The following is a 44,581-nucleotide window of genomic DNA, read 5'->3' as shown; positions in this document are numbered from 1 at the left end:
CCCGGAGGGCCTCCCGGTCCCGGAGGCCCTCCGATGGGCCCCGGAGGGTTTGGCGCCCCCGGCGGGAGCGGGGCCAACAGCGAAGCGGCGAAGGAATTGTCGCCCAACGGACTGGTTCGACGGCGTTATGTTCACCGGACGGATCAGGTCCGTTCCATGCCCATTGGCATCATGTTGATCTGCGATCAGACCTACAGCGCGGATGTGTTGACCGTGTTGGCCAACAGCAAACTGCGAATGCAAATTGTCCAAAGCCATTTGTCCCGGTTCCGCGGCACGATCAGTTACTTTGGCGAACCGGGTGGTTCGAGTTCCTCGACACCCGGCTTTCCAATGCCTCCGGGCGGCGTTGGTTTCCCCCCGATGGGGAGCGGCAACCCCGGCTTCCCGATGCCTCCGGCCAATCCGGGTCGCATGGAAGGCGGCAATCCCGGTTTCCCAAGCAGTTTGGGGGCTCCCCGCAGCAGTTCCGAGGACATGGTGGCCGGCAACCTGATCGAACTCAGCGTCTACGGCATCGCCTCGCTGTATGAAAAATTTGAACTCCCCGACGCGAAAAAAGACGAGGCGAAAAAAGACGAGGCGAAAAAAGACGACACGCCGATGCCGATGCCGATGACACCGGCTCCCATGAATAATGTGCCGGCTCCCATGAATAATGTGCCGGCTCCCATGAACAATGTGCCGGCTCCCATGAATAATGTGCCGGCTCCCATGAATCCCCCGGCGGTTCCGATGCCGGCGACTCCGGCTCCGACAGACAATCCCCCGGCGGTTCCCAAGATGTGACACTGCAATCGGGGAACGATGAGTTGTTCCCCGATCTTTTCCAATACACGAACATCAGCACAGGTTGGAGATAATCATGGCAAAATCGAGCGGAGTGCAAGATTTTCTGATCGAGAAAGGCGAAAAAGTCGGTTTGGGCATCGCCGGGGGCATCGGCGGCCTGCTGCTCATCTTGGGCGTGATGTCGATCTTCGGGCGGGAACAGAATCCCGAGGAGTTCGCCAAGCAAATCGACACGAAGGCATCAAGCCTCACCTCGCAGATCAACAGTCCGAACGGCGCGGCCATCGAGCCGGTCAGCCCGGAACTCATCAAGCCGGTGACAAACAACCAAGTCGCTCTGCAACCGTTGAGCCAGGTGCTGTTTGACCCGAACGCCCCGCCCGATGGCCGGCGGCTGGCCCCGGTCGTCCTTCGGATCGCGGAAGGCGACGCGAAAATTGCCGTGGTGAAAATCCCCGCCAGCGACATTTTCATTGATAAAGAGGGGGAAAAAACCAAGATCCGCGTCGGTGTGATCACCACCAAAGACACGAAACAGAAAGTCGATGGCGCCGGCAAGTTCCTCAACCAACTGAAGAGCAAGCTTGGGGCGGCTGGAAAAAACATCCGCCTTCCCCCCGCGAACCCCTATGGCATGCCCGGAATGCAAGGGCCGGGCGGCATGGGTGGCTTCCCCGGAGGTCCCGGCGGCATGGGGGGCTTCCCCGGAGGTCCCGGCGGACCGGGAATGTCCGAAGGAAATCGCGGCGGTGGTTTCCCCGGCGGCATGGGCGGTGGCTTCCCTGGCGGCATGGGCGGTGGCTTCCCTGGCGGTCCCGGCGGTCCGGGAATGATGGCCGGCGGTCCCGGCGGTCCGGGGATGCCTGGCGGTATGGGAATGCCCGGAGGAGCCATGTCGAGCACCCCGGCCGTTCGTCACAGTGTCGAATACATCGATGGAGAAACGGACGAAGAGCTGGAAACGAAGATGAAGGGCCGACGGATGGCCATCACCATCGCCCCGGAACGAATGGCCGTGTTACAGGCTTCCTTCCCCTATCGAGCCCAACTCGAACGCTATCGGCAGGCCCTGCAATACCAAACACTGGACCAACTCTACGCCCGGCCGGATGAAATGCCCGTGTTCAATGGCGTCGAGGTTCAACGCCGGATCTCCCGTCCAAACGGCACGCCGGTGGAAGACTGGACGCCGCTCCCCTTTGTGGAAAACAGCCAGCAATTGCGGGCCGTGAAACTGTTGGACAAGGAAGACCCCCAAGACATGGCTTGGGTCACGCTGCACGAAGACAATCAACTGGTGATGCCGCTCCCCACCGAGGTGACCGGCAAATACCCCGACATGAATCTGAAGACGATCAAGGATTCGATCAAAAAGCTCAAGGATGCCAACACCCGGCCGAACTTGCCGGCCCCGCCGTCGAGATTCTCGGGCAACGCGGTCAATCCCTTCAGCCGATCCTCGGTCGGGGGAACGACCGGAGCCAGCTTTTACAATCCCGGCGCCGGCCCCGGTGGCGGCGAGCCCGGCAGCGGCAGCGGTTTCATGCTGCCGACGAAAGGCCCCGGCAAGGGACCGATGATGGACATGGGACCGGGAGGAAACCCGAACGGAACGGCCTCCGGCAAGATCGAACCGCCGGACTACATCTACATCCGGGTGTTCGACACGGAAGTCAAGGACGGCTTGGTCTACAACTACCGCATGCGGGCCAAATTGGTGAATCCGAATTTCGGCAAGCGCGATCTCGTTTCCAAGTCATCCGACGCGGACAACAAGGAACTTCCGCTTGGCGAGGAACACTGGTTTGAGTTTCCCGAATCGGTCACCATTCCGAACGCCATCTACCAGTATGTGATCGATTCTCCCGCCCCGGCGGCCGGTCAACCCACCCCGCCCGGCAAGGGGCAGGCGATCATTCAAATTCACCGTTTCGAGCAACGGATGGAAATCAGCAGGGATGATTTTGAACCCGTTGGCGATTGGGTGATCGGCGAACTTGTCGCCACGAAAGGCTTGTATGTTCAGGGCGAGGCTTGGGCCAAACTTCCCCTCTGGTCGTCGATCACGAACGACTTTGAACTCCGAACATTGCCGGGCGAGAAGACGACGGTGATCAAGGGGCCGCCGAGAAAGGTGATCGAAGCCCGCAAGGGGGTGCTGTTCAGGCCGATCCCGGACAGAAAGGTCATCGCCGTTGACATCGTCGGCGGTCAACAACTCAAGGAGAAGATCCCCAATAACCCGACCGAGAAGACGACCCGGAGCAATCCGGTCACCGATGAATCGGGCATTGAAGTGTTGTTGATGTATCCGGATGGTTCACTGGAATTGAAGTCCAGCGCCATCGACAAGGCCGACCCTGCCCGCAGGACGCGCGATGCCAACTTTAAGAAATGGTACGAAGACACGAGAAACAAAGAAAACGCCAATCCCGGCGGTCCGGCAATGAAAACTCCGGACGTTTGATCGAATCAGAAGCAAACAAGAAGAATGAGAGAAAGACCAAGGATCGCCGTTTAACGCGGTGGTCCTTGGTCTTTCTCTCATTCTGGTCCGGCCTGTGTTTGTGAACCTGCCTGCCTCATCGGATGTTCCCTCCCCCAATCATTATTCGGGGAACGGAACGTTGTGATGATTGAGCGAACTTGTCTGATCGGTTTTGACGAATCCGAATCGAGAGAACTCGCGTCGTTGCTGCCGGGCGAATGTGTCGCCTTTGAAATGCTTCCCCGGCTGCTCTTAAAAGATGGCGTCCTCCGGGTCCAATCCCGGACATCTTGGGATTACGTCCCGGTTTCCCGCGTGGTGTTTCACGGCATTTTCGAGAATGACACGGATTTCCTGGCTGCGTTATGCCTCTGGGGCGGCCCCTGTTACCCCAATCCCGTGGGCATGGTTGATTGTCGGCTCCGGCTCCCCGCACTTGCCAAAGCGGTGCGGCTTTCCCGTTTTGGCGGGCCATCGCGCAGCTTCGTTTCGGCGGGCGTCCGCGTTGTCGCGGATCAACCGCTGGTGGCCAAATGGGGGAACTGGCATTGCGGCCACGACAAGGAGCGTATTACCGGGGAATGGACCAGCGAATTCGCCGGATTGCTCGAACCGTATTTCGAGGGAGAAGCGGTTCGCGTGACGATCATCAGGAACCAAGCCTGGTAAATCCGGCTGGCGGGAGAAGATTGGAAGAAATCCGTCCACGCCGACGGAGCGGCCTTCATGCCCCTCGACGAGCAATTGGAAGCCGACACCCGGCATATCCAACGCGGCATGGGCTTGGATCTGATCGCCAATGATTACATGGTGACGCCGACAGGCAAACATCTTTTGGAAGTGAACCACATCCCGAGCGTGACCTGTTTCCCGGAACTGTGGGCCGCTTACCGGGACACCGTGGTCGGATGGTCAACTCAATGAGGCAAAGGACTGGGAAAGCAGGGATGAGGGATGAGGGATGAAAAGAAAACCAAGAAGCCTCATCGGGGTGAGATTGATTTGGTTTTCCTTTCATCCCTCATCCCTCATCCCTGCTTTCCGAATCCCTCATCCTTTTCTTGTTTAGGCGGCCCCGCCGCTGAAGTTCATCAATCCCTTCGGCTTGTTCAAGTCGCGGGCTTCGTGGGAGGAAACACCGGCCAAGTCTTCAAGGATTTCTTTCTTCACTCGTTTGGTGACATGCAAGACATAGGCGATGTCTCGCAGCATGGCCTTCACTTTTTCCTCGCTGGCTTCCTGCTCGATCATGGTGAACTCCTTGGCATTGCTGAGGTTCGTGCGGTACATGGCTTTTATTCCCTTGCTTGTTTTTTCAGTTGTCTCGTTTCACGGGAAACATGGAATGCACGGCTCGTGCCGCCTGCGATTTTCGCATGCCATTTCCGGATCGCCATGTCAGCAAGTGATTATCAGCGGAGAATTTGCGGATCGAAAAATTTGCGGACGGACGTTTTTGAATGATCCCGCCTGAATTACAACCTCAAATCGCATTTACAAACTTGAGGGAATGTCTACAAACCGTGGGGTTTTCCAAAAATTTTTGGCCAAACAACGGAATGCGCGGGTTGGGAGGGCACGGCAATAAAAAACCCCGGTTTTGGAAACCGGGGTGGGAGAGGCGGGCGAAAAGTCATCGCCTACGCCCTTGTGGCGGCCACCCACAGAAGATAAGCGACCCGTTGTCGCATCTCGCGGGAATGCCCGTCGCGCCGTTGTTGAATTCTGGCCCAGACCGCAAACAAACCAGTAATGCTGATCGCCGCCAATGGGCAGCAGACCGCCTGAAAGGGCGCCATATAGCACCAGCCTCCGAATATGGGAACACAGGGAAAAATCGAACCGGCGGGGATGTCAGCGGGATTGAGGGGTCAGGCTCCGTCGACACAATTATCTAGAGCATCACGGGGGAGCGGTCAAATCGGGAATGTGCTTTTTGTCGCGGCAAATCGCGCCGGGATTTCAGGCTTCCGGCTCGCCCCTCAATCCGGCCAGCCCCTCACTGCCGAGCCGGACGATGCGCTGATCGACGCGGATTTCAAAAATATCGTCCAGCTCCTCGTAGCTCATGATCTCCACGCGGGCGCCGGGTTTCAGCCCCAGGGAACTCCAACGCCGCAACCGGGCGGGGTTGTCGTCGGCCGCCTCCCGGATGGTCACGAAACCGCTGCGGCACTCGCTCAGCCGGGTCAGGTTGCGTTGACGGATCTCCCCGTTGGCCGTGGGAATGGGGTGGCCGTGCGGGTCTTCATGCGGTTCGCCGAGATGATTGGCGATCGCCTCCTCCAGACGCGGAGAGATGGCATGTTCGAGGGCCTCGGCCTCCGCGTCCACCTCGCTCCAGTCCAGCCCCAGCACCTTGGTGAGAAACAGTTCCAATAGCCGATGGCGCCGGATCACCCGCCTTGCCTCGGCCACCCCGCTTGGCGTGAGTTTGGCGCCGGCCCCGGATTCGTAGTCGATGAAGCCGTCCTTGGCGAGACGCTTGAGCATCCCGGTGACGGACGGCGCGCGGACCTCCAGCATCCCGGCGATTTCATTGGGGGAGACCAACGCCCCGTCCCCGCCGAGACCGTGGATGGCCTTGAGATAATCCTGCACGGCGGAACTGGGTTCACGGGTCATGGGGTCGTTCTATGGAGAGATTCAAACTTTTTGACAACACGACAGCAACGGCTCAGTTCTCCAACACCGGATGGACCGCCCACGAGAGCCAGAGCAAGAGCCCGAAAAAAGTCCGAAGGCCCGACTGAAGCGACATCCACCAGAGTGCGCTCTGCAACAAGCCCTTGCCATCTTCCATCGCTTTTTTCACCCCCGTGTCCACCATCACGCGAGGATTCAGATACCCCAACGTCAGCGTGGAGATCAGCGGCGCCTTCCAAGATTTTAGCCAGTGTTCGGCCTCGTCGAGATAACGGCCGGTTTCCTCCGGGTTGATGGTTCCCACGCACAGAACGAAGTAACCATCCACCCCCAGCATGGCGACACCGGCGGCGCCCACGGGGATGAGCATCCACCACTCGGCCCAAAAATCCGCCAGGGTGATGGCCGCTTGCGGCCAAATCAACCGGGAACAAACCGATTGGGTCAGCAGCAACGTGATCGCCACCCCGGCCGGGCGGAGCGTTGTCCAGGTCATGAACACGATCCAGTGTTTTTTGATTTGCTGAAGCACGCGCGGCCAGCGGCCGGGGGCCGCGAACACGATTTGGGCGATGTCCTGATATTGCTGAAAACGCCGCACGGTGCTGACGAGGAACATCGCCGCGAGGTAGAAGGTGTACAAGTGGATCAGGTTCAAACGGTCCAAGGCTTCGCATCCAGGCGGGAGAGAAGAAAAGTCAGTCGGCCGGGGTCGTCTCGCCACCGTTGCGGGTGCTGAACGCGAGCAGCGAAGCCGGGGCGATGGAAGATTTCACAAAACGAACACTGCCATCACCCAGTGCGAAGTTCACGCCGTTGGTGTGTTTGCTGCCCCACGAACTCAGGCGTTTCCAGTAATTCGCCGAGATCGTGTTCCAGTCGATTGGCGGCGGGGGAGTCGGCGGCGGCGGGGCCTCGTATTTGTTCGGGAAGAAATAATTGATCCCCCCCTCCGCGCTGAGCGTGACGGTGGCGATGGCCGACGCCCCGGCCGGGGCCGACCAACCGCCGAAGGAAGTGAATGACTGCAACGGCGGGTCTGGCGGGGTGATGAACGGGGCTGACATATAAGTGTCGATATTGGCGTCGCTCAACACTCGTTCGCCGAAGAGATAGGTGTTGCTCAGGCCGTCGGTCACATCGGCCATCCGCACGGCCGAGTTGAGATGGAACATCCCGTCCTTGCTCGCGTTTTGCGGCGGGAATGACTTGGCGCCGCCGTTGCCGGAATAGGTTGTCACCCCGAGCCACATCGAACCGACATTGATCGGATTATCGGCCACGGCGGCCGAAGGGCAGACATACATGTTCACTTTCGCGGAAGCCGGAGTGCCTACCGCACCGAAGTTCGCTGATGGCGTGGTGAAATTCCATTGTTTGTACAAGGCATCTTGTTCGATGAAGGGCAGCAGTTCCACAAACAGCGACGTGGTTCGCCCGTCGCTGCCCGGCGCGGCCACGCCGGTCGGGAAAGCCTGATAAGTGTCTTGGTAATTGTGGGCCGCCAGCCCGAGTTGCTTGAGGTTGCTGGTGCATTTCATCCGGTTGGCGGCCTCCCGGATCTTTTGCACGGCCGGGAGCAGCAACCCAATCAGAATGGCGATGATGGCGATGACAACAAGGAGTTCGATGAGGGTGAAGGCGGGGCGCAGGAACCTATTTGGCCAGAGCGATGTGGCATCAGTCCGTGGCGGGCCACCTAACCCCCCGTCCCCCTTCCCTAAGAAGGAAGGGGGAGCAAGAGCGTGGGTATCGCAGCCAAGAACATCAGTATGGGCTGGTTTAATATCGGTCAAAAATTCGCGGGCAACATGTGCTTGGTGATGCGACTGCCGCCCTCTTGCTCCCCCTTCCTTCTTAGGGAAGGGGGACGGGGGGTTAGGTGGCTTTCTCATCGTTAAGTGGCGTTTCGCGTGAACCCGTGGCATCGCCCGCCGCCTCCCGTAAGATACTTGCTCTCTATTAGATTATCGTGTCAGGACCGACCGAATGAAAGTCCCCTTGAAATGGCTGGCCGACCACGTTGACCTCAGTGGCGTGGAACTACCGGAACTTGTGGAACGACTGACCATCGCCGGGTTGGAAGTCTCCGGCGTCCGGCTCTTTGGCCTCCCCGCCCCCGCCGGGCTGAAGGCCAAGCAAACGGAAACTGGCCCGGTGTGGGAGCAGGACAAGATTGTCACCGCCCGCATCTTGGGCATCGACAAGCACCCGAACGCGGACAAGTTGAAACTGGTGAAGCTCGAATACGGGGCGGCCGAGCCGAAAACGGTCGTCACCGGGGCGCCGAACATCACCGTGGGCGAAAGCGGCCAAAAGGTGGTGTTGGGGCTGCGCGGGTCGGTCTATTTCATGGAAGAGGAAGACAAGGCGACCAAGCAAACTCGCAAGGTCTTCAAAACACTTGAACCGAAAGAACTTCGCGGCATCCCGAACGACGCGATGTGCATGTCCAACTTCGAGTTGGGCATCAACGACGAACATGAAGGCATCATCCTTCTCGAAGAAGATGCCCCCATTGGCAAACCGCTTGCCGATTTCATGGGGGATGCCGTCGTCGAGATCGACGTGCTGCCGAACATGGCCCGTTGTCTGTCGATGATCGGCGTCGCCCGTGAAGTGGCCGCCATCTTCGGCAAACAGACCTGCATTCCGAAACTTGAACCAAAGACGGTGGCCGAGAAGATCGACGGGCAGGCCAAGGTCGTCATCACCGACCCGGCGAAATGCGCCCGTTATTCGGCAACGATCATCAAGAATGTGACCATCGGTTCCTCGCCCGGCTGGATGCAACGTCGGCTGGCCTACGCGGGCATGCGCCCGATCAGCAATGCGGTCGATGTGACCAACTATGTGATGTTGGAATGGGGCCAACCGTTACACGCCTTCGATTACGATGTGCTGGTGAAGCGGGCGGGCGGCGTTCCCACGATCACCGTGCGCCCGGCGACGGCCGGGGAAGTTTTCAAGACCCTTGATGGTGTGGAACGCACGCTCACGATCGATGATCTGGTGATCGCCGACAGTGTTGGCGTGATCGCCCTCGCCGGGGTAATGGGGGGCCTCGACACGGAAGTGACAGCCGCCACCAAGAACATCCTTTTAGAATCGGCCAGTTTCGACTTCGTGAGCGTCCGCAAGACGGCCCACAAGTTCACGCTGTTCAGCGAGGCCAGCACCCGCTTCAGCCGGGGTGTGCATCCGGAATTGGTGTTGCCCGCCGCAAAACATGCGGCGCAACTGTTGGCCGAAACCGCCGGGGGCCAGATTCTCACCGGTCTCGTGGATGTCTACCCGGCCCCGATTCCAACGCAGACGATCCTTCTGAAGAAGACTGAGATTCGGCGGTTGCTTGGCATCGAATTCCCGGCCGCCGATGTGGAAAAGGTCTTGCAAGCCTTGCAATTCACCGTGACTCCGTCGGCCGACGGTTGGGCCGTCACCGTGCCGCCGACCCGGCTGGACATTCAGGCCGGGGCCGCAGACTTGATCGAAGAACTTGCCCGCATTTACGGCTACGACCGCCTGCCGGGGACGTTGCTTTCCGGGGAACTGCCGCCGCAACGGAACAACCGCGAACTCGCGTTGGAGCAATTCACGCGGGACACGCTGGCGAACGCCGGATTGCAAGAGTGTATCTGTTACTCGCTGACCTCCAAAGAACGTGAAACCACCCTCGGCCTCGCCGGGGAGGGTGTGGAACTGCTGAACCCGATCAGCCCCGAACGGGCCGTGATGCGGCGAACCCTGCTCGCCAACCTGCTGGAAGTGGCCGCCCACAACCTGAAGCAGACGGACACGATCAAACTGTTTGAACTCGGGGCGGTGTTCCTGCCGAAACCGGGCGACCGCCTGCCGACGGAGCCGCGACGCCTCGCCTTGATTCTGAGCGGTCGCCGCAAACCGGAATCATGGGACGACACATTGGGCCAAAAGCCCGCGATGATGGACTTCTTTGACCTCAAGGGCGTCGTCGAACATCTGGCCAAGGAATTGCACGTTCCCGGCGTGACCTTCAAGGCCACCAAGGAAACAGTCTGGCTGCACCCCGGCCGGTCGGCCCAATTGGTCGTCGGTGAAAAAGTCTTGGGCGTGTTCGGCGAACTTCACCCAAAGACCGCCTCCGCGTTCGGCCTCGGCGAGCGAACCATTCTCGCCGGGGAACTCGACTTGGAGGCAATTCTGGCCAGCATCCCCGAACGCTTCGCCTACGCCCCCGTGCCGCAATCCCCGGCTGCCCTGCGGGACATCGCCGTGGTGGTGGACGAAGCCGTCACCCATGAGGCCGTGTCCAAGGAAATCAAAGCCGCCGGCGGCGATTTGCTGACAAACATCCGCTTGTTCGATGTGTACAAGGGAGATTCCATCGCGGCCGGCAAAAAGAGCCTTGCGTATGCCCTCACGTATCAATCGGACAAAACGCTGACGGACAAGGAAATCGACAAAGCGCATAAGAAGATCGAAGACCGACTGAAGCATGTGTTGAAGGGGGCGATTCGGGGGAAGGAATAGGCTTCTTCTCGACAAAGAATATTCACCCAAAGAGTCAATCGTCTAAATTCTTATCGACAACAAGCAGAGTGGCTACCGTGCTAGGTTCCCTGCCGATAACCGGCAGGTAATCTGATCCGGGTATTTTCTCAAGATCAGCATGCGGAGTGAACATCGTAGGAATGACAGTTGCTTCCTTCCATCGCTTGCTCACACACTTAATTACGTCAATAAATACCGATGTGCCTGATCGGGGCGAGCGGGTAGCTTTAAGCCAATGTGTGGCAAGTAAGACATATCGAGGCACGGATTCTTTGCCTGCCATTTCAAGAATGTGTTCCTTCATGGTCCGTTCGATAGCCTTGCCGACAGCCTTGTCTCGCATGAGCTGACCATCATTGCAAACCAAAATCAGGATATTGCCAATTTCAGTGCTAATCAATCGGGATTGCGCCAACTCTGAAGGAACTTTGCCTGTCTTAACACAAATTTTCCAACCAACCAAAGAGTCTTGTTCAGAGTTTGTAGCAAATATTTTGAGCACAGTATTATCCAACGTGGCATTCGGACTGCCGGACAAATGGATGACTGTCTGTAATGGAAGAGTTTTGCCTTCGCAACTATCCAAACCTATAAGTAGATCGCGGTCTAAACACCCCAATTCGTCCAGCGTTCGCAAAACTTGGTCTCGGTTTGTGCCCGATTCCGCAAGATAATACTGTAAATCTTCGATTTTCTCGCTCAAACGTGACTCAAGATCCACCGTGAAAAATCCGGCCGGGCCGACGATCAATTTGGCTCTGGGGGCATCTCGCCGGATTCGGTCTACCACTTTCCACAGTACGCCAGGCTGCCATTTAATATTTGACAATGAAGACGCAGCATCATCATTTTGGATGTTTGCATCTATTATAACGCGAACAACTTCTGCTGAATGAAGTGAGCGTTCATCTCCACCGAGCCACCTACAGGAAATATTTTCAACATCATAACGATTGTTGACATGTTGTTCGGAAATCATTCTTGCTCCGGTTCTGTGATAAAAAATTGAGAAGTAGTGGTTGCTGCCTCACGAATCAGTTGTCTGACTGCATCAAGACTTCGAGTCTGCCCCCCTAAATGAACCACTGCGTGACAATTCGGACAGACAGGCACCAAGTCGGCAATCGGATCGACCACATAATCTGATTTGATTCCTGACAACGGCCGCAAGTGATGAACATGAATAAAGTTGCTCGCAAGAGGGCCATAAGAATCTTTGAAAGTCATGCCACAAATGACGCAGGCTCGTCCGTGATGGGCAAGGCACTGTTCTCGAGCTTCTCGATTACGTTCGTAAGCATTGACCAATATTTGCTGGACTGAGCCTTCTCGCAGTTCCGATCCAAAAGGGATTTCCTCGGCAAGCAGGTGGTCTGCGGGTTCTTCAGTGTCAGAACGCACCCGCACAATAAATCCGAGTGACTCCAGCTTTCGTTGGACTGTTGCATGACCTCCGCTAAAATCCTGCGGACGAAGAGGAGGACGATCCGGATATTGGTATTTGCGGGCTACGCCAATAATTGCCTTTGAGTCGTATTGCCTTCCTTCAAACTCAAGCACATACATTCTTGACTCGCCAAACCCATATCCTTTCAAAAAGGCACTTTGTCCAATCCGATCATATTCTTTGATTGCATCCAATACGGCATTTCGGGATGTGATTTCAGCAAGTGACATTTTCAAATCCGCTTATTGTTAAAATTTAACTGGAAAATTATATCAAAAATCTATTATATTGAACAAGATTTAGCCATACTTTGGCTGCATCATTTCATGATTCATTCATTATCGTGACTTGCAAGTCCCACAGTCTCACTAAAAATCTTCAAGTATCATTATAATATTTGGCATCTATGTTTCGCAAATTCATCCGCGAGTTCGTGATCTTCGGCATCAAACAGGCCAATGCCTGTCTCTTCGCCGGGATGTTATTGGCCGTGATCCTCGGGAGTCATTGGTGGTACCCGATCACGGCGATCTCGCGGTATGACTTTCTGTTTCTCTTTGCCTTGGCCGTGCAGGTGATTTTGCTGGCCGCCCGGTTGGAATCGTTGCGGGAAGCGGGCGTCATCATTGTCTTTCACCTGCTGGCGACCGGGATGGAGTTGTTCAAAACATCCGATGCCATCGGGGCGTGGCATTACCCCGAGACGTTCCGGCTCGGCTTTCATCATGTGCCGTTCTTCGCCGGGTTTATGTATAGCGCCGTGGGGAGTTACATTGCCCGTGTGTGGCGAATCTTTGATTTCAAGTTTTCGCATTATCCGCCTCGCTGGCCGACGGTGATCGTCGCCGGGCTGATCTATGTGAACTTCTTCACCCATCACTATGTTTGGGACATTCGCTGGCTGTTGTTTGTGGCCGTGTTCGTCATGTACGGCCGTTCGTGGATTTACTTCAAGGTGGATAAAAAATATCGCCGGATGCCGTTGTTAATGGGCTGGTTTCTGGTGGCGGTGTTTATTTGGTTTGCCGAGAACTTGGGGACATTCGGCAACGTCTGGTTATATCCGAATCAAAAAGCCGGCTGGCAAATGGTCCCGCTCACCAAACTCGCGGCCTGGCTGCTGTTGTTGATTCTCAGCTTCGTGCTGGTCTCGCTGGTTCACCGACCGGCGAAAATGAGCGAAGACGAAGGCTAACCACAAAGACACAAAGATCACACAAAGCTTCACAAAGAAATCGAAAGAGATTTCTCATTTTTCTCTGTGAAACTTTGTGTGATCTTTGTGTCTTTGTGGTTAGCCTTCGTTTTCATTCATCGAACAGGCTTCAACTGAATCCGGGCAACGCCGTACACCAGAAACTCCGGCATCGTAAACTTTACCCGGCCATCGGCAATCCGGGTTTCGAGGACCAGCGGATCGGGCTTCTCCGGGGAGAAGGCTTCCACCGAAGTCACTTGAAACCCGGGCGGAATGACGATGTTCGCCGCCACACCTTTCACCGCAATCGGCTTTTCATCGACAATCCCGCCGCCCGAACTCGGAACACCGTCCTTGCTCTTGGGCGGTTCTTCGCGGTTGTAATTAACAAAATGGATCACCAGATCATCCCCCTTCGCCGGTCGGCTGGCGGAGACGCGCACTGAATATGGGGCTTCAAATGTGCTTAGTTTGGCCCGTTCGGCCGGGATCAGTTCCGGCGAATCATTTTTGATGACCTGCTGATAACCGGCCGTTCGCTCTTTGGTGGCCAAGTCATCTGGCAAGATGTCAAACAAGATATGCGAGTCGAGCAAGGTCCGGCCGGTGTCGCGGAATTTGGTAATCGGCGCCACATCTCCTTGATGAACGGCCTTGCGCGGGAACAACAACACTGCCTCCGAATGCGGACGATTGCCTCGATAAAGATCGTCGTATTGTTTCATGAACTGGTAATAACGCACAATCTCCTTTCGGGCCGCCGGGTCTTTGAACCGGGTGTAAAACCCCATCGGCGCCCCGCCGTTAGCGGCCAGTTCGGCGATGCTCGCCCGTGTCCGCGTGCTTTCGTATTTGCCAAGGGTATAGGGCTTGTCGTCGAAGGCACCGCGAATGTAGCGGGCTTGCAGCGTTCCTTCGCCGAGAAACCGTTTGGAGAGATCGGTGTAATGGGCCGCGTCGCCCGTGCTGTACCACAAATAGGTTTCATCCTTCCCCCAAAGATCGGCGGGAAGCATGCAACGTTCATCGCCTGAGATTTGCGAAAAGTCCCCGAGGTGGTTCCATTGGCCGACGATCAAATCCGGCTTGAGGGATCGGCCGTATTTCACAAACACTTCGTCGAAGACTTGCTTGTTCGAGATTTGCGACCAGCGGAGCGTTTCGAGTTTCAACGGCGAACTCTTCTTCGGGTCGTGCCAGTAGCCGAGTTCTGAAAAGACGTGTTTGTCCGCGTTCTCGAATCCAAACTTCTCTTGGAGTTCCTTGGCGGTGAAGTTTTCCTTGAGATGTTTGCGAAAGCCTGATTGACAATGTTCGCAGAAGCAATTGTGGCGGTAGAAATAGTTGGCAATGTAACCATCGACACCGCGATCCAACCCACGCTTCAGCCATGCTTTCAGAACCGTTTGCCAGTGAGGATTGCGGAGGCAGGCCCAGTATTCCTTCATGCCGCCAATGCCATAGCCTGATTGGGAAATCGGGGTGCCGTCCGCGTTTTTCTCCAGCAAATCAAGCGGGTTATCGACCGGGCGTTTGCCGAGTTCTTTTTCATCCCACAAGTCGCGGTAAAACTTGAAAAAGCCGGTCGGCCCCTTCGGCCCATCGGGATCACCCACCAAAAACTCAACATTGAAGTGGCCGACAACTTTGGCGCCTCGCTTGTGTAGCTCGACGTTTTTTTCCTGAAACCAATCCCCGCATTTGGCCAACCCTTGTACCGGAAAATGGGCCGGATAGCCTTTGCCCGATTCCGTGTGGGCGAGGCTATAGAAATGCCCGCCATAGAAGCCAAACTGGGCCACATCGGGCTGGGCATCCTCGATGAATTTCAAATAATCCGGGTCGTCATACTCGGCCCAATGCGCCACCAACCGGGTGAACTCAAACCGGGCCGGGGCAGGCTTGGGAACTGACGACGAAGGCGGCTCGGCATGCACCTGACTCGCGAAGACGGTGGAGCCGACCACCAACAGAGCCAGCAATTTGTGGATCATCTGATTTCTCTCCGGGCGGGAAACGGACGCGATCAGGATGGAGGCGGGATGGCAGACAGCGAACCGGGCGGCGTCATCATGGCACGTTAGGCGCATTCATTCGATCTTCAAGCGGGCCGGGTCGGGAAAGTATCGTCGCTCCCCACTTGCGAAGCAACCATCAAAGAGGTAAACCGTGCGATAACCACGAATGGCGTTTGGAGGAATATTCCCCGTGATTGGCATCGATTTGACAGGTAGAACAGCGATCGTGACCGGCTCTTCCCAAGGCTTGGGACTGGCCACGGCCAAGTTGCTGTACGAAGCGGGCGCCAACGTCGTCATCAATGATTTCGATGAGGGGCGGGGAGTTAATGCCAAGAAGGCGGCCGAGGCGGCCGAGTCGATGGGCGGGCAAGGATTGGCCCATTTGGCCGATGTCCGGGATCTCGCCGCGATGGACAGGCTGGCCGACCAAGTGATCGAGCGGTTTGGATCGTTTGACATTCTGGTCAACAACGCCGGGATTTTGCGGGACAAGACGGCGAAGAAGATGCTGCCGGAGGATTGGCAGTCGGTCATCGACACCAACCTGACGGGCGTGTTTCACGGGTGCAAAGTCGCCACGGGGAAGATGGCCAACGGCGGCCGCATTGTCAACTTGGCCTCGATCAGCGCCATCATTGGCTTCTTCGGCCAAGCCAACTACGCGGCGGCCAAAGCAGGGGTGATCGGGTTGACAAAGGTCATGAGCAAGGAACTGGCGTCACGCCAGATCACGGTGAACGCGGTGGCCCCCGGCGTGGTGTTGACGGAGATGGGGAAATCCATCCCCGAGGAATCCCGAAAAGTGATGCTCAGTCAGATTCCGTTGAACCGATTTGGGAATCCCGAGGAAATCGCCCAAGTGATTTTATTCTTGTGCAGCCCGCTGGCTTCCTATATGACCGGGCAAACTCTCCATGTGAACGGCGGTTGGTGGGGATGACTCGTTTGGCCAAAGACAAACTCTGCACGGCCGACGAAGCCGTGCGGTTGATCGGCGACGGCGTCACGGTCGCCTGTGGCGGCTTCGTCGGCGCGGCTCATCCCGAGGCATTGACAGCCGCCTTGGAACGACGCTTTCTGGAAACCGGTCATCCCAAAGGATTGACACTGGTGTACGGCGCCGGTCAGGGGGACGGTCAAAGCCGGGGTCTGAATCATCTGGCCCACGCGGGCCTCTTGCGCCGGGTGATCGGCGGGCATTGGGGCTTATGCCCCCGCTTGGGAAGGCTGGCCGTCGAACGAAAGATCGAAGGCCACAACTTTCCCCAAGGAGTGGTTTGTCAGCTTTTCCGCGACATCGCCGCCGGCCGGCCCGGTTGCATCACGCATGTGGGTTTGGGCACGTTCATCGACCCGATCCACGATGCTGGCCGGCTTGATCCGGGTAATAGCGAGGCGTTGGTCGAACGCATCGAACTCGGCGGTCGAACATGGTTGTGGTACAAATCCTTCCCAATCCACGTCGGCCTGATCCGGGCGACGGCCGCCGATGTCAACGGTGGCTTGGTGATGGACGATGAGGCGGTCATCGGCGAAGTGCTGCCGGCGGCCCAGGCGGCGCGAAATTGCGGCGGCGTGGTCATCGCCCAAGTTCAACGGGTGTTGGATCATCCGGCCCCACCGAAATCGGTTCGGGTTCCCGGCATTTTGGTGGATCGAATCGTGGTGGCCGAGGATCATGAACATCACCAGACCTTCGGCGAAGTATTCAACCCCCGATACTGTGAGGCGAAACCGTCTGCGGATGCCGCGCATTGTTTGCCGCCGTTGCCAATGGATGAACGGCGAATCATCGCCAGCCGGGCTTGCGACGAACTGGTCGAAGGGGCGATAGCCAACTTGGGAATCGGCATGCCCGAGGGAATCGCCCGCGTCGCCGCCGAACGAGGATTGTTGAACCGGCTGACACTGACCGTCGAAAGCGGGCCAATCGGCGGGATGCCCGCCGGGGGATTGAGTTTTGGGGCGTCGGTCCATCCCGAGGCGGTGATCGACCAACCGGCGCAGTTTGATTTTTACGATGGCGGCGGCCTCGACTTTGCCGCGTTGGGGGCGGCCCAGATCGACCGGGCGGGGAACGTCAACGTCTCGCAATTCGCCAAGCGGTTCGTGGGGGTTGGCGGCTTTGTGAACATTGCCCAAAATGCCCGACGGCTGGTGTTTTGCGGAACGATGACCACCGGCGGGTTAAAGGTCGCCATTGAGAACGGGCGGTTGCGGATATTGACCGAAGGGACACTTCGCAAATTTGTCGAATCGGTTGAGCAGATTTGTTTCAGCGCCCAATCAACTTATCGCAAAGCCTCGCGGGTGCTGTATGTGACCGAACGGGCGGTGTTTGAACTTAGCCCCGAGGGAATCGAATTGATCGAGGTGGCGCCGGGGATTGACGTGGAATCTCAAGTGGTGGCGGTGATGGGGTTTCGCCCTTTGATCCGTCAGGTGCGGTTGATGAACGAGCGATGTTTCCGAATGGATTGATCGCCGGAACGTCTGAAGAGGTGATTACCTTCCACTGACGCGCCGAACGGCGGCCGGGCAAGAAATGTCCTTGCATCATGCACAGGTGTCCGGTAGGGTGGGGTAATCCTGCCTGAGAAATTGCGATGAAAAACCTGCCTGGCCTGTTCTTGGGGCTGTTCGTTGTTTCGCAATCTTTCGGTCAATCTCTCCCATCGACCGAGGATCTTGCTTTCTTCGAGCAAAAAATACGCCCATTGCTCATCGAGCAATGCTACTCCTGCCATTCGGCAACCGCGAAGAAAATCAAAGGCGGCCTCCTGCTCGATTCACGCGAAGCCATCCTCAAAGGGGGCGACACCGGCCCAAGCGCCGTGGTCGGCGATCCGGGCAAGAGCTTGTTGATCCAGGCCGTGCATTACAAAGACACGGACATGCAAATGCCCCCCAAGGGCAAACTCGGCGAACGGGAAGTGGCCAATCTGGAACAGTGGGTTCGCCGTGGCTTGGCGTTCCCCGCGTCGGCCAGCACCGCGAAACCGGCCCGGAAGATTGACATCGAAGCCGGGCGAAAATTCTGGTCGTTTCAACCGCTCCGTTCCCCAGAAGTTCCCAAAATTCAAGCAGGCGCATGGCCCAAGCAACGGATCGATTCTTTTATCCTTGCGGAACTGGAAAAACGCTCAATCAAGCCGGGCGAACCTGCCCCGAAGCGAGTGTTACTCCGTCGGGCCAAATTTGATTTGCTCGGCCTTCCTCCCACGCCCGAGGAAGTCGAGGCTTTTGAGAAAGACTCCAGCCCGATCGCTTTTGCGAAGGTGATTGACCAATGGCTGGCCTCTCCGCAATACGGCGAACGCTGGGGGCGGCACTGGCTGGATCTGACCCGTTATTGCGACATCGCCGAGGCATGGGTGGAAACCAAAGGCCAGCCGCATTATTACCGGGATTGGGTGGTCCGAGCGGTCAACGAAGATGTGCCCTTCCCGCGATTTGCGAAGTTGCAACTGGCCGCCGATCAAATGCCGGATGCGAAAACAGATGATCTGGCCGCGTTGGGTTTCATCGGCCTCAGCCCCACCTATTGGAAGGAACTTCAGCTTCCAGTGGAGATCATCAAGACCATTGTGTCTGATGAATATGAAGAGCGGATTCACACGCTTTCCAGTACGTTTCTCGGGTTGAACATCGCTTGCGCCCGCTGCCACGATCACAAGTTCGACCCGATCACGGCCGAAGATTATTACGCCCTTGCAGGCGTGTTCGCCAGTTCCAAACAGGCTGACCAAGCGTTGGTTCCGGGAGTGAACGGGGACGCCATCGTGCAGATCCGCGAACAGGTTGTGAAGTTGGAGGCCGAGGTTAAGAAACTCGGGGCGAAGAAAGAGAAGATCGAGACGGCCAAAATCGAGGATCTTCAAAAGCAAATTGCCAAGTTGAAGGCTACCCCCGGATACGAGGCCCCGCTGATTCCCGGATTGCGGGATGCCAGCCTGCAAGTGGTAAACGCCGTGGGTACGCACGGCAGCCGGGTGATCTATCAGGAGAAGCCACAAGACATCGCGTTGGAGATCCGGGGCAACCCGAATAAACCGGGGCCGATGGTCTCCCGCCGGTTCGTGTCGGTTCTTTCTCGTGGCGAACCGGCGAAGTTCACCAAGGGGAGCGGCCGGCTCGAACTGGCTAATTCTCTTGTCACCGATTCTTCGCCGCTGGTGGCGAGGGTTTTCGTCAATCGTGTTTGGAAGGAACACTTCGGCATCGGCATCGTGGAGACGCCGAGCGATTTCGGCAAGCAAGGCGAGCCTCCTTCCCACCCGGATTTGCTGGAAGATTTGGCGTCCCGGTTCATTGCCAACGGTTGGTCGATCAAGTGGCTGCACCGCGAAATCATGCTCTCGGCCACTTATCAGCAAGCCAGCGGCCCGGCTCCGAATGGTGACGCCGGGTATCGATATTACTCGAAATTCCCCCGGCGAAGACTGGACGTGGAAGCGTGGCGGGATGCCCTGCTCTATGTCACCGGAAGTCTCGACTTGAAGATGGGCGGTCCACCGACTGAATTGAATCTGGCCACCAACCATCGCCGCACGATTTACGGAGTCGTCCGGCGTCGAGAGCTGACCGACATTCTTCGCCTGCACGATTTTCCCGACCCGATCACGCATAGCCCGAACCGCATTCCGACCATCACGCCGCTCCAGCAGTTGTTCACCTTGAACAGCCCGTTGATGGCCGAGCAATCGATGGCGTTGGTGAAACGATTGCAGGCAGATGCGGGAACCGACCCGGCGAAGCGGATTGAACGGGCTTACAAACTCCTGTTCGGACGTTCACCGACAGGGGATCAATTGAAGTTGGGGCAGGCCTTTGTGCAGCCAAACAACGAATCGGCTTGGCAGCAATATGCACAAGTCCTGTTGGGAAGCAACGAGTTTCAGTTTGTTGATTGATTCTTCCAGTGGACAACGCTCATGCAACCGCTTTTTAGCCGTCGGCAAATGGTCCAGTCAATGGGGGGCGGGTTGGGGTTGCTCGCCCTGGCGGACATCCTGAAAGCCTCCCCGGCGGTCCCGCGTGCGCCGCATTTCGCCCCGAAGGCGAAGCGAATCATCCACTTGTTCATGAACGGCGGCCCCTTCCACGGCGATTTGTTCGATCCCAAACCGTTGTTGAACAAACACGCCGGGACGAAGCCCCCTGGAGCGGATTTGCGGACGGAACGCCCCACCGGGAATTTGATGGCCGTGCCGTTCAAGTTCTCCAAGCACGGCCAAAGCGGCGTCGAAGTGAGCGAACTGCTACCACAGACAGCCGCTTGCGTGGACGATATCTGCGTGTTGCGATCATTGCACACCGACAACCCCAACCACGGCCCCGCGTTGTTCATGATGAACAACGGCACCTTGACGCCGAATCGCCCCACGCTGGGGGCGTGGCTCTCCTATGGTTTGGGAACGGAGAACGCGAACCTGCCGAGTTTCGTCGTCTGTTGTCCGGGTCGGCCGGTGCGGTTTGCCGAGTTGTGGTCGAGCGGGTTTCTGCCGGGCGAGCATCAGGGGATGTATGTCAACCACACCAATCTCGACCCCAAGCAGATGATTCCGTTTTTGAACAACGCCAAGGTCAAGCCGGATGAACAGCGACGCCAACTGGAACTGATGCGGCAGTTGAACGACCAACATCAGGCCGAACGGGGCGGCGACCCAAATCTGGAAGCCCGCATTCGTTCGATGGAAACGGCCTACCGGATGCAAATCGAAGCATCCGACGCGTTCGACATCAACCACGAACCCGTGAAGGTCCGCGACCGCTACGGCAAAGGACACTTCGCCAACGGCTGCCTGCTCGCCCGCCGATTGGCCGAGCGCGGCGTCCGGTTCACCCAAATTTATTACGGCAACGGCCAGCCGTGGGACACCCACTCCAATCACACAGCCGCCACGCGGACGTTGTGCAAGGACATTGACCAACCAATCGCCGCCTTGCTAACGGATTTGAAACAACGGGGTCTGTTGGACGAGACACTGGTTCTCTGGGGCGGCGAGTTTGGCCGCACGCCGACGACCGAGAACGCCGACGGCCGGGATCATAACCCCTGGGGCTTCACCATGTGGATGGCCGGGGGCGGCGTGAAAGGCGGCATGACCTACGGCGAAACCGATGAATTCGGCTTCCGATCCGTGACGGACAAGGTTCACATCCATGACCTGCACGCCACGATTTTGCACCTCATGGGCTTCGATCACGAGAAGCTGACTTACCGCCACGGTGGCCGAGACTATCGGCTGACCGATGTCTCCGGCGAGGTCGTGAAGAAGATCATCCGGTGAGCCGGGTTAGGCCAGTTCGCAGTCATTGCAAAAAGTGTCTGAAGAATCACGGGCGGGGATTCGGATATCCGAATCCCCGCCCGACACCAATCATTACTCGGAGATCGTTTCACCGCCGCTTGAGGTGCCCATCGCACGCCAGTTGGCGGGGGTGATCGAGTTCCGAATGAATCGGACAGACCCGTCCGCCATTCCCACGTTTACCCCGCCCGTGTGCTTGCTGAACGCCGATGCGAAAGCAATCGCTTCGTTGCCGGAGCCATCGCACGGCGGCTTGTATGCCGTGTCAGCGTGTGCTTGCGGACAAACAGCCGTGTCACCGTCGGAGTTGCCCCGCAACACATCCGCCACGGTTGTGTTCGGAGTGTTGAGGGTGGAGAACAACGCCGCGCCCATGTTGCCCAAGGTGATGTCGCCAGGGTTGCCGCCCCAACCGGAAACCGTCGTCGAAAGTCGTTCAGACAGGAGGATGGTGTTGCTCGTGCCGTCGGTGATCTGGGCAAGCGTGATCTTCCGCTGATTGGCGATCCCTTGTCCTTGGTTGAAAGCAAACACACCTTGGCCGAACGGCGTCTGGCCATTGAGTTGCTGGCCATACATACCGCCGGGACCCACGCAGGCCGCATAATTCCCACGGGCTCGCGCCCATCCGCCGCCGGACTCGCCGACCGGAGCATAGCTATCGCTCGGGCACATCCACGTGGTGACCACGGCTTCTAAAGTTGCCTGGGCCGGGCTGGGGGCTTGGGTCTGATTAAGGGAGGCCGTGTTGTCAGGCAGGCCGACGAAACCATCGCCCTTGGCTTTTTGCTCATGGAACGGCAGGATGTACAGCGACCACGTGTAGGCGTTGTACTGGTCGGCCTTGCGTCCCAACGGCAGGTAGCCGATGGCGTCACCATAGCCGTGACAGGCCAGACTCAGTTGCTTCAAGTTGTTGGTGCACTTCATGCGATTCGCAGCTTCGCGAATCTTTTGGACGGCCGGAAGAAGGAGGCCGATGAGAATGGCGATGATCGCAATCACCACCAGCAATTCGATGAGGGTGAACCCCCCGGTGGCCCCGGTTTTACGCCGGGCGAGCCATTTGGCGTCAGACATGGTCAGAACCTCCGCACTGAGAGAGAGAAGCGGAAAAAATAAAAAGACTTGACCGGGCGCCGACGTTTACTGATAGTTACAAGGGCTTTTTGAAAAAAATCTGCGGTCAAAAATTTGTGAAATTTGATCGGAGAGTTTGTTAATATTAGTAGAAGATTAACAAACTCTCCCGTCAAGTGCAATGAAACTCTTTTCTCTCTTCAAAAATGCTTCTCCCATCGCCCTGCTGGCTTTCATGTCGCTCCTCGGATGCGGCGGGGCTGAAAGTGCCGTCAAGGGAACGGTGACCCACAACGGCCAGCCAGTCAAGAATGGCAACATCAGCTTTACCCCGGAAGGGGGAACAGGGACAGCCGTTGGCGGTGAAATCACGGACGGCAAATTTGCCGTGAAGGGTGTCACGCCGGGCAAGTACCGCGTCAAAGTCAGTTCATACACAAAAGGCTCCGCTTCGGACAATATGGACGAGGCGATCAAAGCCGCCAAAGCCGCAAAGAAATCGAACGATGAGGTCGCCGCGACCGACGACGGGAACAACCAGCTTCAGGATGTGGTCGCCGGCGCCGACCTCAACCTGGCGCTGAAAACAGCCACCGGCTCCGGCGGCCGGTCCAAGTGAGCGGAGACGGCACCCCTCAAGCGGTCACCGGGAGTCCGCGAATGGGACGCCCGGTTGTCCTGCTGCTGGCCCTTCTGATCCTCGCCGGACTTGCGATTCTCGTGTGGGCGGTTTTCGCCCGCCAGCGGGGCGGCGTTCCTGTTATCGGCCCCGCTTCTGACGGCGAACCGCGTTCCTCCGTCACGTTAGACGACGTGACGCAAGTTTCTAACATCCATTTTCGGCACGAAGACGGGGCCACCCCAAACCAATTTCTTCCGGAAGTGATGGGGGGCGGAACGGCGTGGCTCGATTTTGATCGCGATGGTTTCCCGGATTTGTTCTTCGTTCAAGGGGGCCAATTCCCCGCCGATCCGCAGGCGAAGCCCCGTCCGGCCAGCCGGCTTTACCGCAACAACGGCAACGGAACCTTCACCGATGTCACGGATTCCGTCGGGTTGCTGACCATCGGATATGGTCAGGGGGTGGCCGTCGGGGACTATGACAACGACGGTTTCCCGGACCTCTTCGTCAGCCATTTCGGCGGCGGCCAGTTGTTCCACAACGAACCAGCCCCCGGAGGCCGGCGGTTTCGTGATGTGACCAAAGAAGCCGGAATCGTTTTAGATGGATGGTGCACCAGCGCGGCGTTCGGCGATTTGCATGGCACGGGCCGCCTCGACTTGTTCGTCTGTCGTTATCTGGCATTGGATGTTAATGCTTACCCGCCCTGTGTGGAGGCGGGGCCGAACGGCCCCGTCCGGAGCGCCTGCGGGCCGCATCATTTTGAAGGCGCCCGAAGTTTTCTGTTCCGCAACAACGGCGGCGGCACCTTCACCGATGTCTCCGCGACAGCCGGGTTGGAACCGGGGGGAAAAGCCCTCGGCGTCGTGATTCTTGATTTGGACGGCGACGGCCGGGCCGACATTTTTGTCGGCAACGACGAAGTGCTGAATCACCACTACCGCAATCTCGGCGGCGGGAAGTTTCAATCGGTCGCCCTGCGAAGCGGAACCGGGGCCACCCATCTCGGCCGGGCGATGGGAAGCATGGGAGTCGAGGCCGGGGACATCACCGGGAACGGTCTGCCGGACCTGTTCGTGACGACCTACATCCGGGAGGGAACCGTGTTGTTTCGGAACCGGGGCAAGGGCCTGTTCACGGATGTCAGCACGAGTGCCGGGATGTTTGCCGCCAGTTGGGACAAGGTCGGCTGGGGGACAGCCCTCTTCGACCCGGACAACGACGGAAATCTGGATTTGTTCGTCGCCAACGGCCACACTCGACGGAACGCCGCCGATCTTCTGCCCAAGGAGGATGGCAAGCCCCAGGAATACGCCCAGAAGATGCAATTGTTCTTGGGGGACGGCCACGGCCGCTTCCGGGAAGCCTCCGCGACGGCCGGGCCATACTTCGGCCAACCGCGTGTCGGCCGGGGCGTGGCGAAGGCCGATTTCGACAATGACGGCCGAATGGATCTGGCCGTGACGCATGTCGGGGACACGGTCGCGTTGCTGCGAAACACCACCGAATCATCGAATCACTGGATCTCGCTGGATCTCGAAGGCGCCGCCCACCGCGACCCGGCCGGGGCCAACCGGGATGCCATCGGAGCGGTGGTCACGGTGCGGGCCGGCGGCCGCACGTTTGTCCGGCATGTCATCGGCGGCGGGAGTTACTATTCGGCCCATGATCGGCGGCTGTTGGTCGGGGTTGGCCCGGCGGACCGGGTGGATGAGGTTGAAGTTCGCTGGCCAAACGCCGCCGGGACTGTCCAGCGGTTTGGCCCGTTTGCCGTTGATCGCGGTTACATTCTGCGGGAGGGGATCGCCGCCCCGACCGGCTCGTCGAAATAGGGTTTCTCGCCCCGAGGTTCTCTCCCATGCGTTACCTTGTTTCCGGCCTCGCCGCCCTTCTGATCGTCGGGGGCGGGGTGGCCGCGTGGCTCATGCTTTCTCGTGAAAAGACGCCCGATCCGCCAAACACCACTCCGTCTGCTGTCGTCCCCGGCCAGGCATCAGAGCCATCTCCGGTCTTGCCGCCGGGTGTCACCCTTTCGTTTGTGGATGTGACAGCCGCCGCCGGGATTAAGTTTCATCATGTGGACGGCCGGACTGACATGGAATATCTGACGGACTCCACCGGCCCCGGCGCGGCTTGGATCGACTATGACCAGGACGGTTTGCTTGACCTGTTTTTGGTGCAGGGATACCCCATCCTCCCCCCTTTTCCCGCCGACAAGCCGGGTTGCAAACTCTACCGCAATCTCGGCGACGGCAAATTCGAGGATGTGACAGCCGCCGCCGGATGCGGGCATGTCGGCTGCGGCCAGGGGGCGGCCGTCGGGGACATCGACAACGATGGCTTCCCGGATCTGTTTCTCACTTGTGTTGGCAAGCCAAACGTCTTGTGGCACAACGTCCCGGACGGCAACGGGGGCCGGCGTTTCGAGGATATCACCGCTCAGGCGGGCATGGCCGATCACCCCGACTGGCGCGACCGGCCGAACTGGAGCACGAGCGCGGCCTTCCTCGACTTTGACAACGATGGCAAGCTCGACTTGTTTGTGTGCAGTTATGTCCGCGTTGACTTCGCCAACTATCCGGAGTGCCGCCAAGCCGCCACCGGCCGCCGGGCCGCCTGCCCGCCGCTGCGATTCTCGGGGACGACCTGCGTGCTGTACCGGAACCTCGGCGACGGCCGATTCGTTGATGTGACGGCGCAAGCCAACGTGGACCAGCCCAACGCCAAGGCGCTGGGCGTGGTGGCGCTGGACCTCGACGACGATGGTCTGCCGGACCTGTTCGTGGCCAACGACGGCGCGCCGAACTTCCTGTTTCGCAATCTCGGCGGCGGCAAGTTCGAGCGTCGCGGCCCGTCCAGCGGCTGCGCCGTCAACGGGAGCGGCAATCCGCAGGCATACATGGGGACCGTCGCCGCCGATCTCGACGGGGACGGACGGCCGGATTTGTTCGCCACCGCCTTCGCCCGCGAGGCGAACAGTTTCTTCCGCAATCTGGGCGGCTGTCGATTTCTGGACGCCACCGCCGGGTCCGGGTTGGGGCCGCCAAGCTGGCACCGCCTCGGATTCGGAACGGTGGCGATCGATGTGGACCGGGACGGGAGTTTGGATCTGGTGGTCGCCAACGGGCATGTGATGGCCCACATCGATCTCGACGGCGACCCGAACAACACCTTCCGGCAAACACCCCAATTATTCCTCAACGACGGCCGGGGGCGCTTTCAGGAGTTCTCCGCCGTGGCCGGCCCGGCGTTTCAGAAGCGTTATGTGGGCCGGGGGCTGGCCCTCGCCGACTACGACAACGATGGCCGCGTTGACTTGTATCTCGCCGACAGCGGCGGCCCGGCGGCTTTGCTGCACAACGAATCCACCACCCCGCATCACTGGCTTCGCCTCGAACTTCGGGGCACGAAAAGCAACCGCGACGCGGTCGGGGCGAAGGTGACATTCCGAATTGGCGACCGCTCGCTGGTGCGGCATCGTGAAGGCGGGGGGAGTTACCTGTCAGCCCATGACCCCCGGTTGCTCGTCGGCTTGGGCGCCGCCCGACAGGTCGATGAAATCGAGATTCGCTGGCCCTCGGGACAGATCCAAAAGATCGGCCCTCTGGAGGCCGACCGGGGATATCGCATCACCGAAGGAGTGCCGGGGATTGAGGTGAGAAAGTGAAAGCGAAGAGTTTCACCTTCCCCCCATCGCCGGTCGTGTGTTCCACAACCGGTCATAATCGGCCAACGCTTGGGGAATTTTCACGTCGTCGCCGTAAGGATATTTTGGCATTGCCCGAAACGGGAGCGGATGAACGAAGCCGCCGCTGCCGGTGAACGGGGCGGTGTCTTTGCAATAACCCCATGTCCGCAACACGAAGGTTCGTTGCCACCCGGCGGGGAGCGGGGGCAGGCTGGCATCAAACCGGATCGTCACCTCGTCGCCGGGGCCGCAGATCACGTGGCGGTCATCTGTTGTTTCCAGCAATTCCGTCACGTCTCCGGTGCGGGTGAGCTTTCCTTTCCATTTGGTGACGGCCACCGCCTCGGTTTTGGAATCACCATAAGCCACCGGATCGGTCGGGCCGGCCGGCGGAACTTCTCGCATGAAGCCGCGATGGGCCAAACGGGCGTCGGTCAATTTCGCATGATGCACACGGACGCCGGTGATGTTCGCCGGGCCGGGTGTTGGCTCGTTGGCCGGGAGAATGGCCTCCAGCGGGGCAAGGGCGATCTGGTCCCAGTAGATTTGCAGGTTCGTGCGAATGCGATATTTCCCGCCGGGAGCCGGGAGTTTGCCCGTTACCTCGGCCGTCATCGTTTTGGGAAGACCGGCCGGGAAGCCGATCTCACCGACGGGTTCCCATTCACCCTTGGCATTGGCCCGTTCGAGTAACGGGGCTTGCATCTTCACTCCGGCTTGGTCGGCCGCGAAGATCGATTCGGGATACGGGTAATCCGTCCACCCGGCGAGGACGAGGAACCAGCGTTCGCCCGGCTTGGCGTTTGTCTCGCCAAATTCAAGTTCGACGTGATGATCCTCGGCAAACCCAAGCCACGAACGTCGGGCAAACTCATCCGCCGTTCGGCCGTCGTTGTCCCGCAGTCGGGCCGTCATGTCTGTTCCGCGATGGTTGCGGGCGGTTTTGGGAAGCAACCATCGTCGAAAGGCCAGCAATTCTTGCGTCGGCGGCGGGTCTGCGGTGGCGAATCGTTCGTCCGGAAAAACCTTTAACTCGGGAGGATGATCGATGGCCGTCAGCCGGACGCGGTCAAGATACATCACCTCGTCCATCGGCTCCGCGAGTTTCAGCAAATAATGGCCGTCTTTGGGTTGCAGAAACCCTTCGTCAATGCGGGCAGACTCCTCGGGCCTCGGCGGCCGGACCGAACCGTCGGCGGTCATTTCCCCGATTGCCCCGCCGCCGAGGAGATCGGTCACATAGACGAAGCGTTCACCATCCCATGTCAGCAGGACCGGGCACGAGGTTTCTTTGCGGTTCAGTTCCGTCAAGCGTTGAATCTCGCACGCCGTGCGGTCAAGCTCCGCCTGGGCCACGCCGTCCGGCCAGCGGATGCGAAGCGCGGCGGCGACATCGGCTCTGCCGATCCCCAGCGTCAGCGGAAGCAACGACTGGCCGGGACCGGACGACAGGGTGACATGTTCGACGCTGGTGTTGACCGATCCCGCCAACGCCCAAACACGGCTGCCAATGCCGTCCCCGTTGGTGCGCAGATTCGAGGCTTTTTCCCGACGCCCCGAGAGATCGACACGGATGGCCCGGTTCCCGTTCCCAAGGTTTCGGCGCCAGCCAAGGCCCGAATCTTCGGACCAATAGAGCAAGTCGGGATGGCAGTCGCCGTCCAGGTCCACGGCGGCTATCGCCACCAAGTCCTGGGGGAAACCCTCGGCCGGGCCGAAGGCGTCTTCCCGCGAGGCCAGATTGCCCCCTTCATTGTGCAGAAGCACCGGCCGGGCGGGCTTGCCATTCTCGGGGACGGACAGGCCAACCGCGTCGGTCCACCCATCCAAATCAATGTCGAAGGCGGTTGCTTGCAGCAAACGGGGGGCGGCCAATGTTTCGGCTTGAAATCTCGGGGCGGCTTGGGTGTCATCGCCCGACAACAGCACCGGCGGGCCATCCGTGGCAAGCGTCAGCACATCGGAACGATCACTCCGTTTGGTGGTCAGCGCCAGATTGCCGGACCACGCCTTGCCCGCCGGTCCCGCCGGGCCAACATGGAATCGGAGCAACCGGTCGTTGAAAACCGGGCGGACACGGCCCTCCGTTGTGACCAGCAAATCCACATCTTTGTCATTGTCAAGATCGGCGATCATGACATGCGTGGCCGGCACACTGGTCACTTCTTTGGGCATGGTTTCGCATCGTTTGAACAGGATCTTCAGCGGAGCCGGACCTTTCGCCGCCGGGCCGGCGGGAGGGGCCTCGCCGACGTTGAGCATCACCACCAAACCGTTCTCGGCCCCTTCGCCCGTGTCGGAGGCAAACGCCAACACCAAATCAAGGTCGCCGTCTTGGTCAAGATCGGCCCACAGGCAGGACCGGCAATGGCCGGTCAACTTGTCCAACCCGGCCGTGGCGGTCACATCGGCGAATCCCTTGCCGGCCAGATTGCGAAACAAGGCCACTTGGCGTGGGCCGCCGAGGAACAGATCGGGGAATCCGTCGTTGTCGAAATCGCCGACACAGACGGCCGAACATGCCGGACTGCCCGACAGGCCATACTCCTTCGTCACATCGCGGAAGTGGCCCCCCTCGTTGTGCAAAAGCAAGTTGCGGATACGGCCGTCTTCAATCACGGCCATCGGGAGAAACACATCCGGTTTGCCGTCATGGTCAAAGTCCAGCAACGTCATGGCCCCGCCTACTCGATTACGATCGGCAGCAAGAACCGGGCCGGACAGGGCCAGCGCTCGCATCAAATCAGTACGAGTCGCCCAGCGAGCACCGGCGGCCAGTTGAACAACAAGTTTCGGTTCGGCCGAGAACATCGGCAACGAGCCAATGTCCGGCGGAGTTTTGCCGGGCGCCCGGCCGATCACCTCGGCGTATTTGCCCATCTCGGTGTAAACGATTCGATACTCGGCCTCCCAGTTCGCCTCTTCCAGCGCCTGCTTTTCAGCCAACAGAGCGGTGGTTGTTTTGTCGTCGCGTTCGTGAGGGTGCATCGCCAGAGCGTAACGGGCGGCGTTCAGATACGGGTTCAGTTTCAACGCCCGCTCCAGGCATTCCTTGGCCTCGGGGGATTCCCGGCCTTTGGGATGAGCCATGCCGAGGTTGTACCACGAATGAGCATCGCCGGGATCGACACGAACAACAGCTTCAAAATGCGGAGCCGCCTCCGCGATCTCATTCCGGTAAACGAGAATGATGCCGAGGTTGTAATGGGCGTAAGGATCATCGGGATCGGCCGCCAGAATCTCCTTGAAGATGGCGATGGCCCGGTCGAGATTGGCCGGTTCGGCGGTGTTCAACAGGGCGATGCCGAGATTGATTTTCCCCGGTTTCCACTCGGGAGCCTTCTGGACGATTTCCTGAAACACTTCGGCCGCCTGCTGGTATTTCGTCGCCGACATTTGCTCCATCAGGCCGACACCCCGGTTGTTCAACAGGGCGATTTCCTCCATGTCCACAGACGGCGGTTTGTCGGATTTTTTCCAAGGCTTCCACCAGATCACCGCCGCCACGGCGACGACGAGCAGGATCGAGAGAATGAGGAAGCGAAAACGCCAGCGTTTGGTTGGCATGTGGAGGCTCGGAGAGATTAGGTCTGGCGGCCGCTGACCAGCCGACTGATCGCCGCCGCCGTGGCCGCGTTGTTTCCTTCCACCGTCAGCGGGTGGCCGGGATGGCGATACATGGAACGCCCGGCCAGCGGATACGCTTCCGGGCGCCGGTGGGCGAGCATCTGATGGCCGATCCGGCGTTCCCGTTCAGCCCGCAACGCGGCAATATCAATGGGGGCAACAACGATTTTTTCCGTCGGGCCGGGGTCGGCTTGCGCCAGCAGACGGCCATCATAATCGACGATCATGCTGCCACCCGGCCAGGAAAACGGCGGGTAGTGGCTGGCCCGCGCCGCCTGATTGGCGGCGACCACATAGGCGAGGTTTTCGATGGCCCGGCAGCGGTTCACCACCGTCCACCAATCCATCGGCGTCGTCGCCCCCCACGGGTCCATGTAGGCCGACACACGGATCAGCACATCGGCCCCTTGCAACGCCAGTTCGCGGATCGCTTCGGGGAACAGCCAGTCGTAGCAGATGGCGCAGCCAAGCCGGCCGATCTCGGTCTCTGTCACCGGAAACATCGGATCGGGGTAATCGGAAATGTCATGCGGGCTGGAATGCACCTCCCACGGCACCCACGGATGGACCTTGCGATACTTCGAGAGCAGGCCGTCCGGGCCGATCAGGCAGGTGGTGTTGAACACATGCCCCGGAAAACGGGCGTCCGTTTCGAGAAAAGAGCCGGTTTGAATGAAGACGTTGTGGATCTTGGCCGCGCGGACATAGCAGTCGGTATGCTCGTTGGGGAGTTCCACCGCCAGTTTGTCGGTGAGTTCTTGCACCGTTTCGTACACCGGGGCGGCATGCGCAAATTCCGGGAAGACGACCAATCGCACATCCCCGAACGGCCGATAACCAACGACGGCCCGCTCGATGGTGGCGAGCATGTGGCTGACGCGATCCGGGATCTCGGCACGGGTGGCCGGGTTGGAAAAATCCGTCTGACAGGCGGCGGCCAAATAACGCGAAGTCATTTCTTTTGCCTTGCTGCACGATTCGCGGACGGTTAACCTACTTACATTCATCTCACGTGACCGACGAGCTTGCGGATAATTGTTGGGAAAATCGATGGCTCTCTCTCCAAAAAAATACGTCCCCACCGTGGGACCGAAGCTCCGCATCCTGTTGTACATGGTCTTCGGCGGCTTCGCCCTGCTGGGGGCAACCGGCTTCTATCTGGCCGGGTTGTCGCTGTTGAACTGGTCCAACAGCCCTCAAAGCTACACAACGCCTTTTTCCCTGTGGATGTTCCTGGCGCATCCGGTCATCGGCGTGGTTGGCACGCTGCCGTTCTTGTTGTTCGGGGCAATTCACTATGTCAACGCCCGCAAACGAACAAACCGTGTGGCTGTCCGCACGGGGATCATGCTTCTGATCGCCGGGGCGGTCATCATCGCCACCGGATTTGCCTTGGTGCAACTGGAAGGTCTGCCGCAACTCCCGACCGGATCGATTCCCCGAAGCGTCATTTACTGGCTGCACGTCCTTGTCCCGGTGTCCTGCATCTCGCTGTATGTGACACACCGGAAGGCCGGGCCTCGCATCAAATGGGGATACGCCAAATGGTGGGGAGGCGGCGTCGGCACGTTCACCGTCGCCATGATCGCCATGCACTCGCAAGACCCGCAGACTTGGTATCGCGAAGGCCCGAAGGAAGGGGCCAAATACTTCGAGCCGTCGATGGCCAAGACCGCCGACGGCAAGTTCATCTCGGCCGATGTGCTGATGATGGACGAGTATTGCACCAAATGCCATCAGGACATCGCCAACGATCACTTCCACTCCTCGCACAAGTTTAGCTCGTTCAACAACCCCGCTTACCTGTTCAGCGTGCGGGAAACGCGAAAGGTCGGCTTGGAGAAGGATGGCAGCGTGAAATCGTCCCGGTGGTGCGCCGGGTGTCATGATCCCGTGCCGTTCTTTAGCGGGGCGTTTGACGATCCGAAGTTCGATGACGTCAACCACCAGACCGCCCACGCCGGCATCACCTGCACGGCCTGCCACGCAATCACCAACGTGAACAGCACCATCGGCAACGCGGATTTCACCATCGCCGAACCGGCGCACTATCCGTTCGCCACCAGCAAATCGGCACCGTTGCAGTGGATCAACAATCAAATCGTGAAGGCCAAGCCGGACTTTCACAAGCAGACTTTTCTGAAGCCGTTCCACAAAACGGCCGAGTTCTGCGCGACCTGCCATAAGGTGAGCCTTCCTTCGGAACTCAACCACTACAAGGAGTTCCTGCGAGGCCAGAACCATTACGACACGTACCTCCTCAGCGGCGTCTCCGGCCACGGAGTGCGGTCGTTTTACTATCCGGCCCAGGCGAAGGAGAACTGTGCCTCCTGCCACATGCCGCTGAAGCCGAGCGGCGATTTCGGGGCGAAGGACTTCGACGGGACCGGCACACGAAAAGTCCACAACCATCGCTTCCCCGGCGGCAACACGGGGTTGTTTGAATTGCTGAAGTTCGACGCCCGATACAAGGACCATGCGGATGAATTCCAGAAGACCATCGACATGCACGCGGACTACCTCCGCGGCAAGGCCGAGGATGGCAGCGACAAGAAAATCCGCATCGATATCTTCGGCCTCAAGCCGGGGGCGACGACCGACACCGCCGCGCTGATCGCCCCGCTGCGGCCGCAACTCCCGAAGCTCAAACCGGGCCAATCGTACCTGATCGAAGTCGTGATCCGCACGCTCGGCGTCGGGCACCCGTTCTCGCAGGGAACGGTCGATTCCAACGAGATTTGGGTGGACTTCCAAGCCAGTAGCGGCGGGAAAGAGTTCGCCCGCAACGGCGCCCTGCGGGATGGCACCGCCGGGCCGCTTGATCCGTGGTCCCATCAGATTAATGTCCACATGCTTGATCGCAACGGGAACCGCATTAACCGCCGCAATCCGCAGGACATTTTTACACCCTTGTACGACAAGCAAATCCCGCCGGGTGCGGCGGCCGTGGCCCATTACCGGATTGATGTCCCGGCCGATATCAAGGAAGCCGTGGAGCTGACCGCGAGAGTGCGCTATCGCAAATTTGATTACGAGTACATGAAACTTGTCCATGAAGGGAAAGAACCGCCGACGCTTCCCGTCGTGGATGTGTGCGTGGACAAGATGACATTGCCCGTGGAGGGCGTCGCCGAGAATGTGCCGGCCCAAACCTCCCCGATAAAACCGGGCTGGCAACGCTGGAACGATTACGGCATCGGCGAGTTGCTCGAAGGCGGAGTCACCGCCAAACGTGGGCATTACAAGCAGGCCGAGGAAGCGTTCAAGGCGTTGCTGGCGCTGGGAGACAAGGACGGCACTCCGAACGCTCACGTCAACCTGGCTCGTGTGTTCATCGAGGAAGGGCGGTTCGACGAAGCCGCCGCCCAACTCAAGGCGTCCGGCGAGTGCGAAGTTCCGGCCGCTTGGTGGACGCGGGCGTGGTTCACCGCCGTTGTCAACGGCGAGACGGCCACCAGCCGGGAACACCTCGACGCGGCGATTGCCGACTTGGAGCGATTGCTCGACCCGGACAACCAGCCGGGCGACCGCAAATTCGACTTTACCAAGGATTACGTCATCTGGGCAAGGCTCGCCAACCGGCTCTTCAAACGAAGCCAATATGAACAAGCCGGTTCTGCGGAGCAGCGGGATTACCTGACCAAGGCGGTCAAGGCGGGTGAGCGGGTGCTGGCCCTCGATTCGGAAGACGTGGAAACCCACGACTTGCTCGCCCGCAGTTATTCCCGGCTGGCCGACGGACGAACCGGCGGGCCGACCGACGGCCTCAAGCCGATGGCCGATCTGGCAATGGCCGCCACCGACGCGAAGGGGAGCCGGGACGCCCGTTTGGAAGCGGCGACCAGTTTCGCGGAGAGCTTCCCGAACACCAAAGAACCGGCGTTGCCAATTGTCAGAGAATATCGGCCCAAATTCATGGCCGCTTACCATGCCGAGAAAGACCCCGAGCTAAAGGCATCGCTCGCCGGGGCGCTGGCGTCTCTGCATCGCGCGGCCCACGGCATCTTCAAGCCGGATGAACTGGCGCAATCGAACGCCACCCGGATATACCGGGAGAAGAACCCGGTCGCCAACTATGCCGCCCGCGAACGGGTGATCTACCCCACCACCCCGGCCCACCGGGACGCGATTTTGAAGACAGGCAATCTCCCCCCAACCAAGTGACCGGGCCAACGGCCCCTTTCGGGATCTCATGCAAGCGAATCTCCATCGCCGGATTGGCATCGGCCGCCGACCGGTCATCATTGTCATCGCTCTCGTGGCTCTTGGCGCGGGGGGCTATGCCATCAGCCGGGCGTTCCGCAAAGAGGCGCCGCCGCCGGTGGTCGTGGTCCCCAACACCGCGCAGCCCCGGCAGTCGGTCCCGGTGCCGCCGATTCCGTTCACCGATGTGACGAAATCCGCCGGCATCGCCTTCACGCATCAATCCGGCAACTCCGGGGTGAAGCTCCTGCCCGAGACGATGGGTGGCGGCGTCGCCGTGCTGGACTACGACGGCGACGGCAAGCCGGACATCCTGTTCATCAACTCCGGTTGGTGGCCGGGCGAACTTTCAAAAGCCCCGGCGCCCACGTTGGCCCTTTATCGTAACAAGGGGGACGGCACATTCGAGGACGTGACATCGGACACCGGGTTGGGCGCTCCGATGTATGGCATGGGCGTGGCCGTCGGCGATTTCGACAACGACGGCCGGCCGGATGTGTTTGTCTCCTGCGTCGGCCGGCATCACCTGTTCCGCAATGTGGACGGCAAGCGATTCATGGACGTGACCGCCGAGGCGGGCGTGGGCGGAGCGGGCGAGATACCGATGGTGTCGCGAGACGAGTTTTTGAAATGGAAGCCGCCGATCCCGTTCGGCAGTTCGGCCACATTCGTTGACTACGACAACGACGGCCGGCTTGACTTGTTTGTCTGCCACTATGTCACATGGTCCCCGGCCATCGACCTCTCCATCAGTTCGACGCAGGAAGGATTGTCACGTTCATTCAACCGGCCGCAACAGTTCGAGGGGGCGCAGGCGACGCTCTATCGCAACGTGGACGGCAAACGATTTGAAGATGTGTCTTCGACGGCGGGCGTTCAGGTGTTTCAACAAGAGGGCACCTCCGCGACCGACCGAAAGCGGGCGGCGGGCAAGTGTCTCGGAGTGATCGTTTGCGACCCGGACGAAGACGGCTGGCCCGATTTGTTGGTGGCCAACGACTCCGTTCGCAACTTCTTCTTCTCCAACCAACCGGGGCCAAACGGAACACGAGTCTTCAAGGAGATCGGCGAATCCCGCGGGGCGGCCTACGCGGACGAAGGCCGGCCGCGAGCCGGCATGGGCATCGACTGGGGCGAGTTTGCCTCCCGTCGGCCGGCGGTGGTCGTCACCAACTTCGCCACCGAGCCGCTGACGTTCCTTGAAGTCACCAAATCCAAGGACAACAAGCCCCTCTTCGCCGATTCGGCCGTGACCGTCGGCCTGTCGTATCCCAGCCGGGCGGCCTTGAAGTTCGGCACCGTCTTCATGGATGCCGACAATGACGGCCGGCTTGATCTGCTCGTGTGCAACGGCCACATCGAGCCGGAAATCGCCAAGATTCAGGCGACCCAGCAACACGCCCAACCGGCCCAACTGTACTGGAACACCGGGAACAAGGCTTGCTTCTACGAACCGGTGACGGCCGCCCAAGCCGGGGAAGATTTGTTCAAGCCGATGGTCGGTCGCGGGTGCGCCTATCTCGATTATGATGGCGACGGCGACCTCGACGTGATTCTCGTCGCCAACGGCGGCCCGGCCCGCTTGCTGCGAAATGACTCCCCGAAGGACAACCACTCGCTCCGGCTGGATCTTCGCGGCAACGGCAAGACCGGCAACCGCTCGGCCATCGGGGCGACGGTCGAAGTGGAGGCCAATGGCCAGGTCATCAGACGCATGGTGACCGGGGCGAGAGGCTACCTCAGCCAGTCCGAATTGATTGTCCATGTGGGGTTGGGCAAGGCCGATCACGCGGACAAGGTGATGGTTCGCTGGCCCGGCCAATCCGCGGCCAAAACTTGGGAAAACCTCTCTGCCGGGCGCGTGCATGTGCTGACACAGGAGTGATCCGGGAAGTATGTTGTCTTCAATTCCCAAGCCGGTTTTATTCGGCGGCGTGCTGGCGGCGGTCATCGCGGTCGTGCTGTTCCTGCGCACCGGCGGGACTCGCAAAACGGAAATGCAACTGGCTCAGGAAGCCGTGGCCGACCGCGATTTCGGAACCGCCATCCAACTCTTTGAACAACACATCGCCCGCCATCCCGATTCGGCCGAGGCGCATCTCCTTGCGGCCAGGGCGGCCCGGCGAGGCGGCCAGGATGAAGTGGCCGAGCAACATCTGGCGGCCTACGAGAAAGCGGGGGGCGACCGTCAATCAATTGAATTGGAAAGAGAGATGCGCCGGTCGCAGAACGGCGATGTGTCCAATTCTCATTCGGTGATGAACTTCGTCAAGGAGAATCCGGACAGCCCGTTTGCCACGGCCATGATGGAGGCATTGGCGCAAGGGCTGATGACGGCCCGCCAGCCGCAGCCGGCGATCAAGGCGATTGATCTTTTGCTCGCCCGCGAAGCGTCTCCCGCCGACCGGGCCGAATGGCTTTGCTGGCGGGGAGAGATGCTGATGGGCATCGCCCGAGGCACGGAGGCGGCCATCGACCTTCGGGCCGCGATCGCCCTTCGCGAAGATCATGCCCGCGCGAGGCTGGCGATCATCACGTACCTTTCGCGTGAAGAACCCGTCGAAGCCATGAGCCATTTGGAATGGCTGGAGCGGCACGGCCACCGGGAACCGGCGGTCCGGCTGGAACTGGCCCGGTGTCAACGCCATCTCGGGGAGTTGTCCGCCGCCGCCGCCGTGATCGACGAGTTGCTGGCCGCCCGGCCGGATGACGCGGCTGTGTTGACCGAGGCCGGGGCGATCGACATGGCTCGCGGCCGTCTGCCGGACGCGGAACGACACTTGAGAAAAGCGATCAAACTCAAACCGAACGGATATGAGCAAACCTCCATGCTCGCCCGATGCCTTCAGGAACTTGGCCGCGAGACGGAGGCTGCGGAATGGCTGGAAAAAACGAAGAAAATCGAGGCCGATATCCAGCGACGGCTGGAAGGTCAAAAGGGGAAATCGTGAGTTCTTCCCGCCGTCTGTTGATCGCCATCGGGGCCGTCGTGGCACTGTTCATCGCCGGTGGAGTGTGGTTCGCCACACGGGCAAAACCGGCCGTCGAAGTTTCCCCGGAGGCCGCCCCCAAAACCGAAGAACCCGCCGGGCCGGTCATTTTCGAGGATGTGACCCCCGGCAGTGGCGTGGTCTTCACCTGCCGCAATGGCGAAGAGGCTAACCGTTACACGATTCTCGAATCCCTCGGTTGCGGGGTGGCCGTGCTGGATTATGACGGCGATGGCCGGCTTGATCTGTTCTTCCCCGGCGGCGGCTATTTCGAGGGAGACTCCGCCCCGCAGATTCGCGGATTGCCGGGGAAGCTCTATCGCAACCTTGGCAATTGGAAGTTCGCGGATGTGACCGCCCAAGCCGGGTTGGACGGCCCTGTCTTCTATTCGCACGGGGCAACGGCCGGCGATTACGACCGGGATGGTTTCCCCGATTTGCTCGTCACCGGCTGGAATCGCACCGTTTTGTACCACAACGTATCGGACGGCAACGGCGGCCGCCGTTTTGAGGACGTGAGCGAAAAAGCCGGGCTGACGGACACCCGCTGGGCCACCAGCGCGGCTTGGGGAGACTTGGACGGGGACGGCTTCCCCGATTTGTATGTGTGTTATTACACGGACTGGTCCTTCGCCAATGATCCCAAATGCACCGGGCAGGGACGGGATACGACCAAGGATGTCTGCTCCCCGCATCAATTCGGGCCGCTCCAACACCGCCTCTACCGCAACAAAGGGGACGGCACATTCGCGGACATCACCGCGACCGCCCCGCTGCGGCCGGATGGCAAGGGCTTGGGGGTGTTGATCACCGATTTGGACGCGGACGGCCGGCCGGACATCTACGTCGCCAACGACGGCGGGGACAATTTCCTGTATGTGAACCGGGGCGGAATGAAATTCGAGGAACGGGGCCGGGCCACCGGGTGCGCCCTAGACGACACCGGATTGTTCAACGGCAGCATGGGGGTGGACGCGGCCGACTATGACGAGAGCGGCCGCCCGAGTGTGTGGGTGACCAACTATCAGGGGGAGCTCCACGCCCTGTATCGAAACCTCGGGCCGACGGGTTTTCGACACGACAGCCAGTCGGCCGGCGTTGCCCGTCTTGGCCGTCAATTCGTCGGTTTCGGAACGGGATTTGTCGACTTTGACAACGACGGCTGGGAAGACTTGGTGATCTCCAACGGGCACGTTCTCCGGCATCCGACCGGTTCGACCGTCAAACAGCGCCCGGTGTTGTTGCGCAACGAACAACATGACGGCCGCCGACAGTTCCGCGAAATTCCCGGCAAAGGCGGCCCCTACTTTCGCGGCCAGTACGGCGGTCGCGGGTTGGCGGTTGCCGATCTCGACGACGACGGCTGGCCGGACTTGATCATCACCCATCAAAACGAGCCGGTGGTCCTGCTCCGCAATGTGGCGGGAGCAACGGGAACCACCAACAACTGGCTGGGGATTTCACTGGCCGGCCGGGATCGCCGGGATGTGGCCGGAGCCACGGTCACGCTGGAGGTCAACGGCCGCAAACTGACCCGCTTTACCCACGGCGGCGGGAGCTATCTTTCAACGGGAGATTCCCGGCTGCGATTTGGCCTCGGCGCCGCCAGCCAGGTCGGCCGGCTGACCGTCCGCTGGCCGAACGGCAAAGAGGAACAATACGACGGCCTCCAACCGGGCCGATATTGGCGAATCACCGAGGGGAATCCGAAACCCGAGACGATCACTCCGCCGAAGTGAAAACTTCAGGCTTGGCCGCTTTCCACTTTTCGCCGCAGTTGACCGCAAGCGGCGTCGATCTCCGAACCCTTTCGCTTGCGGACCTTCACGCTGACGCCCCCTTTTTGCAACACCTCGATAAACGTGCGGATGGCGTTGTCCGTCGGGCGTTTGTAGGGAAGCCCTTCCACGTCGTTGAAGGGGATCAGGTTCACGTGAGCCTTGCGGCCCGATAGCAACATCGACAATTCGCGGGCTTCGAGCGGCGAATCGTTCAGTTCCCCGAGCAGGACATATTCGTAAGTCACCTGTCGGCCGGTCTTCTCGTAGAAGTATTCGGCGGCCTCCATGATCTCGGTGATGCCGGTCTTCTCGTTGGTCGGCACAATCTTGCTTCGCAACCGATCGTTCGGGGCGTGCAGCGAAACGGCCAGATGATACTGCTTACCCAAATCCGCGAGCCGGCGAATTTTCGGCGGCAGCCCCACCGTGCTGATGGTGATGTGCCTGGCCCCGATGCCGAGGCCATCCTTGTGCCCGGCCGCTTCGAGGGCTTCCACCAAGTTATCGAGGTTCGCCAGCGGTTCGCCCATTCCCATGACCACGATGTGCGAAAGCCGGCCGTCTTCCGGCGTGAGGTTTCGCAATCGCACCAGTTGCTCAAGGATCTCGGCCGAAGTGAGATTCCGCACCACCCCGTTCAAGCCGGAGGCGCAAAACACGCATCCCATCGCACAACCCACTTGCGTGCTGATGCAGGCGGTGCGGCGCGGGGCATCCTGAATCAACACGCATTCGATGGTCCGGCCGTCATGCAGTTTGACGAGGAGTTTGTGCGTCTCGTCTTTCGCTTCGAGATGCCGTTCGATGCGGGTGCCGAGGGGGGAGTAGTTTTCCGTGAGGGCGGCGCGCAAATCCTTGGGCAGGTCGCTCATCGTCTCGAATGATTCGGCGCGTTTGGCGAGAATCCAGCGGCGAAGCTGCTTCATGCGCAGGGCCGGCTGGCCCTGCTCGGCCAGCCACGCCCGGAAGGCGTCGTCCGACTGTTCGAGGAAGGCGGGCCGGGGCGTCAGCGGTGCGAAAGGGAGGATTGAGAGTTCCATCGGACTATTCTACCGAAACGACGGGAACTTAGCGGTATAACTTTCGCTCGCGGATGTAGACTTCCACCGCGCGGGGGACTTGGTACATGATGCTGCGGTCCTCGCGGACCCGCCGCCGCAGGTCTCGGCTGGAGATGTCGATCAGCGGGACTTGAACCGCCTGCAACCGCACTTCTTCCGGGGTGATCCCGATGGAAGCGGCCAATTGTTCGGCGGTCATTTGCGTGTGGCCGGGCCGGGCGACCGTCAAAAGAGCGGCTTGTTTCAACAGGGCTTTTGGCTCATGCCATTTCGGCAAATCCGGCAAACAGTCGGCCCCAAGGAGCAGGAACCATTCATTCCCCGGATGCTGTTCATGCAGGGCGGCGAGGGTGTCCGTCGTGTAGCTCAGGCCGGGGCGTTGCTGTTCGATGAGATCGACGCGAAATTTCTCTTCCTGGCCGGCGAGGGCGAAGTTCAACATGTCCACGCGACGATCAAACGGGGCGATTTCCTGTTCCTGCTTATGCGGGGGCTTGTAGCTGGGAACAAACCAGAGTTGATCGAGCCTGCCCTGTTCGCGGGCCAGTTCGGCCATGATGAGATGACCCGTGTGAACCGGGTCGAACGTGCCGCCGAAAATACCAATCCGCATGGGGAAAAGCCGCCGTGTGGTTGCCGTCCGGGCATTGTATGGCAACCGGGGACACGGGGCCGACGCTCACACATCGATTCGGCCGCGATTGCCCATGACCAGCGACACGACAAACAGCACGATGAACACAAAGAACAGGATCTTGGCGAAGTAAGCCGCCTCGCCGGCGATCCCGCCGAAACCCATGGCGGCGGCAATCAAGGCGACAATCAGGAAAACAATGGCAAAACGTAGCATGGGAATTCTCGTGTTGGAGGGTGATTGGCGGCGACACCGCACTTGTTACTTCAATGAGAGAAAGCACGCCGTATGCCATTGGATTTGCGAACGGCGATAAAAGTGAAAATGAATTGATTCACCGACTGTCAACCAAGCAGATGAGCGGGAGAGAACGCCCGTGAGAACAAGGCGGGCCGCTTCCGATTTTCCCCGGTCCCCGTCAATCGATCCACACCGGTCAATTGGCGTAATCCTTGCGATTTTCGATGTGATGTCGCCCGATAATTGGGAAGAAGTCTGCCTGTGGCTGGGGCGACGAGTGCCCTCCCCGCCCCGATGCTTTCTTCGTCATCCAATGATGCGGGCGACGCTCCCGCCGGGATTACGGACAGAGTGGTGATTTCAAATATGTCGATGTGTCCCACGAAAGCCCGAGAGCCGCATGAAGTCAATCATGCGGCTCTCGGGCTTTCGTGGCACGGTAAACCGTCCGAACAACTTACGGTTTCGGCGTGGCGGGAGCCTGTTCCCGCTTCTTCGTCACGATGTCCTTGGTCTTTTCCACCAAGCGGGTGAACTCGGCCCGATGGCCTCCTTTGTCCTCACCCAGCGATCCCTTGGACCACGTCAGCACCTTTTCCAAATCAGCATTGCCGACATAGTCGCTGTCCCGCAACAACATGCCGTAGGCGGCGACGGCGGCCGCAAAGCGGAAGTCTTTGCTGGCGTCCTTGGCGATGTCCTTGCCGTCGAAACTGGCGCTGACTTCGGAGGCTTTGTCCGTCTCCGGGTCTTTGTAACGCATCCGGGTCGTCAGCCATTCGCCGCTCTTCCCGGCGTCGGTCAGTTGCGGGGTGGTCTGATACTTCAGCGGTTCGACATCCGATGACGGCACTTTCTCACCCACCGGGACGATCTCGAACAACATCGTGCAGGTGTGGCCGCAACCCATGTCCCCGGCGTCCTTCGCGTCGTTGCGGAAATCTTCCGTCTTCAGAATGCGGTTCTCGTAACCAATGAGCCGATAGCCCGCGATCTTGGCCGGGTTGAACTCGATTTGCAACTTCACATCCTTGGCGACCGTGACCAACGCCGCCCCTTGCTCCACGAACAACTTTTTGGCTTCGTCGAGCGAGTCGATGTAGGCATAGTGCCCGTTGCCGTGGTGGGCGAGTTGTTCCAATCGGTCGTCGTGCAGGTTGCCCATGCCGTAGCCGAGGATGGTGAGGTAGACGCCGGTCTTCCGCTTGTCCTCAATCATCCGAATCAGTTGGGCGTTGTCGGAGACGCCGACGTTGAAGTCGCCATCGGTCGCCAGAATCACCCGGTTGATTCCCTCTTTGATGAAGGTCTTTTCCGCTTGCTCATAAGCAAGCTTGATGCCTCCTTCGCCGTTGGTCGAGCCGCCGGATTGAAGGTTGATGATCTCATTGATGATCTTTTCTTTTTGGTTGCCCGGCGTCGGCGGCAACCGCAAACCGGCGGCGCCGGCATAGGTGACGATGCTCACCCGGTCACGGTCGGAGAGTTGTTCGACGAGCAACTTCATTGACTCAATCACCAGCGGCAGCCGATTCGGCGAGTTCATCGATCCCGAAGTGTCGATCAGGAACACCAAGTTGCGGGCCGGAAGTTTGTCCTTCTCGATCACTTTCGATTTCAGGCCAACTTTCAGCAGATTGTGCTTTTCATTCCACGGGCAGGCGGCCATTTCCAGCTTGAAGTTCACCGGCTTGCCGTCGGTCGGCGGGGCGTAGTCGTAGGGGAAGTAATTGAGGAAGTCAGCGATGCGCACCATGTCCTTGGGGGGCAGCGTCCCTTCGTTGAGCCGCGACCGCACGTTGGAATAAGCGGCGGTGTCCACGGCGGCCGACAGCGTGGAAAGCGGGTCAAGTTTCACCGTCTTGAAGGCGTTGTCTTCCAAGTGCTGATAGGCTTCCTCACGGGAATCAGCGTCGTCGTATTTGTCGCCTTCCCCCGCTGGCTGAACTGCCAGCCGTGCAGCCCCTCGTTTGCCACCCAGAGGCTTGCCGTCCACAAGCGGATGTTCCATCAGTTCATTGGCCGGCTGGCTTTCACCACTGGCATCCCTTGCGGGCGACCGACGGGAAAGCCTGTCTTTGACGTCTTTTAAGTTGCCGCCGCCAGCCTTGAGCAGTTTTTCACGGGTTCCCCCATTGCGGCCCTTCATGCCATCAATCGACAAACCAGTGCTAGATGTTTGGGGTGGAACAGGGGATGCCACATTCTCCAAACCAACAGGCTCATCCGATTTCGGAGCACGAACATTGGCCACATCTTCTTTATCAACCCTTGTGGCCGCCGCCAGATCAGCATCGAATCCAATCTTTTCGGACTTGGGTTCATCTTTCGCTGCGGCAACCAATTCGTCCTTGGGCTGTTGCTGAGCAACAGGAGGATCGGTTTTGCCGCAACCGGCGAGGCCGATCAACGCGGTGGCGAACAGACCGGTGGCCAGCGCCCGATAGCGGCGTGCAAATCGCTGATGAAACATCGAACATCTCCTTCGAGTACGGAGAACAGACGGGAAGCATTTGATGTGAGACAGCCTGTTTGACGAGCGACCGGACAAAAAGTTTTCGTATCTGGTATTTTTTTGCCCGCTTGTCGCCAGCGGATTGGCATGATGCTTTTGGAAAGAGTAGATGTTGCCGGATATTCGAAGATGTGAATTTGACGGATGCCATTACTAACCCGCTTGGGGTCTGGCAATCGCGGGGGGCGGGATTCGCACTCACGGCTTCGGGGGATTAACCCGATGAGTTGCCTGCCCCGCCCCCGCTGCGAGACTTACTTCTTCGGCGGCGGGGTCGCCTTCACCGGGGCGGCTTTCGCGCCCTTCTTCGGTTTCTTCTTTTCCTTGCCCTGTGAATTATTGCCTTTCGCCATCACACGCCCCTCGGATTGAGATTTTGGATCAAACACCATTTCTGATGTTAGCGACGTTTCGCCGGGAGCGCAAGAATATCCGACGAATTTCCTCGCCCGGCGGCGAATCCGACGGTGGAATCTTTGGGCTGACGCGACTGACCCCTCTTCCCCCGGTCTCTTTGGAACCGGTGCGTGGAATGGCACGGCGTGTTTACACGATCCCGCCCGTCAGTTCTCTTGTCAAATCGGCGGCCGACACTTCGCGGCAACCGCTGGTGTTTTGGCCGGCCCAGAGTTGGGTGAAGTCGTCCCGGTGTTGGCTTTCGGCCTTGGCCCGCAGGGGGGCCAGCGCGGCGGCCGCGAGGG

At 59.5% G+C, this 44,581-nt stretch carries 31 protein-coding genes, 1 tRNA gene and 1 pseudogene; 17 read left to right on the top strand and 16 right to left on the bottom strand.

The features are described 5' to 3' along the window. Positions 1-33: 33 nt before the first annotated feature. The 4 genes from BGIM_RS65905 to BGIM_RS61390 all read left to right on the top strand — a co-directional run bounded on the left by BGIM_RS65905 (position 34) and on the right by BGIM_RS61390 (position 4,204). Positions 34-789 carry a hypothetical protein gene (locus BGIM_RS65905; protein WP_193788994.1) on the top strand — a complete coding sequence of 252 codons (756 nt, stop codon included), beginning with the start codon at positions 34-36 and terminating at the stop codon, positions 787-789. A 76-nt stretch (positions 790-865) separates the two neighbouring features. Next, positions 866-3,259 carry a hypothetical protein gene (locus BGIM_RS65900; RefSeq protein ID WP_052639856.1) on the top strand — a complete coding sequence of 798 codons (2,394 nt, stop codon included), beginning with the start codon at positions 866-868 and terminating at the stop codon, positions 3,257-3,259. Between the two features lie 165 nt (positions 3,260-3,424). Further along, the gene (locus tag BGIM_RS50850; protein WP_020470914.1) at positions 3,425-3,949 is read left to right on the top strand and encodes a hypothetical protein; all 525 of its coding nucleotides are present in this window, start codon (positions 3,425-3,427) and stop codon (positions 3,947-3,949) included. A gap of 57 nt (positions 3,950-4,006) precedes the next feature. Continuing rightward, entirely contained in the window at positions 4,007-4,204 is a 198-nt protein-coding gene (locus BGIM_RS61390; protein WP_020470913.1) for a hypothetical protein, read from the top strand. Between the two features lie 141 nt (positions 4,205-4,345). Here BGIM_RS61390 and BGIM_RS0116870 read toward each other — a convergent pair whose 3' ends face one another. The 4 genes from BGIM_RS0116870 to BGIM_RS0116850 all read right to left on the bottom strand — a co-directional run bounded on the left by BGIM_RS0116870 (position 4,346) and on the right by BGIM_RS0116850 (position 7,722). After that, positions 4,346-4,570 carry a hypothetical protein gene (locus BGIM_RS0116870; RefSeq protein ID WP_020470912.1) on the bottom strand — a complete coding sequence of 75 codons (225 nt, stop codon included), beginning with the start codon at positions 4,568-4,570 and terminating at the stop codon, positions 4,346-4,348. A gap of 672 nt (positions 4,571-5,242) precedes the next feature. Further along, positions 5,243-5,905: a metal-dependent transcriptional regulator gene (locus BGIM_RS50845; protein ID WP_020470910.1), complete on the bottom strand. Its 663-nt coding sequence runs from the start codon at positions 5,903-5,905 to the stop codon at positions 5,243-5,245. A 52-nt stretch (positions 5,906-5,957) separates the two neighbouring features. Then, positions 5,958-6,593 (bottom strand): hypothetical protein, encoded by a 636-nt coding sequence (locus BGIM_RS0116855; protein ID WP_020470909.1) that lies wholly within the window; start codon positions 6,591-6,593, stop codon positions 5,958-5,960. 31 nt (positions 6,594-6,624) lie between these two features. Next, on the bottom strand, positions 6,625-7,722 hold the full coding sequence (locus BGIM_RS0116850; protein WP_238537668.1) for a DUF1559 domain-containing protein: 1,098 nt from the start codon (positions 7,720-7,722) through the stop codon (positions 6,625-6,627). Between the two features lie 193 nt (positions 7,723-7,915). Here BGIM_RS0116850 and pheT point away from each other — a divergent pair, with 193 nt between their 5' ends. Then, positions 7,916-10,438, top strand: coding sequence for a phenylalanine--tRNA ligase subunit beta (gene pheT / locus BGIM_RS0116845; protein ID WP_020470907.1), 2,523 nt, complete (start codon positions 7,916-7,918; stop codon positions 10,436-10,438). A 34-nt stretch (positions 10,439-10,472) separates the two neighbouring features. Here pheT and BGIM_RS0116840 read toward each other — a convergent pair whose 3' ends face one another. Both BGIM_RS0116840 and BGIM_RS60420 read right to left on the bottom strand, forming a co-directional pair. Then, positions 10,473-11,438 (bottom strand): hypothetical protein, encoded by a 966-nt coding sequence (locus BGIM_RS0116840; protein ID WP_157369159.1) that lies wholly within the window; start codon positions 11,436-11,438, stop codon positions 10,473-10,475. Next, the gene (locus BGIM_RS60420) at positions 11,435-12,136 is read right to left on the bottom strand and encodes an HNH endonuclease (RefSeq protein ID WP_072022266.1); all 702 of its coding nucleotides are present in this window, start codon (positions 12,134-12,136) and stop codon (positions 11,435-11,437) included. The genes BGIM_RS0116840 and BGIM_RS60420 overlap by 4 nt, the downstream gene beginning before the upstream one ends. Positions 12,137-12,312: 176 nt before the next feature. On the opposite strand from BGIM_RS60420, the gene BGIM_RS0116825 reads away from it, so the two are divergent. Then, positions 12,313-13,101 carry a DUF817 domain-containing protein gene (locus tag BGIM_RS0116825; protein ID WP_020470904.1) on the top strand — a complete coding sequence of 263 codons (789 nt, stop codon included), beginning with the start codon at positions 12,313-12,315 and terminating at the stop codon, positions 13,099-13,101. 116 nt (positions 13,102-13,217) lie between these two features. Here BGIM_RS0116825 and BGIM_RS0116815 read toward each other — a convergent pair whose 3' ends face one another. After that, entirely contained in the window at positions 13,218-15,194 is a 1,977-nt protein-coding gene (locus BGIM_RS0116815; protein ID WP_029630118.1) for a hypothetical protein, read from the bottom strand. A gap of 94 nt (positions 15,195-15,288) precedes the next feature. On the opposite strand from BGIM_RS0116815, the gene fabG reads away from it, so the two are divergent. The 4 genes from fabG to BGIM_RS0116795 all read left to right on the top strand — a co-directional run bounded on the left by fabG (position 15,289) and on the right by BGIM_RS0116795 (position 21,418). After that, the gene (gene fabG, locus BGIM_RS0116810) at positions 15,289-16,065 is read left to right on the top strand and encodes a 3-oxoacyl-ACP reductase FabG (protein WP_052639854.1); all 777 of its coding nucleotides are present in this window, start codon (positions 15,289-15,291) and stop codon (positions 16,063-16,065) included. Next, on the top strand, positions 16,062-17,606 hold the full coding sequence (locus BGIM_RS0116805; protein ID WP_020470901.1) for an acyl CoA:acetate/3-ketoacid CoA transferase: 1,545 nt from the start codon (positions 16,062-16,064) through the stop codon (positions 17,604-17,606). The genes fabG and BGIM_RS0116805 overlap by 4 nt, the downstream gene beginning before the upstream one ends. A 125-nt stretch (positions 17,607-17,731) precedes the next feature. Beyond that, entirely contained in the window at positions 17,732-20,038 is a 2,307-nt protein-coding gene (locus tag BGIM_RS0116800; protein ID WP_020470900.1) for a PSD1 and planctomycete cytochrome C domain-containing protein, read from the top strand. A gap of 21 nt (positions 20,039-20,059) precedes the next feature. Continuing rightward, positions 20,060-21,418, top strand: coding sequence for a DUF1501 domain-containing protein (locus BGIM_RS0116795; RefSeq protein ID WP_029630115.1), 1,359 nt, complete (start codon positions 20,060-20,062; stop codon positions 21,416-21,418). Positions 21,419-21,511: 93 nt separating this feature from the next. Here the strand turns inward: BGIM_RS0116795 and BGIM_RS0116790 are convergent, their stop codons facing one another. Beyond that, positions 21,512-22,519 carry a DUF1559 domain-containing protein gene (locus BGIM_RS0116790; RefSeq protein WP_020470898.1) on the bottom strand — a complete coding sequence of 336 codons (1,008 nt, stop codon included), beginning with the start codon at positions 22,517-22,519 and terminating at the stop codon, positions 21,512-21,514. A 181-nt stretch (positions 22,520-22,700) separates the two neighbouring features. On the opposite strand from BGIM_RS0116790, the gene BGIM_RS0116785 reads away from it, so the two are divergent. From BGIM_RS0116785 to BGIM_RS50835, 3 genes are read left to right on the top strand one after another with little or no spacing between them, the layout of a single operon-like run. Next, positions 22,701-23,138 (top strand): carboxypeptidase-like regulatory domain-containing protein, encoded by a 438-nt coding sequence (locus BGIM_RS0116785; RefSeq protein ID WP_020470897.1) that lies wholly within the window; start codon positions 22,701-22,703, stop codon positions 23,136-23,138. 41 nt (positions 23,139-23,179) lie between these two features. Beyond that, positions 23,180-24,973: a CRTAC1 family protein gene (locus BGIM_RS50840; protein ID WP_020470896.1), complete on the top strand. Its 1,794-nt coding sequence runs from the start codon at positions 23,180-23,182 to the stop codon at positions 24,971-24,973. A gap of 26 nt (positions 24,974-24,999) precedes the next feature. Beyond that, positions 25,000-26,808: an FG-GAP-like repeat-containing protein gene (locus BGIM_RS50835; protein ID WP_020470895.1), complete on the top strand. Its 1,809-nt coding sequence runs from the start codon at positions 25,000-25,002 to the stop codon at positions 26,806-26,808. 12 nt (positions 26,809-26,820) lie between these two features. Here the strand turns inward: BGIM_RS50835 and BGIM_RS0116770 are convergent, their stop codons facing one another. Next, positions 26,821-30,396 carry an FG-GAP-like repeat-containing protein gene (locus tag BGIM_RS0116770; protein ID WP_020470894.1) on the bottom strand — a complete coding sequence of 1,192 codons (3,576 nt, stop codon included), beginning with the start codon at positions 30,394-30,396 and terminating at the stop codon, positions 26,821-26,823. A gap of 17 nt (positions 30,397-30,413) precedes the next feature. Beyond that, complete coding sequence (locus tag BGIM_RS0116765) at positions 30,414-31,412, bottom strand: nitrilase-related carbon-nitrogen hydrolase (protein ID WP_020470893.1); 999 nt, start codon at positions 31,410-31,412, stop codon at positions 30,414-30,416. Between the two features lie 94 nt (positions 31,413-31,506). On the opposite strand from BGIM_RS0116765, the gene BGIM_RS0116760 reads away from it, so the two are divergent. Genes BGIM_RS0116760 through BGIM_RS50825 form a run of 4 tightly spaced genes read left to right on the top strand, consistent with a single transcriptional unit; the run spans position 31,507 to position 39,388 of the window. Continuing rightward, entirely contained in the window at positions 31,507-34,620 is a 3,114-nt protein-coding gene (locus BGIM_RS0116760; protein WP_020470892.1) for a tetratricopeptide repeat protein, read from the top strand. Between the two features lie 28 nt (positions 34,621-34,648). Continuing rightward, positions 34,649-36,544 (top strand): CRTAC1 family protein, encoded by a 1,896-nt coding sequence (locus BGIM_RS50830; protein WP_020470891.1) that lies wholly within the window; start codon positions 34,649-34,651, stop codon positions 36,542-36,544. A 10-nt stretch (positions 36,545-36,554) separates the two neighbouring features. Then, positions 36,555-37,610, top strand: coding sequence for a tetratricopeptide repeat protein (locus tag BGIM_RS0116750; RefSeq protein ID WP_020470890.1), 1,056 nt, complete (start codon positions 36,555-36,557; stop codon positions 37,608-37,610). After that, the gene (locus BGIM_RS50825) at positions 37,607-39,388 is read left to right on the top strand and encodes a CRTAC1 family protein (RefSeq protein WP_020470889.1); all 1,782 of its coding nucleotides are present in this window, start codon (positions 37,607-37,609) and stop codon (positions 39,386-39,388) included. The genes BGIM_RS0116750 and BGIM_RS50825 overlap by 4 nt, the downstream gene beginning before the upstream one ends. A gap of 5 nt (positions 39,389-39,393) precedes the next feature. Here the strand turns inward: BGIM_RS50825 and rlmN are convergent, their stop codons facing one another. The 6 genes and pseudogenes from rlmN to BGIM_RS68310 form a co-directional block, all read right to left on the bottom strand. Then, a complete protein-coding gene (rlmN, locus tag BGIM_RS0116740; RefSeq protein WP_020470888.1) occupies positions 39,394-40,470 on the bottom strand; it encodes a 23S rRNA (adenine(2503)-C(2))-methyltransferase RlmN in 1,077 nt (358 codons plus the stop codon). A 28-nt stretch (positions 40,471-40,498) separates the two neighbouring features. Beyond that, the gene (nadD, locus tag BGIM_RS0116735) at positions 40,499-41,104 is read right to left on the bottom strand and encodes a nicotinate-nucleotide adenylyltransferase (protein ID WP_020470887.1); all 606 of its coding nucleotides are present in this window, start codon (positions 41,102-41,104) and stop codon (positions 40,499-40,501) included. A 66-nt stretch (positions 41,105-41,170) separates the two neighbouring features. Next, entirely contained in the window at positions 41,171-41,341 is a 171-nt protein-coding gene (locus BGIM_RS60415) for a DUF1328 domain-containing protein (RefSeq protein WP_020470886.1), read from the bottom strand. Between the two features lie 481 nt (positions 41,342-41,822). After that, positions 41,823-43,838 carry a vWA domain-containing protein gene (locus BGIM_RS50820; RefSeq protein WP_020470885.1) on the bottom strand — a complete coding sequence of 672 codons (2,016 nt, stop codon included), beginning with the start codon at positions 43,836-43,838 and terminating at the stop codon, positions 41,823-41,825. Positions 43,839-44,057: 219 nt separating this feature from the next. Continuing rightward, a tRNA-Ile gene (locus BGIM_RS63020) sits at positions 44,058-44,126 on the bottom strand. A gap of 300 nt (positions 44,127-44,426) precedes the next feature. Next, a pseudogene (locus BGIM_RS68310) lies at positions 44,427-44,581 on the bottom strand (2-nitropropane dioxygenase); the annotation flags it as partial.

This window comes from Zavarzinella formosa DSM 19928 (assembly GCF_000255705.1).
In the GTDB taxonomy this organism is placed as follows: domain Bacteria; phylum Planctomycetota; class Planctomycetia; order Gemmatales; family Gemmataceae; genus Zavarzinella; species Zavarzinella formosa.
Note: the sequence above shows the minus strand (reverse complement) of the source record. Positions and strands in the feature narration are given on the sequence as shown.

Coding starts and splice junctions, on each gene's coding strand:
- rlmN (WP_020470888.1), bottom strand. CDS start 40,470: ATGGAACTCTCAATCCTCCCTTTCGCACCGCTGACGCCCCGGCCCGCC.
- BGIM_RS50840 (WP_020470896.1), top strand. CDS start 23,180: ATGGGACGCCCGGTTGTCCTGCTGCTGGCCCTTCTGATCCTCGCCGGA.
- BGIM_RS50850 (WP_020470914.1), top strand. CDS start 3,425: ATGATTGAGCGAACTTGTCTGATCGGTTTTGACGAATCCGAATCGAGA.
- BGIM_RS0116785 (WP_020470897.1), top strand. CDS start 22,701: ATGAAACTCTTTTCTCTCTTCAAAAATGCTTCTCCCATCGCCCTGCTG.
- pheT (WP_020470907.1), top strand. CDS start 7,916: ATGAAAGTCCCCTTGAAATGGCTGGCCGACCACGTTGACCTCAGTGGC.
- BGIM_RS65905 (WP_193788994.1), top strand. CDS start 34: ATGGGCCCCGGAGGGTTTGGCGCCCCCGGCGGGAGCGGGGCCAACAGC.
- fabG (WP_052639854.1), top strand. CDS start 15,289: ATGGCGTTTGGAGGAATATTCCCCGTGATTGGCATCGATTTGACAGGT.
- BGIM_RS0116840 (WP_157369159.1), bottom strand. CDS start 11,438: ATGATTTCCGAACAACATGTCAACAATCGTTATGATGTTGAAAATATT.
- BGIM_RS0116770 (WP_020470894.1), bottom strand. CDS start 30,396: ATGCCAACCAAACGCTGGCGTTTTCGCTTCCTCATTCTCTCGATCCTG.
- BGIM_RS0116815 (WP_029630118.1), bottom strand. CDS start 15,194: ATGCGCCTAACGTGCCATGATGACGCCGCCCGGTTCGCTGTCTGCCAT.
- BGIM_RS60420 (WP_072022266.1), bottom strand. CDS start 12,136: ATGTCACTTGCTGAAATCACATCCCGAAATGCCGTATTGGATGCAATC.
- BGIM_RS60415 (WP_020470886.1), bottom strand. CDS start 41,341: ATGCTACGTTTTGCCATTGTTTTCCTGATTGTCGCCTTGATTGCCGCC.
- BGIM_RS50820 (WP_020470885.1), bottom strand. CDS start 43,838: ATGTTTCATCAGCGATTTGCACGCCGCTATCGGGCGCTGGCCACCGGT.
- BGIM_RS0116825 (WP_020470904.1), top strand. CDS start 12,313: ATGTTTCGCAAATTCATCCGCGAGTTCGTGATCTTCGGCATCAAACAG.
- BGIM_RS0116800 (WP_020470900.1), top strand. CDS start 17,732: ATGAAAAACCTGCCTGGCCTGTTCTTGGGGCTGTTCGTTGTTTCGCAA.
- BGIM_RS50845 (WP_020470910.1), bottom strand. CDS start 5,905: ATGACCCGTGAACCCAGTTCCGCCGTGCAGGATTATCTCAAGGCCATC.
- BGIM_RS0116750 (WP_020470890.1), top strand. CDS start 36,555: ATGTTGTCTTCAATTCCCAAGCCGGTTTTATTCGGCGGCGTGCTGGCG.
- BGIM_RS50835 (WP_020470895.1), top strand. CDS start 25,000: ATGCGTTACCTTGTTTCCGGCCTCGCCGCCCTTCTGATCGTCGGGGGC.
- BGIM_RS0116790 (WP_020470898.1), bottom strand. CDS start 22,519: ATGTCTGACGCCAAATGGCTCGCCCGGCGTAAAACCGGGGCCACCGGG.
- BGIM_RS0116760 (WP_020470892.1), top strand. CDS start 31,507: ATGGCTCTCTCTCCAAAAAAATACGTCCCCACCGTGGGACCGAAGCTC.
- BGIM_RS0116765 (WP_020470893.1), bottom strand. CDS start 31,412: ATGACTTCGCGTTATTTGGCCGCCGCCTGTCAGACGGATTTTTCCAAC.
- BGIM_RS0116805 (WP_020470901.1), top strand. CDS start 16,062: ATGACTCGTTTGGCCAAAGACAAACTCTGCACGGCCGACGAAGCCGTG.
- nadD (WP_020470887.1), bottom strand. CDS start 41,104: ATGCGGATTGGTATTTTCGGCGGCACGTTCGACCCGGTTCACACGGGT.
- BGIM_RS50830 (WP_020470891.1), top strand. CDS start 34,649: ATGCAAGCGAATCTCCATCGCCGGATTGGCATCGGCCGCCGACCGGTC.
- BGIM_RS0116870 (WP_020470912.1), bottom strand. CDS start 4,570: ATGTACCGCACGAACCTCAGCAATGCCAAGGAGTTCACCATGATCGAG.
- BGIM_RS65900 (WP_052639856.1), top strand. CDS start 866: ATGGCAAAATCGAGCGGAGTGCAAGATTTTCTGATCGAGAAAGGCGAA.
- BGIM_RS61390 (WP_020470913.1), top strand. CDS start 4,007: ATGCCCCTCGACGAGCAATTGGAAGCCGACACCCGGCATATCCAACGC.
- BGIM_RS0116795 (WP_029630115.1), top strand. CDS start 20,060: ATGCAACCGCTTTTTAGCCGTCGGCAAATGGTCCAGTCAATGGGGGGC.